This is a genomic window from Acinetobacter sp. S54, from assembly GCF_016624945.1.
GTDB lineage: Bacteria > Pseudomonadota > Gammaproteobacteria > Pseudomonadales > Moraxellaceae > Acinetobacter.
Window position 1 is genome coordinate 115344 of the sequence record NZ_JACVUI010000006.1, and the last position, 52505, is coordinate 167848.

The following is a 52505-nucleotide window of genomic DNA, read 5'->3' on the forward strand; positions in this document are numbered from 1 at the left end:
AAACATGGCAAGGTTATGATTCAGCCATGCTCAGTGTTATGAGTTTTTTTAATCTCACCAAATATCCACCTTCACTGCTATTTATCTTATGGAATGTTGGAATAGGACTTATTCTTCTCATCATTTTTGAGCGATTAATTCAGACACGCTTTGTGAAGACCTTGGTCGTATTCGGTTCAGTCCCTATGTTTTTTTACTTGCTTCATTTATATGTTTTAAAACTCTTATATGTTGTGTGCGTCATGTTTTGGGGTACAACCCAAGCGGGTTATTTTGCAGTATCAAGTGTTAGCGAATTATGGTTGATCACGCTGTTGTTGACTCTCGTGCTTTACCCTGTTGTAAAAGCATTTTCAACGTATAAACATGCGAATAAACAAATCACATGGTTAAAATATTTTTAGCAATTCTACATTCTAAGATTCTATGACAGTTTTGTTTGATATCAATCTGTCATAGCCCCCCATATGATTGCCAGCTTCCATTTTCGGGAAGTGAATCGTAATAACCTTTAAGCATACTCAATTCATAATATTGGACGTATGCCAACGCAATCAAGGCAATTAATAATGCCATTTTGAGTAAATAAGACTTACTCGGATGTTGAGAAATAGACGGTAGTCCGAACAATGTCAGGCAAATTGATGGAAGGAGAACGATCGCTTTAAGATGAGTCAAAAACATAAGTCCGTAGGTATACACCAGACCCATCACCAAAAGGATCAAACCAAAACCCGCAAGATTTCGACTGCGCTCAGACTCACGCAAGGCGAATATACTTTGTAAGAAAAGTACCAGCACCGCAAAAAAATAAAACGGTGTACCACCGATCATGACATTATAAGTTGCGTTTAAAGCACAATAGATCCCAATCATTGCAATGATTAAGAGGTACAATCCAGAATATAATTTGTGCGAAACGCCGCTTATTTTCGACATAGCCAATTTATTCCTCCATCTACCCAGAGTAGGTGTAATTAGCTTAATCATTTCATGTTCTGCATTCTATTTTATGCATGTAAATTGTGTATAAGGCATGTTCGGTTTTTAGTCATAAATGCTATTGGATGTTTAAACGAGATGACCGTCTAAATACTTAATAGACATGATTAGGATGTTTAAGTTTTGACGAGGAGTGTCTTTTTCTTCTAAATAAATGAGTAATGGCGAATGATGAGAAAGAAAATTTTCCACTCGGTTTAAGAAAAAACTGAAATGCGGAAATGAAAAATGGAGTAGATAAAAATATTACGCGCTGAAAAGTGTCAGCGTACAACGACCTAAAATGGAATGTAGCGGCATCTAAAGTTTAGAGGGAGGGATAATTAATCTATTAAATATCAAATAAATTAATTTTTAGATGACCGCTACGTTCCAGTAGATGCGTATTTTAGAAGAGATGAACCTCAATAATCGAATTTTAATTTGAAATGACTTTTTTTTTAAGATAAATACAAATTATATATAAAAAATCCTTATTTTATTCATAATCTTGTGAAACTTGAAAAAGTGTTGTTTGTCAATGTGTAGCACATTAAATGGTCAAATTTGAAAAAAAAGCACTGCTCAGATAAGTTTTTACATCGAACATGAATCATATTTATTCATGTTCGATGACCTATCAGAACTTATCAGGCACGATAGAAGGGGGCTTTTGAGCGGGTTAAAGGAGTTTTTCCTCGAATTTGGTCGGCAATTTTTTCTGCCATCATAATGGTAGTTGCGTTCAAATTGCCAGTAATAATGAGCGGCATAATAGAAGCATCTACTACGCGTAAGCCCTGCATACCATGTACACGACCTTGATCATCGACCACTGCCATATCATCTTCGCCCATTTTACAGCTACAGGATGGATGATAGGCCGTTTCAGCATGATTTCGCACAAAATCGTCAAGTTGAGCATCCGTTTTTAACTCTTTTCCAGGGCTTATTTCTTCGCCACGATATGGATCAAGTGCTGGTTGATGCATAATTTCACGAGTAATACGAATGGCTGCACGAAACTCCTGCCAATCCTGTTCGGTAGACATGTAGTTAAATCGAATACTTGGATGTTCGAATGGGTCTTTAGATTTCAGTTTGATACGACCACGTGAAGGAGAGCGCATAGAACCTACATGTGCCTGAAACCCATGTTCTTTTACAGCGTTGCTACCATTGTAGTTGATTGCCACTGGCAAGAAATGGTATTGAATATTTGGCCACTCAAATTCATCTGAAGAGCGGATAAAACCGCCTGCCTCAAACTGATTACTTGCACCAATGCCTTTGCCTAAAAATAACCATTCCGCACCAATTGCTGGCTGGTTATACCATTTCAATGCAGGGTAGAGTGAAACAGGCTGTTTGCATTTATATTGCAAATACATTTCCAAATGATCTTGTAAGTTTTCACCAACCCCCGGCAAATCATGGACGACATGAATATCTAATGCTTTTAAAAAAGTACTTTGGCCGACACCAGAACGTTGTAAAATTTGAGGTGAGGCAATTGCTCCAGCACATAAAAGCACTTCTTTATGAGCAAAAACTTTTTTCAGATCGTTTTTATTTGTACCCTGAATATATTCTACGCCAATGGCCTGTTTGCCATTAAACAGGATTTTGTTAGTCATGGCGTGGGTTACGATAGTTAAATTCGGGCGATCTTTGGCTATATCCAGATAACCTCGTGCGGTACTAGAACGACGCCCATTTTTGGTTACGGTTCTGTCCATCGGCCCAAAGCCTTCCTGCTGATAACCATTTAAATCTTCGGTATGCGGATAACCTGCTTGTACGCCTGCTTCGATCATTGCATGGAACAACACATTATTGCCATTTTTAGGGGTGGCTACACTAACAGGGCCATGGTCACCATGATAATCATTGCCACCAATATCTCGGGTTTCTGCTTTTTTATAATAGGGTAAACAATCGGCATAACTCCAGTTGTCGAGCCCTTTTAGTTTGGACCAGCCTTCAAGATCCATAGCATTGCCACGGATATAGCACATACCATTAATCAGTGAAGAACCTCCCAGACCTTTACCCCGACCACATTCCATACGGCGGTTATTCATGTAAGGTTCTGGATCAGTTAAATAAGCCCAATTGTAACGTCGACCCTGCAACGGATAGGCAAGTGCTGCGGGCATTTGAGTACGAAAGTCCAACCGGTAATCTGGCCCACCTGCTTCCAAAAGTAAGACTGAAATATTTGCATCTTCAGTTAAACGCGCAGCCAGTACATTACCCGCTGAACCTGCACCAATAATAATATAATCGTAAGATTGAGTCGTCATTACTATTCCTGAATATTATATGCGTCACGCTGCCTGAGCAGCAGCGACATCAGATGTTTTGAGGAAAATAAAAGAGAATAAAGCTAAGTTAGAAAATGCTTTGATAATCACCCAGTTCAACTTGAACAGATTTGGTCCGGGTGTAATGATTTAGAGTGGAAAGCCCGTTTTCCCGTCCAACACCTGATTGTTTATAGCCGCCAACAGGCATTTCAGCAGGAGATTCCCCCCATGTATTGATCCAGCAGATTCCTGCTTCAAGCTGGTGAATAATGTGATGTGCTTGCGAGATATTTTGTGTGACTACTCCTGCAGCCAAACCAAACGAGGTGTTATTAGCACGTTGAATGGCTTCCTCAACACTTTCATAACTTAAAATGCTCATGACGGGTCCAAAAATTTCTTCTTGTACGATCTTCATGTCATCACTACAGTCGGTAAATACCGTAGGTAAAACATAAGCTCCTTGGGCTAATGAATCTGTCATTGCACGTTTGCCACCAATGAGTAACTTAGCTCCTTGCTGTTGGCCTGATTCGATATACGATAAAACCTTATCCATATGCGAAAAACTGGTCAGCGGGCCAAAATTCGTCTCTGGAGACAATGGATCACCCATACGAATACGTTGGACGCGTTCAAGTACAGCCTTTTCAAAATCTGACTTTAGGAATTGGGGGATAAATACGCGCGTCCCATTAGTGCAAACTTGGCCTGAACTAAAAAAGTTTGCCATAACGGCAATATCAGCGGCACGATCAAGATTGGCATCTTCACAAATAATGAGTGGAGATTTCCCGCCAAGTTCCATGGTGACTTCTTTTAGGGTAGAACCTGCGGCGCTAGCCATGACTTTTTTGCCTGTTTGTACACCGCCAGTAAAAGAAATTTTTTCAATAACAGGATGTTCAGTGAGCCATTGTCCGACTTCTCCACCCGCACCTTGCACCACATTAAATACGCCATCAGGCAGACCTGCTTCAGTATAAATTTCAGCAAGTTTAAGTGCCGTCAGCGGTGTTACTTCACTCGGTTTAAAGATCATAGAATTGCCAGCAGCAAGAGCCGGGGCAGATTTCCATAGCGCAATCTGGATGGGGTAGTTCCATGCGCCAATACCTGCGACGACTCCTAATGGTTCGCGGCGGGTATAGAAAAAACTGCTTTCACGTAATGGAACTTGTTCACCTTGAATCGCAGTAGCCAGCCCTGCGTAATATTCAAGGACATCTGCACCTGTCACGATATCGACAGTTGAGGTTTCACTATAGGCTTTGCCTGTGTCGAGGGTTTCTAAATGGGCTAGCTCATCATTGCGTTCACGTAAAATATCAACTGCACGACGCAAGATGCGTGAACGCTGCATAGCTGTTTTTTCTGCCCATATCTTTTGGCCTTCAGCAGCACTTTTGACCGCAGCATCAATATCTACCTGAGAGGCTTGTTGAATCGTGGCAATGACTTCACCTGTTGCAGGGTTGATGCTATCAAATGTTTTGCCACTGGTCGCATCTACATATTGTCCATGAATATACAAACGATGAAGTTGTACGTCATTCATTCTGTCTCTCCCGCCTTATTGGTTTGATCAGTTTTAACTGTGTATCGACATAGTCATAAGCAATAGAACGTGCCAGCGTACTGTCAAAGTGAGTATCGCCGCTCAAACTGCCTCGTAACCATAAGCCGTCAATCAATGCTGCAAGACCGCGAGCTGCGATGCTGGCTTGTTCTTTTGGCATCAGCTCTAGGAAATAAAATTTCAGGTTCGAATATAACCGTTGATCATTAATCCGCTGCAATCGACCCAGTTCTGGCATGTGCATACTTGCCGACCAAAAATCCAGCCAGATGCGCATTGCTCTTTGATTGACCTGACTAATGTCAAAGTTTGAATCAATAATTGCTTTTATCATGTTCTGCGGATGTGAATCGGTTACTTCTGCTTTGTATTGGCTGGTTTTACGCCGTAATATATTTAACATTTCCAACATACAGGCATTAATTAAACCCTGTTTGTCGCCAAAGTAATGACTCACAATACCCACTGAAAGGTGGGCTTTTTTTGCAATTTGAGCGATTGTGGTATTGGATAATCCCACTTCAAAAATCACATCATAGGCGGCGTTTATAATTTCTTCACGGCGCACATGCTCGGGTTTAACTTGGCGTTTGTTCATGTATGTCCTTAAAAATATAAGGTTTCGCTTCAATAAATCATTTACAGAACATGATAGCATTTTTTTATGATAACGCTTATTGATTGAACGTTCAATCAATAAGCGTTATCATCACCCCATAAAATTGTTTTAATTGTATGATTGAACAATCATGCGTGAGGTTCTTAATGTGTATCGTCTGTGATCTTCGACGTATGAGGTTTGTGATGGTTTATTAACAAAAAACCTTTGCATTTTCTATACATAGAATATCTGGATTTATAAGTGTAGATCACGAATGATGAGCCAAATAGAGAGTGATGTCGTGACTTAAAAATCTATTACAAGTTTATATCCTTTTCTGATTTAAGCTTGAATAGATTTCTTTTATTGGCTGTTTTACCGCATTGAGAGTTTTTTTATTTTCTAATATTTACTTGAGGATTGTATGGCAACAGATAATCCAAGAGCAGTTGATGATCAAACCATTCATCAAAAAGATCGTTTAAATCGTGTGGTCTTTTATGTTTCTGCCCTTATTATTTTAATATTTTCACTCACCACGATTTTATTTAATGACTTTGCCAATCGCGCATTAAATGAAATGCTGGGTTGGGTCAGCGCAACATTTAGCTGGTACTATTTGCTGGCAGCCACTTTTTATATGGTGTTTGTGATTTTTATTGCGTGCTCACGTTATGGCAATATCAAACTTGGCCCAAAACATTCCAAACCCGAGTTTAGCTTATTAAGTTGGTCAGCCATGCTGTTCTCTGCGGGTATTGGTATTGACTTAATGTTTTTCTCGGTGGCTGAACCTTTATCGCATTACATGCATCCGCCAGTGGGAGCAGGGCAGACGTATGAAGCTGCACGACAGGGCATGGTCTGGACGCTATTTCATTATGGCTTAACAGGTTGGTGTATGTATGCCTTGATTGGTATAGCATTGGGCTATTTTAGCTATCGCTATAACTTACCACTCACAATTCGTTCGGCTTTATATCCGATTTTTGGTAAAAAAATTAATGGTCCAATTGGGCATAGTGTGGATACGGCTGCGGTCATTGGGACGATTTTTGGTATCGCAACGACTTGTGGTATCGGTGTGGTACAACTGAATTATGGACTACACGTTTTATTTGATTTACCTGAAAATTTATGGATACAAACAGCACTGATTTTAGTTGCAGTCATTATTACTATTATTTCGGTCACTTCAGGTGTCAATAAAGGCTTAAGAATTCTCTCTGAAATTAATATTTATGTCTCTGTTGGCCTCATGCTGTTTATCTTGTTTTTGGGCAATACCGAATTTTTACTCAATGCCTTAGTACAAAATATCGGTGATTATTTGAGCCGTTTCCCAAGTCTTGCATTGGAAAGTTTTGCATTTAACCAGCCCAAAGCGTGGATGAATAGTTGGACACTATTTTTCTGGGCATGGTGGGTAGCATGGTCGCCATTTGTGGGATTATTTCTGGCACGTATTTCTCGTGGTCGTACCATTCGAGAATTTGTGTCTGGAACACTCATTATTCCTTTATTATTTACTTTAACTTGGCTTTCTATTTTTGGTAATAGCGCATTACACAATGTGATTTTCGATGGCAATATCGCACTTGCTGAAACAGTTCTAGCCAATCCTGCACATGGTTTTTATGACTTATTGGCTCAATATCCATGGTTTCCCTTTATTGCGGGTGTCGCCACGATTACTGGATTATTGTTTTATGTAACCTCGGCGGATTCTGGTGCATTAGTATTGGGTAATTTTACCACTCAATTTACCAATGTTGATCATGATGCGCCGCGTTGGCTTAGTGTGTTTTGGGCGATTGCAATCGGTTTATTGACCTTGGCGATGTTGATGACCAATGGTATTACTGCGCTACAAAATGCCACTATAATTATGGGTCTGCCTTTTAGTTTTGTGATGTTTCTAGTCATGGCAGGCTTATATAAATCATTACGTTTAGAGGATTATCGGCAAGCTAGCGCTAGTTTGAATGCTGCCCCTGTAGTTGGAAATGTAGACATTTTAAATTGGAAGAAACGCTTATCTCGAGTGATGCACCATCCGGGAACATTTGAAACTAAACGCATGTTGAATGAAATCTGTCGTCCTGCCGTTTTTGCTGTTGCGGAAGAATTGCAAAAACGTGCGGTAAAGGTCGATGTTGCTGAAATTCCATTAGAAGACGATGCAGAGCTGTATCATCTGGATATCACCCTTCATTTAGAAGAAGAGCAAAATTTTATCTATCAAATTTGGCCGGTCCGTTATATTGCACCAAACTTTAGTGAGCGCGGTAAGCGTGGTAAACAATTTTATTATCGTCTGGAAACTTATTTATACGAAGGTTCGCAGGGGAATGATCTTGTAGGTTATACCAAAGAGCAGGTGATTAACGATATTCTGGACCGTTATGAACGGCACATGACTTTTTTACATATTAATCGGATTAGTCCCGGTAATCGTCCACTTTTTCCAGATCCTAAAGCCTAGGAGAGCAGCTGAATGTTAACGCCCTATATTCATTCCTTTGCCTTATTTTTTTCCTTGCTCAATCCTTTTTTGATGAGCATTTATATGATTGGCATGATCCGAAACTCGGAAGCCAAAGTGTTTAATAAAGCTTTAATTCAAGGTTGTCTGATTGCCTTTGTCGTATTCGTGCTATTTGCGTGGGGAGGCGAAACCATCTTTAGTAAATATCTGAATGTGCGTTTTGAAGCTTTTCAAATATTTGGTGGACTGATCTTTTTGGTGATTGGTTATCGCTACGTGTTTCAGGGCGCTGACACTATTGGTGAAATGCGCGGTGCGCCAGAACATTTGGCGGGCACCATCGCTATGCCTTTTATGATTGGACCAGGAACGATTAGTGCAGCTGTTGTCACAGGGATTGGTCTACCGATTGGCGGCGCGGCAGTTATTATTGCCTTCACATTGGCAATTACATGTAGCTTATTAATTTTGATGAAATTTGCACATGATCACTTGCGTTATAAACATGCCAAATATATTGATCGGTATGTTGATATTGTAGGGCGTTTATCTGCCTTATTGATCGGTACTATTGCGGTGGATATGATTATTACAGGTATTGTAGGTGTAATGAATGATATTCATTAAATAGCTGACTAATAAAAAACTGAGTCCTCTATTTTAATCTGGCTCAGTTTTTTAACTAATAAATAGACCACATATATTTTAAGAAATAATATGTTTTACTTTTTCTTTTATTTAGATCAATACATCTTTTAATACTTTTTAAATAATATATTGATTTGCCGATATAGACATTTTTTTCTTGCAAGAAAAGGATCATAATGGAAGCTTATGTTATTGTTTCATAGAGTCAGCAAGAATGTCTCCATTAGATCAAATTACTCAAGCTTCAGATGATCAGTCTGAACTTGCGATGTCAGTACTCATGACCCCTGATATGGCAAATTTTTCAGGAAACGTACATGGTGGAACAATTCTAAAACTGCTTGATCAAGTTGCCTATGCTTGTGCAAGTCGTTATTCAGGAAGTTACGTAGTGACTTTGTCTGTCGATAAAGTGACTTTTAAAGAGCCGATTTATGTCGGTGAGTTAGTCACATTTATGGCAAGTGTCAATCATGTAGGTCGAACTTCAATGGAAATTGGTATTCGAGTTGAGTCACAGGATATCCGTAAGAGAAGTATTCGCCATACCAATAGTTGCTATTTCACTATGGTGGCAGTTGATGAAGAAGGTAAGCCACAACAAGTTCCAGCTTTAAAACTGGAGAGTGACGTGAAGCGTTGCCGTTTTGAAGCGGCAGAACAACGTAAAATACATCGTTTACAACAGAATACTCAACCATCATGCAGTATGTATCGCAGTAATTCACATAGCTAATTCGCGGTTATATTGTTGCAGATGTTTCGATCCTGATTCTATCAGGTATAAAAAAGACCGCACTAGGCGGTCTTTTTTTGTGGCTAACTTTCGTTGGAAAATTAACGCTTGATGTCGCGTTGAGTTTCGCCAGTATAAAGCTGACGAGGACGACCGATTTTGTAAGCAGAACTGTGCATTTCTAACCAGTGGCTGATCCAGCCTACAGTACGTGCAAGTGCAAAGATTACTGTAAACATTGTCGTAGGAATACCAATCGCTTTAAGAATGATACCTGAGTAGAAGTCTACGTTCGGGTACAAATTACGGTCGATGAAGTATTGATCAGAAAGTGCAATGCGTTCAAGTTCCATTGCAAGTGCAAGTTGTGGATCATTAATACCCAATGCAGCAAGTACTTCATCACAAGTTTGTTTCATGACTTTAGCACGTGGATCAAAGTTCTTATAAACACGATGACCGAAGCCCATGAGTTTAACTTCTTTACGTTTCACTTTTTCCATGAATTCAGCAACGTTTTCAACGCTACCAATTTCATCAAGCATCTTCAATACAGCTTCGTTAGCACCACCGTGAGCAGGTCCCCAAAGTGCAGAGATACCTGCAGAGATACATGCATAAGGATTTGCACCAGTTGAACCCGCTAAACGTACAGTGGATGTAGACGCATTTTGTTCGTGGTCAGCATGTAAAGTAAAGATACGATCCATTGCTTTAGCAAGCACTGGATTAACTTTGTAATCTTTATCAGCAGGAGTAGCGAACATCATGTATAGGAAGTTTTCAGCGTAACTTAAATCGTTACGTGGATACATAAATGGTTGACCTACAGTGTACTTGTAGCTCCATGCTGCAAGAGTAGGAATTTTAGCAATTAAGCGAACCGCTGTAATTTCGCGATGATTAACATCTTCGATATCAAGCTGATTGTGATAGAACGCAGATAACGCACCAACAACCCCAACCATTATTGCCATTGGGTGTGCATCACGGCGGAAACCATTATAGAAGCGACTAACTTGATCGTGAACCATCGTATGGGCACGAACTTTTTTGTCAAACTCTTCTTTTTGTTCTTGATTTGGAAGCTCGCCATTGAGAAGAAGGTAGCAAGTTTCTAAATAATCTGTTTGCGTTGCAAGTTGATCAATCGGATAACCACGGTGTAACAAAATACCTTTGTTACCATCGATGAACGTGATCTTTGATTCACAAGAAGCAGTCGCCATAAAACCAGGATCAAAAGTAAAGTGACCTGAGGCCAATACATCTTTAACGTCGATTACATCTGGGCCCAATGTGCCGCTGTAAATTGGTAATTCAATTTCTTTGCCATCAAGCTGTAATACGGCTTTTTTGCCAGTTGCTTCAGACATTCAATAGATCTCCTGTCCTGGTGAATGTTAATCTGACTCGAAGTACTAATCTTTTAATGCGCGAATCAGACGGGGTCAAAAATTGCTATAAGATTAGAGGCTACTGTGATTTTGTCAATCATACTTATGGATGAAAAACGCTTGATCCATAGGGAGATATTCCATGTGCATCACTCAGAAAAAACTGAATAAAATCACAGTCTCGACGGGCTATAATAAGTCAAATTTATGACGAGGTGCAGAAAAAAATCAGTCCTCGGGAGTAAATTGTAAGCAAATTTATTATGTGCTAGTCGCATTTTTAATCTGAAATAAAATGCCAGTTTTTCCTTAAAATGAATGAAATCCGATAACTTAGCATCGTAAATTGAGTGTATTTATTTGCGCAAATATAAAAATTAAAAAAAAGAAAATAAGTAAAAATTGAAGTTTGATTGATTAAAAAATAGCTTGTTGATTTGGTGATTTTGTCTAAAAAGTCATCAGTGTGACGTCTTAAATCCATTTTTTAACTGCTATTTTAAAGGTGTAATCGCGATGAAGTAACGTCTATCACGTAAGTTATACACATATTAAGTTACTCTTTCTCATACGTTTGTGACGCAAAATGTATAACAACTAGATTTTATATTTTTCAAAGAAATATAGTGAGATTGAATATAAAGTCTGTTGAACTGTAGAAAAACTGTAAAAAATCATATGGTGAGATTTTTGCTAAAAAATAATTTTCATCTTTAGTCTAATTAGTTTTTATCTTATTTAAGAAAAGATCAAAAAATAGAATATTGTTGTTAATTTATAAAAAATAAGGACATAGATAAGCTATAGAATGAATTGAATAGAGCAAAAGCTTAATTATATTTGTGAATGATTCTTATTTAATGATTTTTTTAGGAAAAAGCCAAATGTGATCGTTTGTATTTTGATATTTGACGATTTATAATTCGGTGTCGTTTATTAAGTTTAGGCATTTGCTTGCCTGACAATGCCAGCTTTCCTTCGAATTAATTCCAACAAACTCCGGCTGGAGTTTTTACCTACAGGATGCCCGCTGTGAAAAGCAACAGACCTGTCAATTTGTCCATGGGTCAGGTGTTAGCGGTAAACTTACGCTCACCCGTGGCTATTGCATCAATCTTACACCGTCTCTCTGGTGTGATCGTATTCTTATTAATTCCCGTTCTTTTATGGATCCTAGATAAATCTTTATCTTCACCAGAAGGATTTGAATACGTTAAAAATGTCGTTTTCGGAAACTTTTTCGTACGTTTCATCGTATGGGTATTTGTAGCGGGTTTGATTTTCCACTTTGTTAATGGAATCAAACATTTACTTGCCGACCTTGGTTTTGCTGAAGAACTACAAAGTGGTCGTACTGCAGCTACAATTTCATTGATCTTGTCTGTGATTGGTATTCTCGCAGCATTCGTATGGATTATGTTCTAATGAAAAGTGCTACAGGTTTAACAGGTTCAGGTTCTCGCGATTGGTTTATCCAGCGTGTTAGCGCGGTCGTGTTAGCGGTCTATACCGTAGTTATTTTGGGCTGGATCCTGCTTCATAGTGGTTTTAACTATGAGCAATGGTCTGGTTTTATGATGACTTTGCCAATGAAGATTTTATCTTTACTTTCAATTTTATCATTGGCCGCACACGCGTGGATTGGGATGTGGCAAGTATTTACTGACTATGTAACTACTCGTCAAATGGGTCCTTCAGCTTCAGGTTTACGTCTGGTACTTACATCAGCTGTGATTATTGCAGTGTTTGTATTTGTGATCTGGGGAATCCAGATTTTCTGGGCGAATTGATAGGAAGACATCATGGGCGCGATAACCCCTAAAGAAGATTATTCAAATATCCAAAACCTTACTTTCGATGCTGTCATCGTAGGTGGTGGTGGTTCTGGTATGCGTGCTGCTTATCAGCTTGCTCAAGCAGGTTTAAAAGTTGCGGTGCTGACCAAAGTATTCCCGACACGTTCGCATACAGTTGCCGCTCAGGGTGGTATTGGTGCGTCGTTGGGGAACATGCAGGAAGATAACTGGCATTTCCACTTTTATGACACAGTAAAAGGTTCTGACTGGTTAGGTGACCAAGACGCGATTGAGTTCATGACGCGTGAGGCACCCAAAGTGGTTTATGAACTTGAACACTTGGGTATGCCATTTGACCGTAATGCCGATGGTACAATTTATCAACGTCCATTTGGTGGTCACTCTGCTAACTATGGTGATAAGCCAGTTCCACGTGCTTGTGCTGCTGCAGACCGTACAGGTCATGCACTTTTACATACGCTTTATCAAAGCAACGTAAAAATGGGTACTCAATTCTTCGTTGAATGGATCGCTTTGGATCTGATTCGTAATGAAGAAGGTGATGTACTTGGGGTAACTGCTTACGATCAGGAAACTGGTAATATTGCGGTATTCCAAGCTAAAGCCACATTGTTTGCTACAGGTGGTGCGGGTCGTGTATATCGTGCTTCAACCAATGCTTACATCAATACTGGTGATGGTTTGGGTATGGCAGCACGTGCAGGTATTCCTTTACAGGATATGGAATTCTGGCAATTCCACCCAACAGGTGTAGCGGGTGCTGGCGTACTTTTAACTGAAGGTTGTCGTGGTGAAGGTGCAATCCTTCGTAACAAAGACGGCGAACCGTTCATGGAACGTTATGCTCCAACGTTGAAAGACTTGGCGCCACGTGATTTCGTCTCACGTTCTATGGATCAGGAAATCAAAGAAGGTCGTGGTTGTGGCCCTAAAGCAGATTATATCTTGCTAGATATGACTCATTTGGGTGTAGAAACTATCATGAAGCGTTTACCATCTGTATTTGAGATTGGTAAAAAGTTCGCGAACGTTGATATTACTAAAGAGCCAATTCCAGTTGTGCCTACTATTCATTATCAAATGGGTGGTATACCGACGAATATTCACGGTCAGGTTGTGGTTCCAGTTGCAACTGAAAATCTGCATTTGGAAACCAACTACAATAATGACACTAAAGAATATACCTTTGAGACAAACTGTCCAGACTTTGTAAAACCTGTAAAAGGCTTTTACGCAATTGGTGAGTGTTCTTGTGTATCTGTACATGGTGCAAACCGTTTGGGTACAAACTCCTTGCTTGACCTTGTGGTATTTGGTAAAGCAGCGGGTGAACATATTATTGATTATGTCACTAAACATCATGGTGATGATTACGCGCCACTTCCAACAGATGTACTGGAAAATACGCTCAAACGTATTCGTCATTTAGATGATTCAAATTCTGGTGAAAATGCTCAGGAAGTCGCAGATGCAATTCGTGATATCGTTCAGGATCACGCCGCAGTATTCCGTACTCAGGAATTACTCGACGAAGGTGTGAAGCAAATTCTTGCGATTGAACCACGTGTTCGTAATATTTACCTGAAAGACAAATCTAAAGTATTTAACACTGCGCGTGTTGAGGCTTTGGAAGTTGAAAACTTGTATGAAGTAGCGAAAGCAACGCTGATCTCAGCTGCTGCACGTAAAGAGTGTCGTGGTGCGCATACCGTCGTGGATTATGAGTTGCCACCTGATCATCCGAATTACCCATATGGTCGTCGTGATGATGAATGGATGAAGCATACACTTTGGTATTCAGTAGACAACCGTCTTGAATATAAGCCTGTACGTTATATTCCATTGACTGTTGACGCGATTCCACCTGCACCACGTACATTCTAATCAGGAGAATAAAGATGAGTAGAGGTACTCGTACATTCGAAATCTACCGCTATGATCCTGATAAGGATAAAGCGCCGTACATGCAAACCTATAAGCTAGAGCTAACCGACAAGCACCGTATGTTGCTTGACGCCTTGCTTGCGCTAAAAGTGCAGGATGAAACACTTACTTTCCGTCGTTCTTGTCGTGAAGGGATTTGTGGTTCTGATGGTGTAAACATCAATGGTAAAAATGGTTTAGCTTGTTTGTGGAACTTGAACGATTTACCAGAAAAAATCGTGATTCGTCCTCTACCAGGTTTACCTGTGATTAAAGATTTGGTTGTGGATATGAACCAATTCTATGATCAATACGACAAAATTCAGCCGTTCTTGATTAATAATCAACCTGCACCACCAAAAGAGCGTTTACAGTCTCCTGAAGAGCGTGAACACTTGGATGGTTTGTATGAGTGTATTCTTTGTGCATGTTGTTCAACATCATGCCCATCGTTCTGGTGGAACCCTGATAAATTTTTGGGCCCATCTGCATTGTTAAATGCTTATCGATTCATTATTGATTCGCGTGATACTGCAACTGCTGACCGTTTGGCGCGTCTTGACGATCCATTTAGTTTGTTCCGTTGTAAAGGTATTATGAACTGTGTATCTGTTTGTCCAAAAGGGTTAAACCCAACCAAGGCAATTGGTCACATCCGTAATATGTTGCTTGATCAAGCAGGTTAATGTGATTTAAAAAAGCGCACATATTCTATGTGCGCTTTTTTATTATTTGAAGTTTTAGGTTTGAGTCTTGACGAAAATGAGTTTGTAGTTTTTTAAACTAAGGGCTGTCTTATCTATTTATTTTGAATGATTTTTTAAAGACTAGTTAAAAAATCTGGCTTACGTGGCTAAAAAATTAATAGAGTCTCGCGTTTTTAAAAAAAGTGATAGGACTTTGGTCTAAATACTTGTAATTTTGAGCACAAGGCACCATATATTAGTAGAGAAAATGCTCTATGTATTTCGCCAATTTATAGGAGGTATGTGTCAAAAAAATCAATTGATTGTTGAGAACATGATACGATTTGACACAAATCTTTATATGAAAAAAGAGCATAATATTATCGATGCTCTTGCAGGCACGATCTGAGTATTGTGCTTAATTTTTATATAAAAAGTCATTTTAGAAAAGCTAAATCATGATTTATTTTTTCCAAGATGATTTGCAAAAATTGCTCGGTGTAGCCGAGTATAAACTTGAGTGATGATGCCAAAGAGGGCGTTATGATTCATTGATTACATTGGATTGTATCTAATGTAGTAATAACGTCCCGACTGGACAGATTGCCAATTGGGTGTTTAACGCCATTTTTACAATTTTGGTGTTATCAATCATGGGTGTGCTTAAAAAGCAACCCGTAATGTTTTTGCAATAGGAAATGGGTCCACAAATGCAAGAAGTTGCTGACGCATTGCGTCTTGACACTGAACTTTCCGCTGATAGTGCAGCGTATATTGAAGAGCTTTACGAGCAGTACCTATCCTCCCCAACCTCCGTCGATGAGGACTGGCGCCAGTATTTCGATAAATTCCCTAAAGGTGACCAACCTCATGGTTCAGTGCGTGAGCAGTTCCTTTTACTTGGTCGTAATTCAAGTCGCGTTCAACCCGTAGTTCAAAGTACAGTAAGTACTGAACATGAACGTCGTCAAATTGGTGTTTTACAACTAATTGCTGCATATCGTAACCGTGGCCACCAAAAGGCTAAACTTGATCCGCTTGGTCTTGCAAAACGCGAAGACGTGCCTGACCTTGATCTTGCTGCACATGGTCTCACCAAATCGGATCTTGATACTGTTTTTAATACAGGCAATTTAGCGATTGGTAAAACAGAGGCGACGCTGGGTGAAATGGTTGAAGCCATGGAAGCAGCTTATTGCGGTTCAATTGGTGCAGAATATATGCACATTGTTGATACCAAAGAAAAGCGCTGGATTCAACAACGCCTTGAAGGTGCACGTGGTCATTTTAATTTTAGCAAAGATCAGAAAAAAGGCTTTCTAGAGCGTTTAACTGCCGCTGAAGGTTTAGAAAAATATTTAGGCAATAAATATGTTGGGGCTAAACGTTTTGGTCTGGAAGGTGGTGAATCTTTTATTCCAATGATGAATGAAATCATTCAGCGTGCTGGTTCAGTAAGTTGTAAAGAAGTCGTAATTGGTATGCCACACCGTGGTCGTCTCAATTTACTTGTGAATATTCTGGGCAAAAACCCAGCTGAACTTTTTGGTGAATTTGAAGGCAAAGCCTTGCACAAAAAAGGTTCAGGTGATGTGAAATATCACCAAGGTTTCTCCTCTAACGTGATGACTCCTGGTGGCGAAGTTCATTTGGCTTTGGCATTTAACCCATCGCATCTGGAAATTGTTGGGCCTGTGGTTGAGGGTTCGGTTCGAGCTCGTCAAGTTCGTCGTCGTGATATTGGTGGTGATGATGTGCTTCCAGTGATTGTTCACGGTGATGCTGCATTTGCAGGTCAGGGCGTGAATCAGGAAACGCTTCAGATGTCACAAACCCGTGGTTATACAGTGGGTGGCACGGTTCATATCATCATTAATAATCAGGTGGGTTTTACCACTTCTGATCCGCGTGATGCACGTTCTACAGAATACTGTACTGATGTAGCCAAAATGGTACAGTCTCCAATCTTCCACGTGAACGGTGATGATCCTGAAGCAGTAACTTTTATTGCGCAACTGGCGCATGACTTCCGTCATACTTTCCGTAAGGACGTGGTAATTGATTTGTTCTGTTATCGTCGTCGCGGTCATAATGAAGCAGATGAGCCATCTGCGACTCAGCCATTGATGTATCAAGTGATCACAAAAAAAGCGACAACCCGTACCTTGTATGCAGATCAGCTTGTGCAGGAAAAAGTGCTTGATCGTGCTGAAGCAGATCAAATGGTTGAAGATTATCGCTCAGATCTTGAAGCAGGTAAACATGTTGCTAATGCATTGGTGCTTGAACCAAACACCAAAATGTTTGTGGACTGGAAGCCTTATTTAGGTCATGACTATACGGATGTTTGGGATACTACATTTGACCTAAATCGTTTAAAAGAATTAGGCGAAGGTATGCGCAAATTGCCAGAAGGCTTTGTGATGCAGCGTCAGGTATCTAAAGTGATTGATGACCGTCTGAAAATGCAGACTGGTGAGATGCCATTAAACTGGGGTGCTGCTGAAACACTAGCCTATGCAACTCTAATTGATGAAGGTTATCTAGTTCGTATTACAGGTGAAGACGTGGGGCGTGGTACATTCTCACACCGCCATGCAAAGCTGCATAATCAAACTGATGGTTCAACCTATATCCCACTTTGCAATGTCAAAGAAAATCAGCCACGTTTTGCTATTTATGATTCGCTTCTTTCTGAAGAAGCAGTTCTTGCATTTGAATATGGTTATGCAACGACTATTCCACATGGTTTGATTATTTGGGAAGCTCAATTTGGTGACTTTGCGAACTGTGCGCAAGTCGTGATTGACCAATTTATTGCTTCTGGTGAAACGAAGTGGGAGCGTGTTTGTGGCTTAACGATGTTATTGCCGCATGGATTTGAAGGACAAGGTCCGGAACATTCATCTGCACGTTTAGAGCGTTTCTTGCAATTATGTGCTGAAGAAAATATGCAAGTGCTGACACCAACAACACCAGCTCAGATTTTCCATGCATTACGTCGTCAGGCAGTTCGTCCAATTCGTAAACCAATGATTGTAATGTCACCAAAATCGTTGCTGCGTCACAAATTGGCAACGTCGACTCTTGATGAGTTAGCAACTGGTACATTCCAAACAGTAATCGATGAAGTGGATCAAATTAATAAATCCGATGTCACACGTATTGTGTTGTGTGGTGGTAAGGTTTATTACGATTTGCTGGAAAAACGTCGTGAACTTGAATTGAAAAATATTGCAATTGTTCGTGTTGAACAGTTGTATCCTTACCCAGAACAACGTTTAGCTGAAATTTTGGCTGCATATCCAAACGCCAAAGAACTGGTTTGGTGTCAGGAAGAGCCGAAAAATCAGGGCGCATGGTTATTCATTGCACCACGTTTATACGATGATATATTGAAATCTGGTAAACAAATCCGTATTAGCTACGCAGGTCGTGATGCTTCTGCTGCACCTGCTTGTGGCTCACCTTATTTGCATGCAAAACAACAGGCTCAGCTCATTAATGATGCACTTGCAATCCAGGCTGACCAATCAGGAGAGACTAAATAATGGCAACCGAAATCAAAGCACCGGTATTCCCAGAGTCAGTTGCGGATGGGACGATTGCGACCTGGCACAAAAAAGTAGGGGAAGCGGTATCACGTGATGAAGTGATCTGTGATATTGAAACTGACAAAGTTGTCTTGGAAGTTGTTGCTCCTGCTGATGGTCAAATTACAGCAATTATCAAAAATGAAGGCGACACCGTTCTTTCTAATGAAGTGATTGCACAATTTGCAGAAGGTGCAGTTTCTGGTGCTGCTTCAACTCAAGCAGTTCAAAGCGAAGAGAAAGTAGAACAAGCTGCGGCTAAAACTGAAGCGGGTGCAGCTCCTGTAGTTGAACGTGCTCAACCAGTTGCGGATCAAGCCCCTGCAGTTCGTAAAGCCTTAACTGAATCAGGTGTAAACCCTGCGGATGTACAAGGTACAGGTCGCGGTGGCCGTATTACTAAAGAAGATGTAGCGAACCATCAAACTAAACCTGCGGCGCAACCATTAAGTGTTGCTGTGGGTGAGCGTATTGAAAAACGTGTTCCAATGACACGTCTTCGTAAACGTGTTGCTGAACGTTTACTTTCTGCAACTCAAGAAACAGCGATGTTAACTACGTTCAACGAAGTGAACATGAAGCCTGTGATGGAAATGCGTAAGCAATACAAAGATGCGTTTGAAAAACGTCATGGTGCGCGTCTTGGTTTCATGTCATTCTTCGTGAAAGCAGCAACAGAAGCACTTAAGCGTTATCCTGCGGTTAATGCATCGATCGATGGCGATGATATTGTGTATCATGGTTACTATGATGTGGGTGTTGCAGTATCTTCTGAGCGTGGTCTTGTTGTTCCAGTATTGCGTGATACTGATCGTATGAACTATGCAGAAGTTGAAAATGGTATTGGTGCTTATGCTGCAAAAGCACGTGATGGTAAACTTTCAATTGAAGAAATGACAGGCGGTACTTTCACTATTACTAATGGTGGTACTTTTGGTTCATTACTTTCTACTCCAATTATTAACCCACCACAAACTGCAATCTTGGGTATGCATAAAATCCAAGAACGTCCAATGGCAGTGAATGGTCAGGTTCAAATCTTGCCAATGATGTATCTTGCATTGTCTTATGACCATCGCTTAATCGATGGTAAAGAAGCAGTAGGTTTCTTGGTAACGATCAAAGAATTGTTGGAAGAACCAGCAAAACTTATTCTTGACCTTTAATTTCTTGCGAATCATAAAACTCAGATAGAGCGATCCTCTATCTGAGACTTGGAGATAACAATGTCTCAACAGTTTGATCTTGTTGTAATTGGCGGTGGCCCAGGTGGCTATGAAGCAGCAATTCGTGCTGCGCAACTTGGTTTCAAAGTTGCTTGTATTGAAAAACGTATTCATAAAGGTAAGCCATCTTTAGGCGGTACTTGTTTAAACGTAGGCTGTATTCCTTCTAAAGCTTTACTTGATTCTTCACATCACTATGAAGATACCCTTCATCATTTAGATGATCATGGTATTACAACGGGTGAAGTGAATATCGACATTGCAAAAATGTTGGCTCGTAAAGATAAAGTCGTTGATAACCTAACGGGTGGTGTTGCTCAATTACTTAAAGGTAATGGTATTGAGTGGTTACAAGGTTCGGGTAAATTACTTGCTGGTAAAAAAGTTGAATTCACACCTTTTGAAGGTGAAGCTCAAATTTTAGAACCTAAATATGTGATCCTTGCATCTGGTTCTGTGCCTGTGAATATTCCAGTTGCACCTGTTGATGAAGACTTAATTGTTGACTCAACTGGCGCACTTGAATTTGCCGAAGTACCTAAGCGTTTAGGTGTAATTGGTGCGGGTGTAATCGGCCTTGAACTTGGTTCTGTATGGCGTCGTTTGGGTTCAGAAGTTGTCGTGTTTGAAGCACTTGATAGTTTCTTGCCAATGGCGGACAAAGCCTTATCAAAAGAATTTCAAAAAATTCTAACTAAACAAGGTTTAGACATTCGTATTGGTGCCAAAGTTTCTGGTGCTGAAGTGAATGGAAGCGAAGTGACTGTTAAATATTCACAGGGCGGCGAAGACAAAGAACAGACTTTTGATAAATTGATCGTTTGTGTGGGTCGTAAGCCTTATGCCGAAGGTCTATTAGCAGAAGATTCTGGAATTAAACTGACAGATCGTGGATTTGTTGAGGTTAACGATCAATGCTTAACTTCTGTTGATGGCGTTTATGCGATTGGTGACTTGGTTCGTGGTCCAATGCTTGCACATAAAGCAATGGAAGAAGGTGTGATGGCTGTTGAACGTATTCACGGTCACGCAGCTCAAGTGAACTATGACACGATCATTAGTGTGATTTATACTCACCCTGAAGCAGCTTGGGTCGGTTTGACTGAAGAAGCAGCGAAGGAAAAAGGTCATGAAGTTAAAACTGGTCAATTCCCATTTGCGGTAAATGGTCGTGCTTTAGCGGCAGGTGAAGCATCAGGTTTCGTGAAGTTTGTTGCTGATGCAAAAACAGATCGTTTACTTGGTATGCATGTCATTGGTCCTAGCGCTTCAGATATCGTCCATCAAGGGATGATTGCGCTTGAGTTTGTATCTTCTGTTGAAGATCTACAGTTAATGACTTTTGGTCATCCAACTTATTCTGAAGTTGTGCACGAAGCTGCTCTCGCTGTCGATGGTCGTGCCATCCACGCGATTCAACGTAAACGTAAGTAATTTTTTTAAAAGAGCGGTTAATCCGCTCTTTTCTCATTATTCATAGTCATCGAATTGATGCTTTGAATAAAAAAAAGAACATAACAACCAATATTACTGTGAAGGATGTTTAATTATTGGTTCGTTATTAATAAGGGCAGAAGTAAAAATAGGTAATTAAATGAACTTACATGAGTATCAAGCCAAAGCGTTGTTGAAAAAATACGGAGTACCAGTCCAAGAAGGGATTCTTGCAACGAACGCTGCGGAAGCAGTTGCAGCATTTGAACAGCTTGGCGGTAAATTTGCCGTAATAAAAGCACAAGTGCATGCTGGTGGTCGTGGTAAAGCAGGCGGCGTAAAAGTCGTTAAATCAAAAGAAGAAGCGGCTGAAGTTGCTAATGAGTTGATTGGTAAGAACCTTGTAACTTATCAAACTGATGCAAATGGTCAGCCTGTTAACAGCGTATTGGTTTGTGAAGATGTTTACCCTGTTGAGCGTGAGTTATATTTGGGTGCGGTTGTAGACCGTTCTACTCGTCGTGTAACGTTCATGTCTTCAACCGAGGGTGGTGTGGAAATCGAGAAAGTTGCCGAAGAAACACCTGAAAAAATTATTAAAACGACGGTTGATCCTCTAGTTGGATTACAACCATTTCAGGCGCGCGAAGTTGCGTTTGCGCTTGGCCTAAAAGACAAACAAGTTAATCAATTTGTGAAGTTAATGACGGGTGCTTATCAGGCATTTGTAGAGAACGATTTTGCATTATTTGAAATCAATCCCCTTTCAATTCGTGAAAATGGTGAAATTTTAGCAGTAGATGCCAAAATAGGGATCGACTCAAATGCCTTGTATCGTTTACCTGAAATCGCTGCGTCTCGTGATAAATCACAAGAAAATGAACGTGAATTAAAAGCGTCAGAATTTGAGCTCAACTATGTTGCACTTGAGGGTAACATTGGTTGTATGGTAAATGGTGCTGGTCTTGCGATGGCAACCATGGACATTATCAAATTATATGGCGGTCAACCTGCAAACTTCCTTGACGTAGGGGGGGGGGCAACCAAAGAACGCGTAATTGAAGCTTTTAAATTGATTCTTGCTGATACTTCTGTACAAGGCGTTTTAATTAACATCTTCGGTGGTATTGTACGTTGTGACATGATTGCTGAAGCAATTATTGCAGCCGTTCAAGAGGTAAATGTAACTGTTCCTGTCGTTGTTCGTTTGGAAGGGAACAACGCTGAACTGGGCGCAAAAATCCTTGATGAATCTGGTTTGAAATTAACTTCTGCTAATGGTTTATCTGATGCGGCAGAAAAAATTGTTGCTGCGGTAAAAGGCTAAGGGAGTATCAATCATGAGCGTATTAATTAATAAAGACACTAAAGTATTGGTACAGGGTTTCACTGGTAAAAATGGTACGTTTCACTCTGCTCAGGCGCTTGAGTATGGGACAAAAGTAGTCGGTGGTGTAACTCCAGGTAAAGGTGGCACAATTCATCTTGATTTACCTGTTTTCAATACCATGAAAGATGCAGTCCGTGAAACTGGTGCAGATGCTTCTGTGATTTATGTACCTGCTCCATTTGTTTTGGACTCTATTATTGAAGCGGTTGATTCTGGTGTTGGTTTAATTGTTGTGATCACTGAAGGTGTTCCAACTTTAGATATGCTAAAAGCAAAACGCTATTTGGAGACTAATGGTAATGGTACACGTTTGGTGGGTCCTAACTGCCCAGGCGTGATCACACCAGGTGAATGTAAAATAGGGATTATGCCAGGTCATATTCATCAGCCAGGTCGTATCGGGATTATCTCACGTTCAGGTACATTGACATATGAAGCGGTTGCACAAACGACTAAGCTTGGTTTAGGTCAGTCTACTTGTATCGGTATTGGTGGTGACCCAATTCCAGGTATGAACCAGATCGATGCACTTAAATTGTTCCAAGATGATCCAGATACAGATGCGATTATCATGATTGGTGAAATTGGTGGTACAGCAGAAGAAGAAGCTGCTGAATATATCCAGTCTAACGTGACTAAGCCTGTTGTTGGTTATATTGCGGGTGTGACTGCACCAAAAGGTAAACGTATGGGCCATGCTGGTGCGATTATTTCTGGTGGTAAAGGTACTGCCGAAGAAAAGTTTGCAGCTTTTGAAAAAGCTGGAATGGCTTATACGCGTAGCCCTGCTGAACTTGGTTCGACTATGCTACAAGTGCTGAAAGAGAAAGGTTTGGTTTAAATCTAATTTAAATCTTAATCCGAAAAGCCTCCTAAAATCAGGAGGCTTTTTTATTGTTAAGGATAATTAAAAATTAAAAAGGATAATTTTCTCATTTAACATAAAGAAACATAAAAACAAGCATAAATCTAGTGTATTTGACCGAAAAAATAATAATATGTGACGCAGTTGGCAAAATGCTATTTTATTTAATAGGGTTTAATAATAAAGTTTATGAGAAAAAAAATAAATCTTCGTTATATCGGAATTCTGAGCTTATGTTCAGTATCAGTCGGATATGCAGCTACTTCAGAGGATCAACAACGTGAAGCCATTATTGCTGAAATTAAACAGGGTCAAATTAATACTGGTATCGCTCAATTAGAGAATTTAAGAGCACGTTATCCGGCTGATCAAAAACTTTTAGCCGATTACATCATTGTTCTTTATCAAAACAATCGCTTTGGACTTAAACAGCTTACTTTGCTTAATAACTTAAATCGTCAATCTTATCCGCAATACGGTGAACTGGTTGTAGTGAAAGCTTTACGTGATTTGAAGCAACTGGATCTTGCTGAACGCTATGCGAGCCTATTTAACCACTATCATCCGTCGAGCGACATGCAGTTGTTATTAGGGATTGTTCAGACTGAATCTAAAAAGAAGCTTCAAGCAATTCAAACTTTCAAAACAATTCAGTTAACGGGCTTAAGCCCAGAGCAATTGGCTCAACTTTCGTATGCCTACCGTGTATTGGATATGCCAGTAGAAGCATTGAATGCAGCAAATTTGGCAATGACTACAACACAGCCTGATGAACCTATTCAGGAGCAGTATATTTATGCACTAATAATGAATAGCGATTTTCGAACAGCAGAACAGTATATTCAGCAACATCAGCTTGAGCAAAAGATTCCCAATATTGGCTATACCGTAAAAACCCGTGAATTTTCCCAAAAAATTAAAAATGCAATTCAATACTACAAAGTTAAAAATTATCAGGGAGAGGCAACAGAGTCATATCTAATACTGGATCAGGTGCTTGTTCAAATGCAAGCTTTTGAGCCTGAATTGCCAACGGATCCTGTATTACGTCATTTATTTTATTATGACTATATTTATGCATTGAGTTTTCGTAATCGATATTCTGATGCGATTCAAACGCTGGTGAAACTGAACCAACCCTATGAGCAGATGCCACCCTATGTTCGTCAAGCTCTTGCCGATGCATTTTTAAAAAACAGACAGCCAAAACAGGCAGAATATTTATATAAAAGCGTATTAAAAGAAAAAAATTATGCGGATTATAGTGTTTATTCGGGTTTGTATTATGCCTTGATTGAACAGGAAAAGTTTGATGAGGCCAATAAACTGGTACAGGAGATGGATCAGCTCTTACCTACTTTTCGGTATAGCGCAGCTAAAGGAGTGGATAAAACTACGCATGAAGATCGCGCCGAATATTTAGCCCTTGTCGGTTTAAATTATGCGTATCGTAATGAACATGCCAAAGCTGAACGCTATTTTCAGGATTTGGTGACGAAAGCACCGAATAATATTGGATACCAAAACAATCTTGCTACTGTACAACGTTGGCGAGAAAAACCACAGATTTCATCGGAAACTTTGGATCAATTTAATGGGATTGAACCAGTTTCAATCAGTACATTAGTCAATCAAATGCAAAATAATCAGGCGCTTGGTCGCGTGGTGGAGTGGCGTGAACAAAATAAACTGCTAAACGTCATTGCCGCCGATGATAGCGGTGTGCAACAAAGCAAAAAGGAGCTGGAAGATCGAAACCATATCTCAATTCAGCATGAAAGTATATTTTCCAAAAGCCATGCCGATCAACCTGAAGTCTTGCAAAATCTGACAGGTTCATCTGAGCGAGAGCATCAAACTCGCATAAATACGCCTTGGTTTGCCAATGATTATCGGGCATATATCGCGCTTGCACAGCGAAAAGCAGAATTTAAGGGTGAAAATCTAACTGATGAACGTTATGGCATCGGGCTCGAATGGGCTAATAATCGTCGCTCAGTGAATTTGCAACTGTCTCAGCGTTCGCATTCAAATGATGTGGGCATTCAAGTGGATTGGTCACAATGGTTAAATGACCATTGGCAATTTGCGTTGGGATTCAATAGTCAGGCCACTATTCCATTACAGGCATTAAAGCAAGGATATGAGGGCAAAGCCTTCAAAGGACAGTTGTCTTGGCAAGCCAATGAATCTAGAAAAGCAGGGCTGGCATATCAATTTACTGATATCGAGGATGACAATCATCGGCATGAAATTGTTGGGTATTTTACTCAGCAAATTTATCAGGCACCTCATCATATTACCCGACTTACGCTTAGAAATGAGTATGACAAGAATTCAAATATCCAGGTGAGTTATTTCAATCCACGTTATAGCAATAGTGCAGAAATCATTTTGAGCCATGACTGGATGACTTGGCGTAATTATGAACGTCATTTTAGTCAGCATTTCGAAGTAGGTACGGGGGCATTTTCTCAGGCAAATTATTCGACCAAAGCTTTATTTAATATTTTGTATCGACATGATTGGCAACTATCCCGAACGTGGTCGGTGAACTACGGAATCGGTTGGTCAAATCATCCTTACGATGAGGAAAATGAACGAAAAACATACGCCCAATTTGGTTTTGAGGGACGATTCTAATGTTCAAAAAATTAAAAAGCATGATGATTTTCAGTATATTTTTGAGCCTTTCCACAGCGATGTATGCGCAAGATATAAAAGAAGATGCGCAAGTGCATACTCAGGGACAATTTGTAACCTTAACATTTCATGATGTGCGTGATGACGTTGCAAGTAGAGGCGATCGTGATTCCTATGCCATTAGCACTAAAAATCTGGCTCAATTTCTTTCATGGTTGAAACAATCTGACTGGACGGTGATTAGACTCGAAGATATCTGGCAAGCACGTCAAAACAATATCGCGTTACCTGATAAAGCCGTGCTGCTGACATTTGATGATGGTGCTTTGAGTAACTACAGCCGTGTTTATCCATTACTCAAACAATATCAGATGCCCGCAGTATTTGCGATTGTTACTAGTTGGATCAATGGTAATTCTCAGGATGCTTATGAAGCTTATGGTCAAGGTAATTTGATGAATTGGCAGCAAATGCGAGAGATGCAACACTCAGATTTAGTCGAGTTTGTTTCGCATTCAGACAATCTACATAAAGGAGTACTGGCAAATCCGCAGCAAAATATGGAACCTGCAGCGATTACTCGTCAGTATTTACCAGCATCAAAAGTCTATGAAAATGATACGTCCTACCATCAGCGTATTTTAAATGATTTAAAGATATCTAAGTCTGTGCTGGATCGACAGTTGGGCATTGATACTAAAGCAATATTTTGGCCGTATGGTGCAGTGACGAAAGAAACAGAACAACTTGCCAAACAAGCAGGCTTACCATTGTCTTTTAGTTTGGGAAATGTTTCTGAGCAGGCAAATGTCGTACAAACCTACCAACGTGCCATAGTCATGGGCAATCCTGTTCCCGAAGAACTGCATGCACAAATGCTGGATTTTTTTAAAGATATTAAACAGCCGTCTAAAACTCGAAAAAGCATCATCTCGATGGATCCTTCTGAGTTAGTCAATCTGGACGGGGCACTGATCAATGAAAAATTGGGACAACTGCTTGATCAATTATCCAATTTAAAAACTAATGCCATCATTTTAAAAGTTGTTACAGATAAAGATCAGGATGTAAAGATAGAAAATGCTTTTTTTCCGACCACGGTGCTACCGCATCATTCAGACGTACTCAATCGAATTATTTGGCAGGCAAGAACACGAATAGGGCAGCAGGTCTATGCAGAACTGCCTCTTGATCTGGAACTCAAACAGCATATCCCGCTGGTACATTTAACTGAGGATTTATTTAAAAATAATAGTTCACTGGATGGAGTTGTTTTAAATGCACAAAACCAAATGGATTGTGCGCTACAAAACCAGCAATGGGATCAAAAATGCCAACAAAATATTCAGCAAATTTTTAAGATTAAAGAGCAAATCAAAAATAAAGCTTATGATCGCGTCAATATTAGTACTAATTTTCGTACTGTACTCAAGGTAAAACCTGAGGTTTCGCAGTTTAATGGCCTTAAACCTTTGTTAGAACAAAGTTTAATGTATAGCGATTTAGTGTATGTCGAAATCGACCCGCTAAGTTCACCTGAGACATTCAGAGCTTTTGAAAAGTCGAGTAAACAGTTAAGTAATGTGCAGAAACAACAATTAATGGTGGGGTTTAATATTTCAGCGAAACAGGCAAAGGATTGGAAAATATATACACAAGCCTACCAACAGCTCAAAATATTGGGCATACAAAAACTTGGTGTTGCAAATTATGCATTGGATCAGGGAGGTAAGATTTATAACCATCTTTATGCTGATCTCAGTCTGAATGATTCTGCGCTGAATTATAAAGATCCATTTGTTATTGATTTTAAAGCGGAGCAGAAATAATGTTTGAATTGAGTCAGCTTCGTTTCAGCGATGTCATTTTTGGCTTTGCCTTTTTATATCCCTTGTTTATGGCTTGGGCATGGATTGCAGGTGGCTTATGGTTTTATTTTAAGCGTGAGTTTAATCAGCCAGATCATCCTGAGCCGAGTCAGGACGGTTGTAGCATTATTATTCCGTGTTTTAATGAAGAAAAACAAGTCCGCCAGACCATCAGATATGCATTACAAAGTCAGTATCCAAAATTTGAAGTAATTGCTGTCAATGATGGTAGTTCTGATCGTACCGCCGAAATATTAAATGAACTGGAAAAAAAGTATCCTCAATTACGTGTAGTTCATTTGGCTGAAAATCAAGGCAAGGCTCATGCTTTAAGAGCAGGAGCTATGGTAAGTCAGTATGAATATCTCGTTTGTATTGATGGGGATGCATTACTTCATCCTTATACCGTCCTCTGGATGATGCATCATCTTACTATTTTTCCACGTGTTGGTGCGGTAACAGGCAACCCTCGAATCATTAACCGTTCTAGCGTATTGGGCAAAATACAAGTTGGAGAGTTTTCTTCCATTATTGGACTCATCAAACGGGCACAAAGAACATACGGACGTTTGTTTACTGTTTCAGGCGCAATTGTAGGTTTTCGCAAAGTTGCACTAAATCGAATTGGTTATTGGCGTGATGACATGATTACTGAAGATATCGATGTTTCATGGCGATTGCAATTTGATCACTGGGATTTACATTATGTGCCGCAGGCACTCTATTATATCTATATGCCTGAAACATTTCAAGGTTTATGGAAACAACGTCTGCGTTGGGCACAGGGTGGTATCGAAGTTATTTTTGCATATATTCCCAAAATATTTAAATGGCATCTGCGCCGTATGTGGCCAATTGCATTTGAAGCTTTGATCAGTGTGGTTTGGGCCTATGTGATGTTTAGTATCTTCATCTTATACTTTTATGGATTATTTTTTAGCTTACCAGGAGAATGGGCGATTCAGTCACTTTGGCCGCAGTGGTATGGGGTAATTTTAGGGATCACGTGTTTAATCCAGTTTTTAGTGAGTTTGATGATTGATCGACAATATGATCGTCGACATTTTCGTAATTATTTCTGGGTGATCTGGTATCCACTTTTTTTCTGGATCTTGTCGATGTTATCCACGGTGATCGCTTTACCTAAAACTATCTTTAAAACTCAAAAGCGAGCGCGTTGGGTAAGCCCAGATCGAGGCTTCGGGGCAGAGAAAGAATATGAAAAATAATCCTATAAAATCAGATAATCATTCTGAACAGCATTCGCTTGATATTCCAGAATATATTGATCGACCAGAATATGTAAAAAATAAATGGGCTGGCTTTTCACTACAAATTTTGGGCTGGAGTCTCTGGATGTGGCTGATTATGCCGCTCTTTACTATTTTATTATGGTGGTTTGAAGGACAAAATATTTATAAGCAGTTGTTTTTATCATTAAACAATAATGGTCGATACAGTTTATATATGTTAGTCAGCTGTATTATGGTTTTAATCATGATTTTATTCGTTTGGGCTTCTTATAACTGGGTACGTTTTTATAATATTCAACGACGAAATATGCCAGAACCGGCAACAGAAGCCCAAATTGCTGAAAGTTTTAACTTGAATCTACGAGATATTACGACCATGAAAAAGAGTAAAAATATGACGTTACATTTTGATAATCATGGAAATCTGGTTAATTATGAAACGAGTATATAAACATTGCTGTGGTTTATCGTTTAAGATAAATACTATTCAGTCTGGTATATATAAGAATATGATTGAAAATGCGATATTTGAATCGCATTTTCATCTTCAAAACTTAAAGGCTATTGATTAGATTTTGACTTTAGACTTTCAGTTAAGCCATTAATATCACCACCTTGTAACCCTAGCTCATTCATTAAACTATCAATCAAAGGGGCCTGAGAGCGATAGCGTAATGCACTATTGACAACCTGATCAGACAAGGATGTTTGGCTATTTTCCTGCGTTTCAGATGCATGAGAATTGCCTGTAAAACCACTTAAACCGTTTACTTGTAAAATCTTGATGTCATCAATATTTTCCATTGGCTTCACACTTTCACGAATAATTTCAGGCAAATATTTCAGCAAGGCAAGACGAATTTGCATTTCTACTTGCTCAGTTGAAAGGACGTTGGAAGCTTCATTAACCGCACGTGTTCCTTCTGCATCAACCTGATATTGTTTTTCCTGAGCCTGTGCAAGTAACATTTTGGCATCTGACTCACCTTTGGCTTTTAGGCGTAATTTTTCAGCATCTGCTTCAGCTGCAATCCTTACGGCTTCCGCATCATCTACTGCTGCTTGTTTCGATGCTTCGGCTGCAACAGTAATGGCGATTGCGTCCTTCTCCGCTGCTTGTTTAGCTGCCACCAGTTCTACGGCTTTTTCACGTTCTGCGCGCTGAGTCTCACGCACGGTTAAAACTTCTTCTTCGGCTTTTACTGCGGCTGCTCGCGCCTGATCTGCCAGAGCTTTAGCCTCCGATTCAGCACGGGACTTTTCAGCAATCGCAATGGCACGATCCTGTTCAGCCAATTCAATGGTCTTTTTCTGTTCAACCTGAGCTTTTTGAATTAACTGAGATTTTAAAATATTTTCGTTTTCTACATCACGAGCCGAGGCAATACGTTTAATTTCAACTTCACGTTCAGCAGCAATACGCGCTTCTTCTGCTTCGCGTTTTTTTGCAGCTTCTTGAGATGCAATTTCTGCAAGCTGTTCGGCACGGCGAATGGAAATTTCCCGTTCTTGTTGCAGTTTGGCATATTCTTCTTCGCGTAAAATTTGTAAACGTGCCTGCTCAGTTTCAAGATTTTTGGCTTTAATTGCGAGATCTGCGTCCTGTTCAATGTCATTGCGTTTTTTACGACGGTCTTCAATGGTTTCTGTAAGCTTGGTCAAGCCTTCGGCATCAAAGGCATTTTGTGGATTAAAAAACTTAAAACTGGTCTGATCCAGTCCAGTGAGGGAAACTGTTTCAAGTTCCAGACCGTTTTTAAATAAATCCTCAGAGACGACCTGTTGTACTTTCTGTACAAAATCAACGCGTTTTTCATGTAGCTCCTCCATTGCCATTTCGGCAGCAACGGCCCGTAAAGAATCGACAAATTTACCTTCGACTAAATCTTTAAGTTCTTGAGGTGACATGGTTTTTTTACCCAGAGTCTGTGCTGCTGTCGCAATCGATTCGGCGGTGGGTTTAACACGCACATAAAATTCAGCCATCACATCCACACGCATACGATCTCGGGTAATTAAAGCCTGATCCGCTGCTCGTTTAACTTCCAGACGTAAAGTATTCATATTGACGGGAATGATTTCATGCAAGACAGGAAGTACAATGGCGCCGCCATTTAAAATCACTTTTTCACCGCCAAAACCCGTGCGCACAAAAGAAACTTCTTTACTGGAACGACGATAAAGACGGGCAATAATAATGCCAATAATCACAAGGGCAACAAGAATAATGCCAGCAACGACAAAAATCTCAAAAAGAGCAGAATTAAACATATTGTTGTCCCTTAATCATTTATATGTTGAGAAATGGCTTGAAAACCAAGCTTGTTTTTTTGAGTTAAAATAACGGTTTGACCCTGTTGGAAAATTTCGTCTTGTTCAGGTTCGACCAGTACATAATGTGTTTGTCCAAATTGGTCTTTTACTTTGGCTTGAGCAGGCGAGTGTGGGCGGGCAATACCTAAAATGATTTCTGCCTGTTGTCCAATGAGGTCTTCGCTAAAAATTGCCGTTGTTTCATCTTTAGGAATAATTTTGCTCACTAAGGCTGAAGCCCACCGAACAAAAGGCATAGAAAGAAAAAGTACAGCAGGTGCAATCAACCAAACTGAAAAATAATGTTCAGTAAACGAATAGAAAACCCCTTGAATGATAAAACCTGTCAGTGCGTATGTGGTTAAAAATATAATCAGCCAAATCAATAAAGGAATTCTGCCCAAATATAGCCAATCGAAAAATTGCCAAATCATGCCGTGATCAGCTTCTAAATCAAAATCAGTTTGATAATCGCTTAGCTGTTCTGGTAAAAACTGATCCATAACTTGGGAAGAGCCACCAATTAAAAGCAGAAGTAATTCGAGTATTCCAATTGCAAGACACAATACCAGACTGATACTGAAAATATAATTTGAAGGATGAGTAAACAATTCCCACAACATAGAATGACTCTTTATCTTATTGAATTAAATTATTTTTCTTACTACAGTTGTATGTATAAGTAATCTTAAAAACGATAACATTTATCATTTATAAAGTCTATTGTAAGCCTATCAATTTTATCTAATTTAATTTCTATTTTAATTTAAATACACATTAAATTTAAACTTTAAAAAAGGAAAAATAATTGAATAAATAACAGACAAGATATGAAATATATGATTTACTACTAGAGTAAATTTTAAACAAAAAAAAGCGCAATGATTGGGGTGATCATTACGCAGAACAACGAATCTGTTATACACAGCTTCGGTTAAGGAGAAATGTCATGAAATTGGGGAAATTCATAACTTCATGACTTATATTAATTTCATACTTGAGCGATTTCATTGGTATTCACGTTAAGTAGTGTTAAATCACGTTAATAAAATGATTATTTTGTGAGCTGAATATCATTTTAAAATGATATTAAAAAGATATTGAATGATGGTAACGTATTAAAAAATAAAGGCTCTTTATAATAAGAGCCTTTCAAGTAGACATAATGTACGGATTAAATTTAGAATTTAAACAACCCTAAACCCTCTTTAACTTCATCCAGTGTTTGCTGAGTAATAATACGGCATTTTTCGGTGCCATCCCGTAATACATCCATAATGTAATCAGGATCTTTAGCTAATTCCTCACGACGTTCACGGATTGGGCTGATTAAGTCTTTTAAAATACCTTCAAGGCGTTTTTTGACTGTACCATCACCTAAACCACCACGACGATAATGTGCTTTTAATTCTTCTACTTCTTCTGAATTTGGATCAAAGGCATCCAGATAAGTAAATACAATATTCCCTTCAACCTGACCAGGATCTTCAATGCGTAGATGGTTCGGATCGGTATACATGGCATTGACGGCTTTTTTGATGTCTTTATCAGACGCATTTAAGACAATGGTATTGCCCAATGATTTTGACATCTTGGCCTTACCATCAAAGCCAGGCAAACGTGCCATATTGGAGAGGAGTGCTTTACATTCAGGTAGTAAATCCTGACCAATTTGACGATTGACACGACGAACAATTTCATTGGTCTGTTCAATCATAGGAATCTGGTCTTCACCGACTGGAACCACAGTTGCTTTAAAGGCAGTTATATCTGCGGCTTGTGCCACTGGATAACATAAGAAGCCTGCAGGAATATCACGTTCAAAACCACGCATCTGAATTTCAGATTTGATAGTGGGGTTACGTTCAAGACGTGCTACGGTTACAAAATTCAAATATAGCATGGTCAATTCATTCAGTGCAGGTAAACAGGACTGAACGCAAATCGTTGTTTTAGTTGGATCGATTCCGACTGCTAGATAATCCAGTGCAACTTCTAGAATATTACGACGTACTTTATCTGGATTATCTGCATTATCTGTTAATGCTTGAGCATCCGCCAATAATAGATGTTGATGATGGCTGTCCTGTAAACCTACACGTGAGCGCAGAGAACCTACAAAATGGCCTAAGTGAAGCTGTCCAGTGGGACGGTCGCCAGTCAAAATAATTGGACGATGATCAAGATTACTCATTCTCTATTCCAAAGTGGTATGAATCTACATATCATTAAACGATTGAATAGGCGACATTGTACGGCATAATTTTTTTTAATGTCAGTCACAATAAAAAAGAAGCTTAAAAAACCTAAGGAAAATTAAATGGCGAGTAGCTTACTTTTATTACTTGATGATATTGCCACAGTACTTGATGATGTTGCAGTCATGAGCAAAATGGCAGCAAAAAAAACTGCGGGCGTATTGGGCGATGATTTAGCATTAAATGCACAGCAGGTCAGTGGCGTTCGCTCAGATCGTGAACTTCCTGTGGTATGGGGCGTTGCTAAAGGCTCATTTATTAATAAATTAATATTAGTACCTTTGGCATTACTGATTAGTGTGGTTGCACCGTGGCTAATTAATCCCTTACTCATGATTGGTGGTTTGTTTTTGTGTTATGAAGGCGTAGAAAAAGTACTACATTCATTGCATCACAAAAAAGCAAGTACGCCTGAAGAGGCCGCCGAAAAACTGGTCAAAGACGAAACCGATTTGGTAACTTATGAAAAGGAAAAAATTAAAGGGGCAGTCCGTACGGACTTTATTTTATCCGCTGAAATTGTGGTGATTTCGCTGGGTACTGTGGCAACTGCTGCATTTATGACGAAAGTGACTGTGCTTAGTATTATTGCCGTAATTATGACGGTTGGAGTCTATGGTTTCGTGGCGATGATTGTCAAAATTGATGATCTGGGACTTTATTTGACTCAGAAATCATCAAATATCAAACAGGGAGTCGGTCGGGCTTTACTGGCATTTGCTCCAAAGTTAATGAAAACTCTTACCATCGTCGGTACGATTGCAATGTTCCTTGTTGGAGGCGGTATTATTGCGCATACCATTCCATTGTTACATCACTTTACTGAAGATACCACAGACCATCTGGAGCTGATTCCAAATGTTGGTAATATTATTGGTGCGATAACACCGACTTTGATTAATCTGGGAATTGGGATTATTGCTGGTGCAATTGTATTAATGGTTGTAAGCTTAATACAAAAGCTGTGGCCAAAAAAATCAACTTCATAGAATTATTACGATAATAAAAGATAAGAGGTGAATGATGCGCTGGAAAGGTCGTCGAGTCAGTACCAATGTAGAAGATCGTCGTGGAGGCGGTGCTGCCAAAGCAGGTGGTATTAGTATTCTGGGTTTAATTGTGGCATTTGTGGCTTGGAAATTTTTTGGTGTAGATCCGCAAATGGCATATCAGGCGACCCAGACTGTGACTCAATCGCAGCAAAGTGGGCAGGCACCTGAACAACTTACTCCCGAGCAGCAGGAAGCCTCAGAATTTGTTGGTACAGTGCTAGCAGATACTGAAGATACTTGGGCTCCAATTTTTAAACAATTAGGTGGAAATTATACCCCGCCAAAATTAGTTATGTTCTCCGGTGCCATTCGCTCGGGGTGCGGCACTGCCCAGTCTGCAATGGGACCTTTTTATTGTCCGGCAGATCAGAAAGTGTATATTGACACGGCTTTCTTTAAAGATATGCGTCAGCAAATGGGAATTTCGGGTGAGCAAAATCAGACTGAACTTTCACGTCAGGATCAGGCCGGAGATTTTGCACAGGCGTATGTCATTGCACATGAAGTAGGTCATCATGTGCAAAATCTGCTAGGAATTTCGTCACAGGTTCAGCAAGCTCAGGCACAGGGAAGTCGTACTCAGGCCAATCAGCTTTCAGTCAGGCTGGAATTACAAGCGGATTGTTTTGCGGGGATTTGGGCGAAACATAATGAACAGAGAACTCAATTTTTAGAGCAGGGTGATATTGAAGAAGCAATGGATGCTGCCCAAAAAATTGGTGATGATTATTTGCAAAAACAAGCAACAGGTCAGGTGGTTCCTGATAGTTTTACTCATGGTACCAGCCAGCAGCGTATGCACTGGTTTCAGGTGGGGCTAAAAACAGGTGACTTAAATCAATGTAATACTTTTGAATCCAATATTTAAAAATAAAGGGCTTGAAAAAGCCCTTTATTTTATCCTTTATTCATGTTCATTATGCTGAGGCGGTGGATAACGGAATCCACGAGTTTTATAAGCCAGATAACCAACACCAATCGCTGCCCAGATTAAACCGATTTTCAGTGCAAGCTGATCGATTTCAAGCCACATCATAAATACACTGGCAAACCCTAATACAGGAATGACGATATAATTAAAAATATCCTTGATAGTTTTAGTACGACCATCACGCAGAGCATATCTTGAAATCACCGAAAAATTGACAAAACTAAATGCAGTTAAAGCACCAAAACTAATCAGATTGGCAATATGTTCAAAATCAAGAAAACCTGCGGTGAGCGCAACGACACCAACAATCACAATATTATAAGTGGGGGTATATAGTTTAGGACTGATATGCCCAAAAATTTTCTTGTTAATTACCCCATCGCGTCCCATCACATACATCAGTCGTGAAACACCAGCATGTGCTGAAATCCCAGATGCCATAACCGTTACAATAGCAAAATATAAAATGACGGTTTGGAACGTGATTCCCCCAATTGCCAATAAAATCTCAGGTTGGGTTTCATCAATTTTTTTGAAATATTGAGCCGGATCGCTTGGGAAATAGATTTGCATAAAATAGGTGCTAATAATAAAAATGACACCCGCAATTAATGCTGTCAGGAAAATCGCTTTTGGTAATACTTTTTCAGTGTCCTTGGTTTCTTCCGCCAAAGATGACAATGCATCAAAGCCTGTAAATGAGAAACATAGAATTGTTGCACCTGTAATCAGTGCACCAACAGATGTCATTTCATTCCAGAAAGGTGCAATACTCCAAAGCTGATATTGCGATTGATCCAGACTACCATCGGCATTCATACCTTGGGTCAGTAATAAGTAGACCTTATAGGTAAAATAGAAAATGACACCAATCTGCAAGAACACAATGGTACTGTTAAAACGTGCAACAAAACGCGCACCAAACAGATTGACCACAGTCATTAAAATCGTTAAGCCAATGACCCAGATCCAGTTATTTACCCCAGGAAAAAGAGCACGTAAATAAATATCTGCTAAAATAATATTGACTAAAGGGGAGAGCAAATAATCCAGCCATGACGACCAGCCCACCATGAATCCGACATTAGGATGAATGGACTTTTGTGCATAAGTATAGGCAGAACCCGCTGACGGATAGCGCTTAATCATATGCCCATAACTAATGGATGTGAGTAGAATTGCAATCAGGGCAAAGATATAGGATGTGGGTACATGGCCATGACTATCTTGAGATACCAGACCAAAAGTATCAAAAACCGTCATTGGCTGAATATATGCCAAACCAATAATAATGATGTGCCACAGCACAAGATTTTTTTGCAGTTTTGCCGCAGGTTGAGTCCCAGTGTGAGTTGTCAACGGCGTATCCTCATAATCGTTGATCAAGGATCAGTCATGTCTGTTAAGGATCGTTTGAGACGAACGATCCCCCCTATGTTAAAAAGTAAAGTGCGCCAATCTATCCTAAAATGGTGCCTTTTGTCAGTAACTTTGTGGAATTTTTAGCAAATTTTTTGCCAGTTTACTCAACTATATGATGAATGAAAATTCACCTAAAAATAAAAAGCCTGAATTAATTGAAAATTCAGGCTTTTATTAAATTTTAATGTTTTGAATTCTGTAAAGAAGCTTCAATTACCATGCTTTTTGCAAAATTGCTCTGAGATCCTGAAAATTAGCTTCTTTAGGGTTATAGATAATTGAACCATCATTCAACGCTTTCTCTGCAATTTCGTCTAACTGTGCTTCCGTAACTTTACCAGTTTCACGTAAATTCCGCGGTAATTTGGTTAAGCTAAACAAACGATCACGCATCGCTAAAATAGTTGCAATGGCTTTTTCGGCGCGTAGATTGGCAGGCGTCTGAGCATAAATGTCCGCTCCAGCCAGCGATAATAAGAGTTCACCTATTTTATCGCCATTCACTTCCTTGTTGTATTCAAGTACATATGGCAAAAATAAGTTCATGCATAACCCATGAGGTAGGTGAGCAACTGCACCTAAGGCATGACCAAGAGAATGAACTAAACCAACCATTGAGTTAGAAAAAGCAATTCCTGCCATCGTAGATGCTTGAGCTAACTCTAAACGTCCTTGAGCATCGGAAGGGTTTTCAATGACATTAAACAGGTTTTCACTAATTTTCTTAATGCCTGCACTTGCGTAAGCATCACTTAAAGGATTTGCTGCAAGACAAGTATAAGCCTCAACACAATGTGTAAGAGCATCCATACCAGTCATAGCTGTTAGATGTGCTGGCAACGTTAATGTCATGCGTGGATCAAGAATAGCCGCATGAGGCATTAAATAATAAGACGCAAATGCAAGTTTTACATTCTTTTGGGTATCTGAAACTACGGCAACCATTGTTACTTCTGAGCCTGTACCAGATGTGGTTGGAATCACAAAAAATGGCTTGAGGGCTTTCGGTAAATTATGTGCACCCGAATATTTGAGCAGATCATTGCCACCTTCAGAAACCAAAATATTAGTTGCTTTTGAAGTATCGATAACTGAACCACCACCAACCGCAATAATCGCATCGCAGTTATGATCGCGATACAATTGTGCTGCATTGCGAACAGTTTCGAGACTGGAATCTGGTGGTACATCATCAAAAATATAGCCAATTTCCGCATCTGTTGAGGCAAAAGCAGTTTCGATGGGTTCAAGTAATTTATTGGCTCTTACCCCTTTGTCGGTGATGATCATGGGGCGTTTTGAACCTAATGTCGCAAGCTCAAATGGAATGTGTTCTAAAGCCGCACTACCCGCGATTACTTTAACTGGACAAAAAAATTCGTAATAAGGTTTAGCCATTTTATACACTCCGTTTTAAGTATGACTGTGCGACTTTCAAATAAATATTAGCAGCTTCACTGAGTTTATCCTTGAGGCTCAGTTCGACTGGATATTGTTTTACGGCTAATGATGCGACCATTTTAGGTAAAATCAATGACTCCATTTTGTTGAGGCAACGAACTAATCGAATGGCACTCGATACATCCCCATCGGCAATCATACGGTCATTGGCAAAAGCCTGCGCCGTACTTTCCTGAAATGAAAACACCATAAAAGCATGAGTTAAATGCTTAAAAGTAACGGTTAAATCTGGTTTCCCTTGTTCAAGGGTAATTAATTGCAGTTTTTTATCTGCAGTAACTTCAGCGACAAATGCAGGCCCATTAGGGAATACATTCATGGATAAAACGAAGCCTGCTGGAAATTTAGCAACTTCATTTTGTATTTCTTCATCGACCTGACTTGCCATGACGAGGCCACGTCCAATCACATCCATCATGAGTTTAACGTAGCCCAGTTGCAATGCGGGTTTTACGGTTTTACTTGAAATCACACGTTTATCCCTTTTAACATTCTAATTTTAAGTTTTAGAGTAATTACTCTAAATAGTTTTTTGAAAAAAATAAAGTAAATTATGTCAAGGTGACTTGTACGTCACTAAAGTAATCGGTGTTTTTAAAATATTCAACTACATCTGCACAAAGCTGTTCAAAATTTGGATAGTCCTGAAGAAGGTCGCACAAACGAACCATTTCAAGACCCGCATAACCACATGGGTTAATGGTTTGGAAACCAGCTAAATCACAATCAATATTTAAAGCCAATCCGTGATAGCTGCGTCCACGTCGGATTTTAAACCCCAAAGATCCAATTTTACGCTCTTCTACATACACCCCAGGTGCATCTGGTTTGGCATAGGCTTTAATTCCATACTTATTTAATAGGTCGATCATTAATTGCTCAGCAAAAGATACTAATGCACGTACGTTCCATTTCAGGCGATTTAAATCAAACATAAAATAAATCACCATTTGACCTGGGCCATGCCAAGTCACTTGCCCTCCACGATCAGATTGCACTACAGGAATGTCAGTTGGGATTAAAATATGTTCTGGTTTTCCTGCCTGTCCCTGAGTAAGTACGTCAGCATGTTGTAAAATCCAGAGTTGATCGGCTGAGTTTTCATCCCGATGCTCAGTCAGATCTTTCATTTCCTGAAAGCGCGTAGCATAAGGGGTTAAGCTTTGATATTGATGGATAATAAGAGTGGGTTTATTGCTCATCAGGTATCTCGAGTTCCAGATATTGCAAGATTTTATTGCCGTTATTTTCGTAGCCATAATTAGGCAGGGAGTCTAAAAAATTTGTCCAGTTTTTTAGACGATAGAGTGTCTGACTATTTTTTGCATAATATATACCTTTATTGATTTTATCTATCATACTGCTATAACACGTCTTTGTATTAAATTTTGCTAAGAAATAGTCGCCGAAAATCTCATTGTAAAAAATAGTCAGAAAAATGAAAAATCATCGACTTAATAATGGCTTGAATATCGTAATAATGTCAGGTTTATATCAAAATAAAAAATCCAAAATACTGTCGCATTTTGGATTTATCTATTAGAGCGCCGTTTTGATGAGCGAGCAGGCCGCAAGATCAGCATACAGGGCGTGTACTTGTTCTAATTCATCAAAACGCAATTGTGCGGTTAATGAATGATATTTTCCAGTACGAGATGGCTGTACTTTGAGAGAGTCACCATCAAATTCTGGAAAATGTTTTTGCAAGATATCAACCACTGCAACACGAAGTTCATCGCCAGCATCACCAATTAGTTTGATTGGATAATCCATTGGGAATACCCAAAGATGCTCTTGTAATTCGCGAGAAGGAGTACGGTCTAACATAACATTCTCCATATGAAATGCCTGCGAAAATGCAGGCATCTGATGTATTTGAATAGTAAATGGGGACAGTCATTTAAATTTCAAGTGACTGTTCATTTAATCAAATTAGTCATTTTCAAGGAATGAACGTAAGTGTTCAGAACGTGAAGGATGACGTAATTTACGTAGAGCTTTTGCTTCAATCTGACGGATACGCTCACGAGTAACGTCAAATTGTTTACCTACTTCTTCCAAAGTATGGTCGGTTGGCATATCAATACCAAAACGCATTTTTAAGACTTTCGCTTCACGTTCCGTCAGATTTTCCAACACTTCACGAGTCGCTTCTTTCAAGCCTTCTGAAGTTGCGGCATCTACTGGAGATGTGATGTTTGAGTCTTCGATAAAATCACCCAAATGTGAATCTTCATCATCACCGATTGGCGTTTCCATCGAAATTGGTTCTTTGGCAATTTTTAAAACCTTACGAACTTTGACTTCGTCCATTTCTAGACGTTCGCCTAATTCTTCAGGGGTTGGTTCACGGCCCATTTCCTGTAATAACTGACGTGATACACGATTGATTTTGTTAATTGTTTCAATCATATGTACAGGAATACGAATAGTACGTGCCTGATCCGCAATTGAACGAGTAATAGCCTGACGAATCCACCATGTCGCATAAGTCGAGAACTTATAACCACGACGGTATTCAAATTTATCCACTGCTTTCATCAGACCGATGTTACCTTCCTGAATCAAATCAAGGAATTGTAATCCACGGTTGGTATATTTTTTGGCAATCGAAATGACTAGACGCAAGTTAGCTTCTACCATTTCTTTTTTGGCACGGCGAGCTTTGGCCTCACCCACTGCCATACGTTTAGAAATATCTTTGATCTCACGAACGTGCAGATCAAGGTCTTTTTCAATGTCGGCAATTTTCTGTTGAAAAGCCAGAACATCTGGACGAACTTTTTCTAAATAAGTACGAGTTTCAGCAGGTGTTTTAGCAATTTGCTCATCTAACCAAGCAGGATTGGATTCCTGACCTGGGAAGCTAGTACGGAACTGGTTACGATCCATACGACCACGACGCACGGCATAACGCATAATTTCACGTTCATTGGCACGGATTTGTTCATGCGTACCGCGAATCATTTCTGAAATAATATCAAACAGACGCGGAGTAAACTTGAACATCATGAAAACAGTCGCAAGTGATTCAAGAGCATCTTTAGCCTGTTCACTGCTACGGCCATGCTGTTCAATCACCGCTTTGGTATTTTTCCAAGCTGCGTCCAATTCTTCGAAACGAACTTTGGCTACTTCAGGATCTGGACCAGATTCACCTTCAGAATCATCATCACTCTCAGACTCTTCTTCTTCGTCGTCATCATCAAGTTTTACATCTTTGGTCGTTTTAGTTGAAGAGTCTTCGTCTTTATCATCCAGTTCAGCTTCTTCTTCAAGCACTTCTGGAATATCTTCATCAGTTTCGGGGTCAAGATAGCCGGAAAGAATATCTGCAAGGCGACGCTCACCTGTTAGAAAGTCATTATATTCTTGGAGTACAACTTCAACGGCATTTGGCCAATAAGCGATTGAGTGCAATACATCGCGGATACCTTCCTCGATACGTTTTGCAATGCTGATTTCACCTTCACGGGTCAGAAGTTCAACTGTTCCCATCTCACGCATGTACATACGCACAGGGTCAGTAGTACGACCAGGTTCACTCTCAACGGATGCCAATACTGCCGCTGCTTCTTCTTCTGCAACTTCATCTGCTGCTTCAGTTGAATCACCAAACATCGTATCATCAGATTCAGGGGCACGTTCATGTACCGGAATACCGACGTCCTGAAGCATTTGAATGATGTCTTCAATCTGTTCACTTTCAGTGATTGAGTCCGGGAGATGATCGTTGACCTCAGCGTAGGTTAGATAACCTTGTTCTTTGCCTCGGCTAATCAGAGCCGCTACCTGAGAAGTAGGGGAATGCATATCGCTCATCTTTGCTTACTCTTCGTTGAATCTGTGGCAGTAAAAAACCGTGCATGATAGCACAATTTGCTGTAAAAGTTTTCGATTTGATCGGTTATATCTGAATTAAAAAATATGTTTGATTTCACAGCTATTTTTTGAATATTGGGTTTGAATTATTTTTTTCAAGTTATGCCATCCTAAATTTTTCATCAAGAATTATCGGTAGAAGTTAGCAAGAGTTTTATAAATATACAAATTTTTTGATGAAAAAAGATACAAATAATCCTCTAAAAGCAAAAAAAATAAAAAAAACTTGACATGCCTGATTAGGCAAGATAAATAGCGCCTAGACCTATTCACATTTTTTCACTACGAGGTAGTTTTAGTGTCTTCTACAGATTTTGAATTAGATGATAGCTACGGTGATGATGATGATGTTAGTTTTGATGAAGCATCAGGCAAAATCAGTGCAAAAGAATCATTAGAAAAGCGTCGTTTAATTGATGATCTTTTGGCGCAGCGCCGTTTAGAGCGGGAGTTGAAAGACTTTGATTATGACTTCGATGACGATGATCTGGATGATGAAGACTAACAGAATCAAACGCCGCATACAGACCTTAAAATGTTATGCTATGCGCTATTTATTGATAACACTGGATAAACAATGAGTACCTTAGATTTAGATCAATTAAGTGATTATCTTGATGGTGACCAAAACGAACATGGTTTGGACTTTGCGGCAACTCATGGTTTCCTGTGTGCAATTGCAGTTGGCCCGCAGTTTGATCGTTGGTTAGATGAGTTATTTGATAGCAATCAGAAGAAAGTTCCTGCTGCCATCATTGAACAAATCAAACTGTGGTTAGATTCGATCCGCCAAAATTTAGCCAATGAAGAGGGGATTGAGTTTCCTTTTGAAATTGAAGAAGCTGATGTAGATTCAAGTTTGGGTGACTGGAGTGTTGGTTTTGTTGATGCTATGTTTCTAAATGAGGATGCATGGTTTACACCAGAATATGAAGAACAATTGGTGGATTTAACTTTACCGATTATGGTGTTTAGCGGTATCGATGAAGAAGATCCACAAATGGAATCTTTCCGCCGCAATGGTCAACTGATGGACGAGTTGGCAGAAGAAATTCCTGATAATCTCAATGAATTGTATTTAATGTATCATACTCCAACATAAGGTTTGATCACGCAGTCGAATCCATTAAAACACCTCTTATATAAGAGGTGTTTTTTTATACTCAGGATCTTGCGGTAAGTAACCACACCTTACTTCGTGGATTCTTTCCTTTATTACCTTCAGGATCGACAAACTGTTCCTTTAAAAGTCGAACTTGATAAAAAGGGCCATACAGTTGTTGCACTTCTTTTGCTTCCACTGAAAAAGGAGGCCCTTCAAAACTGTTTTGATCATATTCATAACTAATGAGAAATTGAGGGGCGGTTTGACTGATCTGAATAAGATGTTTGGTATATTGGCGTCGCATGTCTTTGGGTAGGGCAATGAGTGCAGCACGATCATAAATTGCATCTACTTGACCAAGTTGTTCTTTCGTCAGATCAAAAAAATCACCCACATAAATGTCAATCTGTGGATGGGAATAATGAATTAAATCATTTTGTTCTGAGATTTTAAAATCGAAATTAAAATCTTGTGTGAGCTGTTCGATTAATGCCACTACTGCAATTTGGCTCAGTTCAATGGCAACCACACGAAAGCCTTGTTGTATAAGCCAACGAATATCTAATGTTTTGCCACTTAAAGGGACAAAAACGCGCTGCTTAGTTTTTAAATGAAGCTCAGACCAATGTGCCACAAGCAGAGGGCTTGGAGTGAGTTGGTGAAAACCAATCCGATTTTCTTGCCAGCGCTGATGCCAGAATTCGTGTTGCATAATTACCTCGAGTTATTGGTTTTATAGAATTTACGATAGATCCACCAGCCAACAAATAATAAAGTAATTGTCAAAATGATATAGCCTACACGATGCATAATCGCAAACATAAGTTCCTGATTTTCACCAAAATAAAAACCGACGCAGGCAAGAAATGTCGTCCAGATGATAGTTCCAAAACTGCTATACAGCATAAATTTACCAAAGGGCATCCGACTCATACCAGCAGGAATACTAATTAATGAACGAACTGCGGGTATCATGCGGCCAAAAAATACAATGCGATGTCCGTAATGCTCAAACCAATTCAATGCTTTCTCGAGATCTTTTGATTTAATAAAGAGGTATTTCCCGTAACGATCAACCCATTTGAATAAGGCCGCATGTGAGATTTTTCGACCAATTGCATAAAGTAATGCAGCTGCAAGAATCGACCCTAAACTCCCTGCCACAATCACCCCAACGATTTGAAGTTGACCACGCGAAGCAGTATAGCCCGCACTAGGCATAATCACTTCTGAGGGAATGGGAGGGAAAATATTATCCATAAACATTAGGAAGGCAATGCCGAAATAGCCCAGACTTTCAATTATCTGGATGATCCAGTTGTTCATATACTTTCATTGGCAAATAATCTGATCTTAAAGATTAAGTCTCTGTTTTTAAATCTTTATTTTGTAAATAAGCGTATTCATTTTTTCTATACATTTCCCTACATAATCCTGCATGTAACTCAAGCATTGATCGCTTAGGATGAAACATACTGATGACAATAAAAGGATAAAACCATGCAACTTGGCATTACCATGTTTGGTGACTCTCGTTTTAATTTGCTGACCAATGAAATTCAATCACCTGAAATTCGTATGAAAGAAATCATTGAAGAAATTAAACTCATGGATGAGGTTGGACTTGACTATTTTGGTATCGGTGAACATCACCGTGCAGACTATGTGGTTGCAGCACCTGAGATCATTTTGGCAGCAGCAGCCACGCAAACCAAACATATTATTTTGGGAAGTTCAGTTTCAGTCATCAGTTCTGCAGATCCTGTAAAATTATTTCAGGATTTCGCCATGATTGATTTATTGTCAGATGGACGCGCAGAAATCATGGCTGGACGTGGTTCGTTTATCGAATCATTTCCTTTATTTGGTTATGATTTGAATCAATATGATGAGGTTTTTGAGGAAAAGCTGGATTTATTATTAAAAATTAATACAAATAATCCTGTGAGCTGGAAAGGAAAATTTCGTCCTGAACTTAAGGATCAGGATATTTATCCACGCCCCAAACATGGAAAGTTACCCGTTTGGATCGCTGTGGGGGGAACACCACAGTCAGTCGAACGTGCAGCCCGTTTAGGTTTACCAGTCATGTTTGCAATTATTGGTGGCAATTATACAAATTTCAAAGCGTTATTTGATTATTATCAACAGGCTTATCAGGCCTATGGTCACGATATGCAGAACTTTGAAGTTGGCGTACATATGCATGCCTTTTTTGTGGAAGATCAAAACCAACTCATGCAGCTTCATTATCCAACTTATGCTGCCCAAATGAATCGCATTGGTGCAACTCGCGGTTGGCCAAATTATAAGCCTGAACAATATGAGCAGGGACGCAGTCAAGCAGGCCATCTGATCGTCGGGGATGCACCGTATGCCACTGATAAGATTATCGAGGTGATTGAAACCTTTGGTCTGACACGGTTTGCTGCACATTTGGATACAGGTGCAATGGAGCATAAACATATGATGAAAGCCATTGAGATCTATGGAACTAAAATTGCACCCGAAGTCAGAAAAGCCGTGAATAAAGCTGATTAAAAAGTTGAAATTCTTAATATATGAATGAGGCAGGGATATGATACAGATCAAAATCAGGAAGGCGACTCAACAAGATAAAGATTGGATCGTTGAGTTATATCAACACAACTCAAAACAGTATCTGACAGACACTGACGGTAAGCTAGAGGCGGGTTTTGTACAGGATAATCCACATTTTGATCAACTTGTGCACCACTGGATTGAGTTATCGGCGATTGATGTTGCTGAACTGGATGGGCAGGCCGCTGGTTTTTTAGTAATACAACGTGAAATTGAGTCCAAAAGTCCTGAAATTTTGTCATACATTCAGGAATATGCTCATATTTTAATTTTACAAGAAAGGCCGTTGGCAGATTTACGCTATGCTGCTTATGGGCCTATTTTAGTGGATGATCAGTTTCGGGGTAAAGGGATTGCCAAGATTTTACATGATCAATCACTCGCAGAGCTAAAAGTTGCAGGATTCGATGCCATTGTTGCTTTTATCGATGGAGATAATCCTGTTTCACTTAAAATCCATGATGCATTGGGTATGCAGATTCTCGATAAAGTCGTATTGGCTTCTGGTCAATTTTTTATTTTGGGGCAAATGACAGGCGAGTAGATCAAAAAGCCGAAATACAAAATTTCGGCTTAAGGTTATTTATGTATGAAAAACTTAAAGACGCTTACGTTTTGCTGCGGCAATTTGTGACTGACGCATACGAAAACCTTCTTTTTGTTTCTCAGAAGTTTTATCGATACAGTATACGCAAGACACGCCGTGTTCGTAGTTTGGCAGAGTAACTTCTTCTGGGGTTAATGGCCAACCGCAGGCATGACATTTGATATTCTGGCCTTCTTCCACGCCATGCGTGACAGCAGTACGACCATCAAAGACAAAACATTCACCTTCCCATAAGCTCTCATCGGCTGGAGTTTCTTCCAGATATTTTAAAATACCACCTTTTAAATGATACACCTCGTTGAAGCCTTCTTGTAGAAGTAAGGAGGTTGATTTTTCGCAGCGAATACCGCCAGTACAAAACATGGCAATTTTTTTATCTTTATGCTGTTCTAGATTTTCTTTAACGTATTCTGGAAATTCACGGAAAGTTTCAGTTTTCGGATCTATCGCGCCCTTAAATGTCCCCGCTTTATATTCATAATCATTACGAGTATCAATCAGGATCACATCATCACGGCGAATCAAATCATTCCATTCTTTAGGGTCAAGATAGTGGCCGACCAAATCACGGGGTTTAACTTCAACACCTAAGGTTACGATTTCTTGTTTCAATTTAATTTTCATTTTGCGAAATGGTTTTTCTGAGCTATGCGATTCTTTATATTCCATCGCATTAAAACCTTCATTCAACAAAAATTGATAAATGGTATCAATCGCTTGGCGATCACCTGCAACTGTACCATTAATTCCTTCACTGGCAACAATTAGAGTTCCACACAGATTGATGGCTTTGACTAGCTCTAGAAGACGTTGCTGTAAATCTGCAGCATCATTGACTTCTTTAAATTGATATAGCGCGGCAACAACCCAATCAGTGGTCGCTTGCTGTTCTACAGGTGCAAGCTGTTCTACAGTAGCGTTCATGGAAGACTCCAAAAGTATGAATGAAAAATTCTGGCGCGTATTTTAGCGCGAAATATAGGATTAGGCGAGAAAGTAATACATTTTATAGGGCTTTTAAAAGTTTAGAGGAATAACGGAAAAAATGATCTCTTTACAGAGAGATAAAAATTGTCAGGTAATATGTACTGGATAACTGTCGTATTTCTATTCAAAATACCAAGTATTGTGGTTAAAATTTTATTGCATACAAGATATAGTATGTGAATGCTGCAAAATAGCAATTTAGTCTGATAAGCGTTTAAGATATTAAATAGAGAGATATGTTTTGAGTAATGATCGTCGCATTTCTACGATAACCCCTTGTGCAGGACGTTGTTCAACCACGTTCGGGGATAACGTATGTCGTGGCTGTCGCCGTTTTAATCATGAAATTATACGTTGGAATACTTTTACGCCTGAACAGCAACTCAGCATATGGAAGCGATTAGATTCGCAATTGGATCAAATTTTAATTCCTATGTTGCCTCATGCAAATGTGATTATTGTGATGCAATTTCTTGAATTAAAACGAGTGCGCTTATTGGCACATGCTACAACAGGCCGGAAGTTATATCATGCACTGAAATTATGTGAAAAAAATAAACATTTGGCGCATGAGAGCGGGCTTTCAATAAATAGTGATCAGGTTAAGCCCGTGTGGCAAGAGTTTGAAAGACGGATCTTGTCTTTAGCACAAGCTAGTTATGATTTTGCTTGGTTACGTGCAGATGGAATGCGTACGCATTTATTGCAAATACTCGAAGAATCCTAAAAAGCCCCATGTCGGGGCTTTCGATTTTAAAGATGATGCTTTATGCGATATTGAACCAACTCTTCAATAGTAACCACGGTAAGATGATGAGTCTGTGCGTAAGCCAACACCTGAATACCTACAGCCATAGTTCCATCTGGATTAGTTAATTCACAAAGCACCCCTGATGGTTTTAATCCTGCAAGACGTGCAAGATCTATGGTCGCTTCAGTATGACCGCGACGGGTTAAAACACCGCCATTACGCGCACGTAACGGAAATACATGACCAGGACGATTCAGATCATTGGCAACGGCACCATCTTTAATGGCAGTGTGGATCGTGGTGACACGATCCTGTGCAGATACTCCCGTGGTTACTCCTTGGGCCGCTTCAATTGTGATGGTAAATGCTGTATGAAACTGGCTAGAGTTATTTTGTACCATGGGTGGTAATTGTAGGTGATCAGCCAGATCTTCAGTTAAGCAAAAGCAGACAATTCCTGAACCATCACGGATCATGCGTGCCATAGTTTCTATATTTAAAGTTTCAGCAGCAACAATCAGATCGGCTTCATTTTCGCGATCAAAATCATCCATGACTAACACAGGTTTGCCTTGGCGAATATCTTCTAATGCTTGCTGGATCCGTTGTTCAGCAGGGGAAAGGGCTGAAAAGAAAATTTCAGGTTGAATTAAACTAGACATATGAAATGCTCTCGTAAAGTAAAGTACGGTTAAACATTTCAGGACTGATGCAGAAATAGGGTCGTGACAATAGAACAGAAATGCTCTACTGAGAAACGTCGTCTTCTTTCATCCGGACTATACCGTCGGCTTTGGATTTGCACCAAATCTGCGATTGATGATAAACCATCAATTGCTCGCGGGCTTACTCGTAGAGAGTTTACCGCCGGTGGGGAATTGCACCCCGCCCTGAAGCGATGTCCAATGATTATAGTCTTTTTCAAGTAAAAGACGATATCTTTTTTAGAACAATAGCTTCAAAGCTTATTTAAAATAAGCATTAAAAAAGCCCGCTAATGCGAGCTTTCCCAATATTTTAAATTCTAAGCCACTTGAACTGGAATACAATTTGCAGTGTGATTCACAGTATTATCTGGATTAGCATAGACTAAACGTGGTTTATGGGCATTTGCTTCTGCTTCGGTAAAATCACCAAATGTTGCAATAATCACAAGATCACCGACATCAGCTTGATGCGCTGCACCACCATTTACTGAGATAATACCAGAACGTTCTTCACCGCGAATGGCATAGGTTGTGAAACGTTTGCCATTGGTTACGTTCCAGACATGGATTTCTTCATATTCGCGAATCCCAGCTAAATCCATTAATACGCCGTCAATTGCACAAGAACCCTCATAATGAAGTTCGGCATGCGTAACCACTGCACGGTGAATTTTGCATTTTAATAAACGAGATAGCATGGCTAGCGTCTCCTGAGTTGACCTAAGCGTATGATCTTACGATTGAAACCTTATCTGACTTTTTGAGTCGGCATTTGAATGCGCATTTTGCTCTTAAAAAAAGCGAATGGCAAGCTCGATTGTTCAACAATTCAAGTTAATTGGGCTTGTAGGCATTGATTTGATTCATTGCCTGTGAAATTTGACCATCGACCAATAATTTCACTTTGGATAATGCATGATGAATCGCGTCATCCATCAGTTGTTGTTCATCTTTTGGCGCTTTACCGAGTACATGTCCGGAAACACGTTCCTTTGAGCCAGGATGACCAATACCAATTCGTAAACGATGAAAGTTTGAACCAATATGGGGAACAATGTCACGTAAACCATTGTGTCCACCATGTCCACCACCACTCTTGAGACGAATAACGCCTGGATCCATGTCCAATTCGTCATGAGCAATTAAAATGGATTCTGGGGAAATTTGATAAAATTTGGCAAAGGGAACGACACTTTGACCAGACCGATTCATGAAGGTAGTGGGAATCAGCAGACGAACATCGTGTCCTTCTATTGTACCACGTCCCGTATAACCGTTAAATTTGGGATCTTTTTTGAGAGTGATGCCATATTGATCTGCAAGCTGCTCAACAAACCAGAAACCTGCATTATGGCGGGTTTGAGCATATTCCGTACCGGGATTGCCCAAACCAACAATTAGCGAAATATTTGACACTAATTTACGCTCAATACAACTTACGCGCGTTTAAAGTCTGCGTGCATTGGTGTATTTTTAGCTGGGTGACGTTGTAACGCTTGGATTTTAACGTTTTCAACTTTGTCACCAATTTTGATTTCTACAACTTCTTCAAAGAATGAATTGCTTTCTAAAGCTTTTACAACTTCACGAAGTTCTAAAGTAACTGCTACAGGCTCAGCATTACCACCATAGATAATCGCTGGAATTAAAAATTCGCGACGAAGGCGGCGGCTCGCACCTTTCCCTTGTTTGTCTTCAGCACGCGCTTGAGCGTTTAATACGAAGTTTGCCATGACATAAATCCTAGTAAGGTTTAAATAAACTAAACTTGCGACCAGTTTAGTGATAGAAAACCCCAGCCAAAGCCAGGGTTTAGAAAAAAGCTGCGCTATTATAGATAACTATCAAACATTGCGCTAATAGATTCTTCGTTATTAATACGACGAATTGTTTCAGCGACCATGCCTGCAACTGAGACTTGACGAATCTTGCCTAAGTTTTGCGCTTCTACAGAAAGAGGAATTGTGTCAGTCACAACCAATTCATCTATTACAGAATTTGTTAGGTTTTCAATGGCTTTACCTGAAAGTACAGGGTGAGTTGCATAGGCAATCACACGGCGTGCACCAAACTGTTTTAAGGCATCGGCCGCTTTACAAAGGGTACCAGCAGTATCCACCATATCATCGACAATGACACAGTCACGATCTTTCACATCACCAATCAAATGCATCACTTGAGATTCATTGGCTTTTTGACGACGCTTATCAATAATAGCAAGGTCAATATCACCCATTTGTTTGGCAACGGCACGAGCACGAACTACACCACCTACGTCTGGCGAAACCACCATCAGATTATGGTGTTGTTGTTGACGTAAATCAGCCAACAATGCAGGTGTACCATAGATGTTATCGACAGGAATATCAAAGAAACCCTGAATCTGGTCAGCATGTAGATCAATCATTACAACCCGATCAATACCAACTGTGGTCAGCATATCTGCAACAACTTTTGCAGTAATTGGTACACGAGTTGAACGTGGACGACGGTCCTGACGTGCATAACCAAAATATGGAATCACAGCCGTAATACGTCCCGCACTTGCGCGACGTAAGGCATCTGCCATAACCAGAATTTCCATCAGGTTATCATTGGTTGGTGCGCAAGTAGGCTGAACAATGAAAACGTCTTTGCCTCGTACATTTTCAGTAATTTCGACAGTGATTTCACCATCAGAAAATTTACCTACAGCAGCAGCTCCCAGAGGAATGTGCAAATGGCTAACGACTTTTTGGGCAAATTGTGGATGTGCAGTTCCACTAAAAACGACAAGATTGGGCATGAAGCACCTGAGCGAGGATTACGTGAAGCAACGCTTCACCCGAGCGCAAGGGAAAAAACGGTGATTTTCCAAAAGGGTTAAGCAATGCTTTGCCCGAGCGCAAAAGAAAAATATTTAATTTTTCTAACGGGTAGTTTAAAAAATAATCTGTTATATGGCAGGGGCGGCTGGATTCGAACCAACGGATGCCGAGATCAAAACCCGGT

47 protein-coding genes and 1 riboswitch (1 of these 48 only partly in view) are annotated in these 52505 nt (G+C 39.7%); of the genes, 24 read left to right on the top strand and 23 right to left on the bottom strand.

All coding sequences use genetic code 11. From position 1 onward, the window contains the following. A protein-coding gene (locus tag IAE20_RS10925) for a DUF1624 domain-containing protein (protein WP_200482309.1) crosses the window boundary here: on the top strand, positions 1–404 show its end. The gene continues 745 nt to the left of window position 1, outside the view; only the last 404 of its 1149 coding nucleotides appear in the window; the start codon falls outside the window, past its left edge; the stop codon is at positions 402–404. Between the two features lie 49 nt (positions 405–453). On the opposite strand, the gene IAE20_RS10930 is transcribed toward IAE20_RS10925, so the two are convergent. From IAE20_RS10930 to betI, 4 genes are all read right to left on the bottom strand, one after another. After that, the gene (locus IAE20_RS10930) at positions 454–939 is read right to left on the bottom strand and encodes a hypothetical protein (protein WP_227610991.1); all 486 of its coding nucleotides are present in this window, start codon (positions 937–939) and stop codon (positions 454–456) included. Positions 940–1631: 692 nt separating this feature from the next. Continuing rightward, positions 1632–3287, bottom strand: coding sequence for a choline dehydrogenase (gene betA, locus IAE20_RS10935; RefSeq protein WP_200482307.1), 1656 nt, complete (start codon positions 3285–3287; stop codon positions 1632–1634). Positions 3288–3375: 88 nt separating this feature from the next. Beyond that, on the bottom strand, positions 3376–4848 hold the full coding sequence (gene betB, locus IAE20_RS10940; RefSeq protein ID WP_200482306.1) for a betaine-aldehyde dehydrogenase: 1473 nt from the start codon (positions 4846–4848) through the stop codon (positions 3376–3378). Next, the gene (betI, locus tag IAE20_RS10945) at positions 4841–5467 is read right to left on the bottom strand and encodes a transcriptional regulator BetI (RefSeq protein WP_200482305.1); all 627 of its coding nucleotides are present in this window, start codon (positions 5465–5467) and stop codon (positions 4841–4843) included. The genes betB and betI overlap by 8 nt, the downstream gene beginning before the upstream one ends. A 427-nt stretch (positions 5468–5894) precedes the next feature. Here betI and IAE20_RS10950 point away from each other — a divergent pair, with 427 nt between their 5' ends. From IAE20_RS10950 to IAE20_RS10960, 3 genes are all read left to right on the top strand, one after another. Continuing rightward, positions 5895–7955, top strand: a complete 2061-nt coding sequence (locus tag IAE20_RS10950; protein ID WP_200482304.1) for a choline transporter — start codon at positions 5895–5897, stop codon at positions 7953–7955. A 12-nt stretch (positions 7956–7967) separates the two neighbouring features. Next, positions 7968–8585 (top strand): MarC family protein, encoded by a 618-nt coding sequence (locus IAE20_RS10955; protein WP_200460694.1) that lies wholly within the window; start codon positions 7968–7970, stop codon positions 8583–8585. 235 nt (positions 8586–8820) lie between these two features. Then, positions 8821–9342 (top strand): acyl-CoA thioesterase, encoded by a 522-nt coding sequence (locus tag IAE20_RS10960; RefSeq protein WP_200460693.1) that lies wholly within the window; start codon positions 8821–8823, stop codon positions 9340–9342. A 101-nt stretch (positions 9343–9443) separates the two neighbouring features. Here the strand turns inward: IAE20_RS10960 and gltA are convergent, their stop codons facing one another. Further along, positions 9444–10718 carry a citrate synthase gene (gltA, locus tag IAE20_RS10965; protein WP_200460692.1) on the bottom strand — a complete coding sequence of 425 codons (1275 nt, stop codon included), beginning with the start codon at positions 10716–10718 and terminating at the stop codon, positions 9444–9446. Positions 10719–11762: 1044 nt separating this feature from the next. Between gltA and sdhC the strand changes: the two genes are divergently transcribed. The 13 genes from sdhC to pgaD all read left to right on the top strand — a co-directional run bounded on the left by sdhC (position 11763) and on the right by pgaD (position 29888). Beyond that, a complete protein-coding gene (gene sdhC, locus IAE20_RS10970; RefSeq protein WP_200460691.1) occupies positions 11763–12164 on the top strand; it encodes a succinate dehydrogenase, cytochrome b556 subunit in 402 nt (133 codons plus the stop codon). Then, positions 12164–12529, top strand: a complete 366-nt coding sequence (sdhD, locus tag IAE20_RS10975) for a succinate dehydrogenase, hydrophobic membrane anchor protein (protein WP_200460690.1) — start codon at positions 12164–12166, stop codon at positions 12527–12529. Before sdhC ends, sdhD begins: the two co-directional genes overlap by 1 nt. A 12-nt stretch (positions 12530–12541) precedes the next feature. Then, complete coding sequence (gene sdhA / locus IAE20_RS10980) at positions 12542–14440, top strand: succinate dehydrogenase flavoprotein subunit (RefSeq protein ID WP_200482303.1); 1899 nt, start codon at positions 12542–12544, stop codon at positions 14438–14440. Positions 14441–14454: 14 nt separating this feature from the next. Then, positions 14455–15165 (top strand): succinate dehydrogenase iron-sulfur subunit, encoded by a 711-nt coding sequence (locus IAE20_RS10985; RefSeq protein WP_200460688.1) that lies wholly within the window; start codon positions 14455–14457, stop codon positions 15163–15165. Positions 15166–15875: 710 nt separating this feature from the next. Continuing rightward, positions 15876–18716, top strand: coding sequence for a 2-oxoglutarate dehydrogenase E1 component (locus IAE20_RS10990; protein WP_200482302.1), 2841 nt, complete (start codon positions 15876–15878; stop codon positions 18714–18716). Continuing rightward, positions 18716–19924, top strand: coding sequence for a 2-oxoglutarate dehydrogenase complex dihydrolipoyllysine-residue succinyltransferase (gene odhB / locus IAE20_RS10995; RefSeq protein WP_200460686.1), 1209 nt, complete (start codon positions 18716–18718; stop codon positions 19922–19924). The genes IAE20_RS10990 and odhB overlap by 1 nt, the downstream gene beginning before the upstream one ends. Before the next feature lie 60 nt (positions 19925–19984). Beyond that, positions 19985–21418, top strand: coding sequence for a dihydrolipoyl dehydrogenase (lpdA, locus tag IAE20_RS11000; RefSeq protein WP_200482301.1), 1434 nt, complete (start codon positions 19985–19987; stop codon positions 21416–21418). Positions 21419–21578: 160 nt separating this feature from the next. Further along, positions 21579–22745: an ADP-forming succinate--CoA ligase subunit beta gene (gene sucC / locus IAE20_RS11005; RefSeq protein WP_200460684.1), complete on the top strand. Its 1167-nt coding sequence runs from the start codon at positions 21579–21581 to the stop codon at positions 22743–22745. Positions 22746–22758: 13 nt separating this feature from the next. Continuing rightward, complete coding sequence (sucD, locus tag IAE20_RS11010; RefSeq protein WP_200460683.1) at positions 22759–23649, top strand: succinate--CoA ligase subunit alpha; 891 nt, start codon at positions 22759–22761, stop codon at positions 23647–23649. 213 nt (positions 23650–23862) lie between these two features. After that, positions 23863–26316 (top strand): poly-beta-1,6 N-acetyl-D-glucosamine export porin PgaA, encoded by a 2454-nt coding sequence (gene pgaA, locus IAE20_RS11015; protein WP_200482300.1) that lies wholly within the window; start codon positions 23863–23865, stop codon positions 26314–26316. Next, the gene (gene pgaB / locus IAE20_RS11020) at positions 26316–28145 is read left to right on the top strand and encodes a poly-beta-1,6-N-acetyl-D-glucosamine N-deacetylase PgaB (RefSeq protein ID WP_200482299.1); all 1830 of its coding nucleotides are present in this window, start codon (positions 26316–26318) and stop codon (positions 28143–28145) included. Before pgaA ends, pgaB begins: the two co-directional genes overlap by 1 nt. Further along, a complete protein-coding gene (pgaC, locus tag IAE20_RS11025) occupies positions 28145–29413 on the top strand; it encodes a poly-beta-1,6-N-acetyl-D-glucosamine synthase (protein ID WP_200482298.1) in 1269 nt (422 codons plus the stop codon). The genes pgaB and pgaC overlap by 1 nt, the downstream gene beginning before the upstream one ends. Then, positions 29403–29888, top strand: a complete 486-nt coding sequence (pgaD, locus tag IAE20_RS11030) for a poly-beta-1,6-N-acetyl-D-glucosamine biosynthesis protein PgaD (RefSeq protein ID WP_200482297.1) — start codon at positions 29403–29405, stop codon at positions 29886–29888. The genes pgaC and pgaD overlap by 11 nt, the downstream gene beginning before the upstream one ends. Positions 29889–29998: 110 nt before the next feature. On the opposite strand, the gene IAE20_RS11035 is transcribed toward pgaD, so the two are convergent. The 3 genes from IAE20_RS11035 to trpS all read right to left on the bottom strand — a co-directional run bounded on the left by IAE20_RS11035 (position 29999) and on the right by trpS (position 33944). Continuing rightward, on the bottom strand, positions 29999–31708 hold the full coding sequence (locus IAE20_RS11035) for a flotillin family protein (RefSeq protein WP_200460678.1): 1710 nt from the start codon (positions 31706–31708) through the stop codon (positions 29999–30001). Positions 31709–31719: 11 nt separating this feature from the next. Continuing rightward, positions 31720–32373 carry a YqiJ family protein gene (locus IAE20_RS11040; protein WP_200482296.1) on the bottom strand — a complete coding sequence of 218 codons (654 nt, stop codon included), beginning with the start codon at positions 32371–32373 and terminating at the stop codon, positions 31720–31722. A gap of 557 nt (positions 32374–32930) precedes the next feature. Continuing rightward, the gene (trpS, locus tag IAE20_RS11045) at positions 32931–33944 is read right to left on the bottom strand and encodes a tryptophan--tRNA ligase (protein ID WP_200460676.1); all 1014 of its coding nucleotides are present in this window, start codon (positions 33942–33944) and stop codon (positions 32931–32933) included. 126 nt (positions 33945–34070) lie between these two features. On the opposite strand from trpS, the gene IAE20_RS11050 reads away from it, so the two are divergent. Then, positions 34071–34997, top strand: coding sequence for a DUF808 domain-containing protein (locus IAE20_RS11050; protein WP_200460675.1), 927 nt, complete (start codon positions 34071–34073; stop codon positions 34995–34997). A gap of 34 nt (positions 34998–35031) precedes the next feature. Then, positions 35032–35928 (top strand): neutral zinc metallopeptidase, encoded by an 897-nt coding sequence (locus IAE20_RS11055; RefSeq protein WP_200460795.1) that lies wholly within the window; start codon positions 35032–35034, stop codon positions 35926–35928. Positions 35929–35964: 36 nt separating this feature from the next. On the opposite strand, the gene IAE20_RS11060 is transcribed toward IAE20_RS11055, so the two are convergent. The 6 genes from IAE20_RS11060 to rpoD all read right to left on the bottom strand — a co-directional run bounded on the left by IAE20_RS11060 (position 35965) and on the right by rpoD (position 42696). Further along, positions 35965–37350, bottom strand: coding sequence for an APC family permease (locus tag IAE20_RS11060; RefSeq protein ID WP_200460674.1), 1386 nt, complete (start codon positions 37348–37350; stop codon positions 35965–35967). A 276-nt stretch (positions 37351–37626) separates the two neighbouring features. Beyond that, positions 37627–38811 carry an iron-containing alcohol dehydrogenase gene (locus IAE20_RS11065; protein WP_200460673.1) on the bottom strand — a complete coding sequence of 395 codons (1185 nt, stop codon included), beginning with the start codon at positions 38809–38811 and terminating at the stop codon, positions 37627–37629. Position 38812: 1 nt separating this feature from the next. Then, a complete protein-coding gene (locus IAE20_RS11070; protein ID WP_200460672.1) occupies positions 38813–39346 on the bottom strand; it encodes a hypothetical protein in 534 nt (177 codons plus the stop codon). 79 nt (positions 39347–39425) lie between these two features. Then, positions 39426–40076, bottom strand: coding sequence for a lipoyl(octanoyl) transferase LipB (gene lipB, locus IAE20_RS11075; RefSeq protein WP_200482295.1), 651 nt, complete (start codon positions 40074–40076; stop codon positions 39426–39428). A 337-nt stretch (positions 40077–40413) separates the two neighbouring features. Next, positions 40414–40701, bottom strand: coding sequence for a YbeD family protein (locus tag IAE20_RS11080; RefSeq protein WP_200460670.1), 288 nt, complete (start codon positions 40699–40701; stop codon positions 40414–40416). Positions 40702–40806: 105 nt separating this feature from the next. Further along, positions 40807–42696, bottom strand: a complete 1890-nt coding sequence (rpoD, locus tag IAE20_RS11085; RefSeq protein WP_200482294.1) for an RNA polymerase sigma factor RpoD — start codon at positions 42694–42696, stop codon at positions 40807–40809. A gap of 358 nt (positions 42697–43054) precedes the next feature. On the opposite strand from rpoD, the gene IAE20_RS11090 reads away from it, so the two are divergent. Continuing rightward, on the top strand, positions 43055–43261 hold the full coding sequence (locus IAE20_RS11090; protein ID WP_004990657.1) for a PA3496 family putative envelope integrity protein: 207 nt from the start codon (positions 43055–43057) through the stop codon (positions 43259–43261). A 72-nt stretch (positions 43262–43333) separates the two neighbouring features. Beyond that, complete coding sequence (locus tag IAE20_RS11095; protein ID WP_200482293.1) at positions 43334–43858, top strand: YecA family protein; 525 nt, start codon at positions 43334–43336, stop codon at positions 43856–43858. Positions 43859–43919: 61 nt separating this feature from the next. Here the strand turns inward: IAE20_RS11095 and tmpT are convergent, their stop codons facing one another. Together tmpT and IAE20_RS11105 are read right to left on the bottom strand one after the other, a co-directional pair. After that, the gene (gene tmpT / locus IAE20_RS11100) at positions 43920–44573 is read right to left on the bottom strand and encodes a thiopurine S-methyltransferase (RefSeq protein WP_200482292.1); all 654 of its coding nucleotides are present in this window, start codon (positions 44571–44573) and stop codon (positions 43920–43922) included. A gap of 2 nt (positions 44574–44575) precedes the next feature. Beyond that, entirely contained in the window at positions 44576–45187 is a 612-nt protein-coding gene (locus tag IAE20_RS11105) for a DedA family protein (protein ID WP_200482291.1), read from the bottom strand. Between the two features lie 174 nt (positions 45188–45361). On the opposite strand from IAE20_RS11105, the gene IAE20_RS11110 reads away from it, so the two are divergent. Further along, on the top strand, positions 45362–46402 hold the full coding sequence (locus IAE20_RS11110; protein WP_200482290.1) for an LLM class flavin-dependent oxidoreductase: 1041 nt from the start codon (positions 45362–45364) through the stop codon (positions 46400–46402). Between the two features lie 37 nt (positions 46403–46439). Further along, the gene (locus IAE20_RS11115; RefSeq protein WP_200482289.1) at positions 46440–47006 is read left to right on the top strand and encodes a GNAT family N-acetyltransferase; all 567 of its coding nucleotides are present in this window, start codon (positions 46440–46442) and stop codon (positions 47004–47006) included. Positions 47007–47060: 54 nt separating this feature from the next. Here the strand turns inward: IAE20_RS11115 and IAE20_RS11120 are convergent, their stop codons facing one another. Continuing rightward, a complete protein-coding gene (locus IAE20_RS11120; RefSeq protein ID WP_200482288.1) occupies positions 47061–47993 on the bottom strand; it encodes a rhodanese-related sulfurtransferase in 933 nt (310 codons plus the stop codon). A gap of 304 nt (positions 47994–48297) precedes the next feature. Here IAE20_RS11120 and IAE20_RS11125 point away from each other — a divergent pair, with 304 nt between their 5' ends. Then, positions 48298–48783 (top strand): DUF1289 domain-containing protein, encoded by a 486-nt coding sequence (locus tag IAE20_RS11125; protein WP_200482287.1) that lies wholly within the window; start codon positions 48298–48300, stop codon positions 48781–48783. Between the two features lie 26 nt (positions 48784–48809). Here IAE20_RS11125 and ribB read toward each other — a convergent pair whose 3' ends face one another. The 6 genes from ribB to IAE20_RS16780 form a co-directional block, all read right to left on the bottom strand. Next, on the bottom strand, positions 48810–49469 hold the full coding sequence (gene ribB, locus IAE20_RS11130) for a 3,4-dihydroxy-2-butanone-4-phosphate synthase (protein ID WP_200482286.1): 660 nt from the start codon (positions 49467–49469) through the stop codon (positions 48810–48812). Between the two features lie 96 nt (positions 49470–49565). After that, a riboswitch (FMN riboswitch) is annotated at positions 49566–49708 on the bottom strand. 123 nt (positions 49709–49831) lie between these two features. Continuing rightward, a complete protein-coding gene (gene panD / locus IAE20_RS11135; RefSeq protein ID WP_200460660.1) occupies positions 49832–50212 on the bottom strand; it encodes an aspartate 1-decarboxylase in 381 nt (126 codons plus the stop codon). A gap of 136 nt (positions 50213–50348) precedes the next feature. After that, positions 50349–50930, bottom strand: a complete 582-nt coding sequence (gene pth, locus IAE20_RS11140; RefSeq protein WP_200460659.1) for an aminoacyl-tRNA hydrolase — start codon at positions 50928–50930, stop codon at positions 50349–50351. 20 nt (positions 50931–50950) lie between these two features. Beyond that, the gene (gene rplY / locus IAE20_RS11145; protein WP_200482285.1) at positions 50951–51247 is read right to left on the bottom strand and encodes a 50S ribosomal protein L25; all 297 of its coding nucleotides are present in this window, start codon (positions 51245–51247) and stop codon (positions 50951–50953) included. Positions 51248–51345: 98 nt separating this feature from the next. Next, on the bottom strand, positions 51346–52299 hold the full coding sequence (locus IAE20_RS11150; RefSeq protein WP_004990629.1) for a ribose-phosphate pyrophosphokinase: 954 nt from the start codon (positions 52297–52299) through the stop codon (positions 51346–51348). Next, the coding region (locus IAE20_RS16780; protein WP_227610989.1) for a hypothetical protein at positions 52277–52505 on the bottom strand (229 nt) is incomplete at its 5' end. The genes IAE20_RS16780 and IAE20_RS11150, both read right to left, overlap by 23 nt.

Coding starts and splice junctions, on each gene's coding strand:
- IAE20_RS11055 (WP_200460795.1), top strand. CDS start 35,032: ATGCGCTGGAAAGGTCGTCGAGTCAGTACCAATGTAGAAGATCGTCGT.
- IAE20_RS11080 (WP_200460670.1), bottom strand. CDS start 40,701: ATGTTAGACCGTACTCCTTCTCGCGAATTACAAGAGCATCTTTGGGTA.
- tmpT (WP_200482292.1), bottom strand. CDS start 44,573: ATGCAACACGAATTCTGGCATCAGCGCTGGCAAGAAAATCGGATTGGT.
- trpS (WP_200460676.1), bottom strand. CDS start 33,944: ATGAGTAATCTTGATCATCGTCCAATTATTTTGACTGGCGACCGTCCC.
- IAE20_RS11095 (WP_200482293.1), top strand. CDS start 43,334: ATGAGTACCTTAGATTTAGATCAATTAAGTGATTATCTTGATGGTGAC.
- gltA (WP_200460692.1), bottom strand. CDS start 10,718: ATGTCTGAAGCAACTGGCAAAAAAGCCGTATTACAGCTTGATGGCAAA.
- IAE20_RS11120 (WP_200482288.1), bottom strand. CDS start 47,993: ATGAACGCTACTGTAGAACAGCTTGCACCTGTAGAACAGCAAGCGACC.
- pgaA (WP_200482300.1), top strand. CDS start 23,863: ATGAGAAAAAAAATAAATCTTCGTTATATCGGAATTCTGAGCTTATGT.
- pgaD (WP_200482297.1), top strand. CDS start 29,403: ATGAAAAATAATCCTATAAAATCAGATAATCATTCTGAACAGCATTCG.
- sucD (WP_200460683.1), top strand. CDS start 22,759: ATGAGCGTATTAATTAATAAAGACACTAAAGTATTGGTACAGGGTTTC.
- IAE20_RS10955 (WP_200460694.1), top strand. CDS start 7,968: ATGTTAACGCCCTATATTCATTCCTTTGCCTTATTTTTTTCCTTGCTC.
- IAE20_RS11065 (WP_200460673.1), bottom strand. CDS start 38,811: ATGGCTAAACCTTATTACGAATTTTTTTGTCCAGTTAAAGTAATCGCG.
- IAE20_RS11105 (WP_200482291.1), bottom strand. CDS start 45,187: ATGAACAACTGGATCATCCAGATAATTGAAAGTCTGGGCTATTTCGGC.
- sucC (WP_200460684.1), top strand. CDS start 21,579: ATGAACTTACATGAGTATCAAGCCAAAGCGTTGTTGAAAAAATACGGA.
- IAE20_RS11040 (WP_200482296.1), bottom strand. CDS start 32,373: ATGTTGTGGGAATTGTTTACTCATCCTTCAAATTATATTTTCAGTATC.
- IAE20_RS11035 (WP_200460678.1), bottom strand. CDS start 31,708: ATGTTTAATTCTGCTCTTTTTGAGATTTTTGTCGTTGCTGGCATTATT.
- IAE20_RS11115 (WP_200482289.1), top strand. CDS start 46,440: ATGATACAGATCAAAATCAGGAAGGCGACTCAACAAGATAAAGATTGG.
- IAE20_RS10985 (WP_200460688.1), top strand. CDS start 14,455: ATGAGTAGAGGTACTCGTACATTCGAAATCTACCGCTATGATCCTGAT.
- IAE20_RS11110 (WP_200482290.1), top strand. CDS start 45,362: ATGCAACTTGGCATTACCATGTTTGGTGACTCTCGTTTTAATTTGCTG.
- pgaC (WP_200482298.1), top strand. CDS start 28,145: ATGTTTGAATTGAGTCAGCTTCGTTTCAGCGATGTCATTTTTGGCTTT.
- sdhD (WP_200460690.1), top strand. CDS start 12,164: ATGAAAAGTGCTACAGGTTTAACAGGTTCAGGTTCTCGCGATTGGTTT.
- IAE20_RS10960 (WP_200460693.1), top strand. CDS start 8,821: ATGTCTCCATTAGATCAAATTACTCAAGCTTCAGATGATCAGTCTGAA.
- IAE20_RS10990 (WP_200482302.1), top strand. CDS start 15,876: ATGCAAGAAGTTGCTGACGCATTGCGTCTTGACACTGAACTTTCCGCT.
- rplY (WP_200482285.1), bottom strand. CDS start 51,247: ATGGCAAACTTCGTATTAAACGCTCAAGCGCGTGCTGAAGACAAACAA.
- panD (WP_200460660.1), bottom strand. CDS start 50,212: ATGCTATCTCGTTTATTAAAATGCAAAATTCACCGTGCAGTGGTTACG.
- betI (WP_200482305.1), bottom strand. CDS start 5,467: ATGAACAAACGCCAAGTTAAACCCGAGCATGTGCGCCGTGAAGAAATT.
- IAE20_RS10930 (WP_227610991.1), bottom strand. CDS start 939: ATGTCGAAAATAAGCGGCGTTTCGCACAAATTATATTCTGGATTGTAC.
- IAE20_RS10950 (WP_200482304.1), top strand. CDS start 5,895: ATGGCAACAGATAATCCAAGAGCAGTTGATGATCAAACCATTCATCAA.
- sdhA (WP_200482303.1), top strand. CDS start 12,542: ATGGGCGCGATAACCCCTAAAGAAGATTATTCAAATATCCAAAACCTT.
- IAE20_RS11150 (WP_004990629.1), bottom strand. CDS start 52,299: ATGCCCAATCTTGTCGTTTTTAGTGGAACTGCACATCCACAATTTGCC.
- betB (WP_200482306.1), bottom strand. CDS start 4,848: ATGAATGACGTACAACTTCATCGTTTGTATATTCATGGACAATATGTA.
- odhB (WP_200460686.1), top strand. CDS start 18,716: ATGGCAACCGAAATCAAAGCACCGGTATTCCCAGAGTCAGTTGCGGAT.
- lpdA (WP_200482301.1), top strand. CDS start 19,985: ATGTCTCAACAGTTTGATCTTGTTGTAATTGGCGGTGGCCCAGGTGGC.
- betA (WP_200482307.1), bottom strand. CDS start 3,287: ATGACGACTCAATCTTACGATTATATTATTATTGGTGCAGGTTCAGCG.
- ribB (WP_200482286.1), bottom strand. CDS start 49,469: ATGTCTAGTTTAATTCAACCTGAAATTTTCTTTTCAGCCCTTTCCCCT.
- lipB (WP_200482295.1), bottom strand. CDS start 40,076: ATGAGCAATAAACCCACTCTTATTATCCATCAATATCAAAGCTTAACC.
- sdhC (WP_200460691.1), top strand. CDS start 11,763: ATGCCCGCTGTGAAAAGCAACAGACCTGTCAATTTGTCCATGGGTCAG.
- IAE20_RS11050 (WP_200460675.1), top strand. CDS start 34,071: ATGGCGAGTAGCTTACTTTTATTACTTGATGATATTGCCACAGTACTT.
- pgaB (WP_200482299.1), top strand. CDS start 26,316: ATGTTCAAAAAATTAAAAAGCATGATGATTTTCAGTATATTTTTGAGC.
- rpoD (WP_200482294.1), bottom strand. CDS start 42,696: ATGAGCGATATGCATTCCCCTACTTCTCAGGTAGCGGCTCTGATTAGC.